Origin of the sequence: Blastomonas ursincola, assembly GCF_013607875.1 — a bacterium.
Classification (GTDB): domain Bacteria; phylum Pseudomonadota; class Alphaproteobacteria; order Sphingomonadales; family Sphingomonadaceae; genus Blastomonas; species Blastomonas ursincola.
Map to the genome: position 1 here is coordinate 153,804 of NZ_VDES01000003.1, position 55,559 is coordinate 209,362.

Here is a 55,559-nt window from a genome sequence, read left to right on the forward strand (position 1 = left end):
TACACCATTCGGCTSGGCGCAACTGTCTTCTGGAACCGGCTGGACAATGCCATTGCCAACGTGACACTGGCGCGCGGACCCGGCAATTTTCCCGGAGTAGGCTTCGTTTCGGCGGCGGGTGCGTTCAGCCAGCGGCAAAATCTCGACGCGGTCGAGGCGAAGGGTGTCGAGATCGAAGCGAGCGGCGATATCGGCGATGTCCGCCTTGCCGCCGCCTACAGCTATGTCGATGCCAAGGTGGAGGCTGCTCCAGCTCAGGCAACGATCGATGGACGCAGGCCCGCGCAGGTGCCGCGCCACTTTGCCACCGGCTCGGTCGGGTGGTTCCCGCGAGGCGGTGACAGCGGCGTGAATATCACGGCGCGCTATGTCGGATCGCAGTTCGAGGACGATCTTGGCCAGCTTGCGCTCGACGATGCGCTCACGCTCGATGCGCGTGCGGCGCTCCGGCTGAACCGCAATCTGCTTGTCGAACTGCGCGGCGAGAACCTGTTCGACACGACCGTGCAGGCGGGCATCAGCGGCCCCGGTATCATCGAACGTGCCCTGCCGCGCACGATTTGGCTTGGCGTGAAACTGGACATTGAATAGCCTGACCGACGCAACATGACCCGCAGCATAACTCGCCTTGCCGATTTCCTCCCCTATCGCCTCTCGATCGCGTCGAATGCGGTGAGCGATCTGATCGCGCGCGAATATCGCACCCGCTTCGGCCTGAAGATCCCCGAATGGCGGGTCATGGCGGTGCTGGGCGATGTCGGCGAGGCGACGCAGCGCGAGCTGGTGGCGGCGACGCGGATGGACAAGGTCGCCGTCAACCGCGCGACGAAGACCCTGGGCGAGCGCGCCTTGATCCAGCGTGCGCCGAACATGGCGGATGGGCGGTCGCACCATCTGGCGCTGACGGCGGCAGGGCAGGCGCTCTATGCCGAGATCATGCCGCTCGCACTCCAGATGGAGGCGCAGATCATGACCGTGCTCGACGATGACGAGCGCGCGCAGCTCTCCGCGCTGATGAACAAGCTGCTGGCGCGCGCGGATGCCCTGACCGATGACTGACCCGCGCCGCCCGGGTCTTGCATTCAAGTTTCATTTGATACTATGCTGCGTGCAGCATCTCCGCATTCCGGCAACAGCAAAAGGCAGCCGCATCCCATGAAGCTTGCATCTCTCAAGAGCGGCCGCGATGGCCATCTCGTCGTCGTTTCGAACGATCTCGCCTGGTATGCCGATGCCAGCCATCTGGTGCCCACGCTCCAGGCGGCACTCGACGATTGGGACCGCATGGCGCCGTATCTCGAGGTGCTGGCGCGCGATCTCGAACATGCCGCCATTCCGCGCGAGCGCTTTCACGAACATGATGCCGCTGCGCCGCTGCCGCGCGCTTATCAATGGGCGGACGGATCGGCCTATGTGAATCACGTCGAGCTGGTGCGCAAGGCGCGCGGGGCGGAGCTGCCCGAAAGCTTCTGGACCGATCCGCTGATGTATCAGGGCGGATCGGACGACCTGATGGGCGCGCGCGATCCCATATTGCTCAAGGATGAGGCCTGGGGCTGCGATCTGGAAGCCGAGATCGTGGTGGTGACCGGCGACGTGCCCCAGGGCGTGACGCCCGAAGAGGCGCGCGGCTATATCCGGCTGGTCGGCCTGGTGAACGACGTGTCGCTGCGCAACCTGATCCCCGACGAGCTCGCCAAGGGCTTCGGCTTCGTCCAGTCCAAGCCAGCCAGTGCGTTTTCACCGGTGTTCGTGACGCCCGGTGCACTTGGCGACTATTGGAAGGACGGCAAGCTGCACCGCAAGCTCTTGGTCGATCTGAACGGCGAACCGTTCGGCCGGGCGGTGGCATCGGACGACTGCACCTTCGATTTCGGCGTACTGATCGCGCATCTGGCCAAGACGCGGCGTGTGCGCGCGGGCTCGATCATCGGATCGGGAACCGTCTCCAACCGCGACAGCGATGGCGGCCCCGGTCGCCCGGTCAGCGAGGGCGGCCTGGGTTACAGCTGCATCGCCGAAGTGCGCATGGTCGAGAAGATCACCACCGGAGAAATGAAGACCCCGTTCCTCAAGCATGGCGATACGGTGCGCATCGACGTGCACGACGACAAGGAACACACAATTTTCGGCGCAATCGAGCAGGTGGTGAAGGTCGGCTGAGCAGGCTTGGGAGCGTCAGTCCTGATCGTCACCGGCAGCGGAAGGATTGAGGATCGCGCTGACGAGCATGCGGCGCTGCTTCCAGCCGGCGCGGGCGTGCGGCATGCTGTAGAGCGTTCGCAGCAGTGCGATGTCCCAGTCGGTCGGGTTCGTATAGACATTGCCGGCGTCGAACAGGCCCAGGATCGAATTCGGCATGGGCTGGCTGGTCGGAGTGGTTTCGGCAAAGGCGACCATGGCAGCATAAGCGGCCACGGCATCGAGCGAGCGCCCCTGCGCAAGCTTGACGTCGATGACAACCGTTGCCTTGAACAGCGCGCGAACAGCCAGCGTGCCGATGATGGTCGAGCGATAGGCCTGCACCGTCTCGTTGCCATGGCCGATCGCAGATTGGCCACCAATTCCCGTGCTGAAAGTATTTCCGTCGGTCGCCTGCGCGCCGGCCAATAGCGAATCCGAATTGGCCGTCTTCATGCCATCGGCACCTTGGCTGCGGCTGTTGTACCACCAGCGTATCGGAGCGTCGCCCGTCAGCAACTGGTCGCGCTGAACAGGTGTGAGTCCGGCGAGACGGCTCGGTGCCTTTTTCGCCAGCTGGCGCATCAACGCACGCGCGTCGTTGGTAAATGTCACCGCGATATTGCCCTGGCAGCCTAGAGGGGCGGTCTTGATTCCCGATACCTGCGCAATTTCGCGCATCCGCGCTTCGACAATCTGAGCATGGTCGGCATTGATGCCCACGACCTTCGGGCAAACTGGTTCAAGCCAGCGCGCAACCGGATCGGAGCTGTTGGCGATGCCCGTACGCCGGACATAATCATTCGCCTGCTTGCGCAGCTCGGTCGGGTTGGCGGCGGGGGCGATGACGTGGATTTCCGGTTTGGGCTCCGATTGCGCGATCGCCGGTGCGTGGCCTAATGCCAGCATGCAGACAGCTGTGGTCAGGAACACGGTCGTGCGTTTCATTGTCACGCTCCAACAGCTGCCATTTCTGGCGGAAAGGCTCTTGCAAACGGCCGGGACAGGCTGCCCCTGCTGGGCTCCGGGTGCTGACTCACGGCTTTTCCAAGATTCGCCCGGCCTGTTCGGCATCCTGAACCAGCCTGGCCACCAGCATGCGCCGCTGCTGCCAGCCGGCGCGGGCAGCGGGTATGTCGTAAAGGCCCTGCAGGAAGCTGATGTCGAAGCTGGTCAGCCTGGCCTGGGTTCCGCCGCTGGCGAACAGCCCGAGCAGCGAATTCGGCGGAGGAGTGCCGGGCTCCAGCTCTGCCAGAGCGACCATCGCGGCATAATCTGCAACGCTGTCGAGCGGCAGGCCATGGGCACGATTGATATCGACGATCACCGTCGCGCTCTGCAGCGATCGGATCACCTGTGTCTGCACCACGCCGGACCGGAATGTCCGGATGCCTGGGACACTCAGCAAAACCCCAGACGGCTCGGAGCCTGACCCGAGCGTTTCTGCCGCGGATATCTGCGGAGCGACGCTGACGCCGTCGCTGGTGCCGAGGGTCGTGGCATACCACCAGCGGACGGGCGCGTTGCCGTCCATCAGTTCGCTGCGGGCATGTTGAGGAACGTCGTTGAGCAAGGTTGGATTGCGCGACGCCACGCGCCGGGCGGTTGCCTTGCCATCGGTCACGAAGCTGATGAATATGTTGGCCCGGCAAGGTGCATCGGCCGCCTCGACACCAACCCGCTTCGCCAGCCCGCGCAGCCGGTCCTCCACTATCCGCCCATAGACGTCATGCAGGCCGATCACTCTGGGGCATATCGGCACGTTCCATCGCGCCACCGGATCGTCATTCCGGATGATGCCGGTCTTGCGGATATAGTCGTGCGCGTCCTTGCGCGCTTCGGCTTCGGTCAGGCGTTCGCCCAACACCTCGATCTGTGTGTCGGCGCCATGGCTGGCGATGGCGGGGCCCGGACTATTCTGGCCCTGTGCGGTGCCGGTAGCAGGAAAGGCAAGCAAGGCAGAGCATGCAAGAATAACGGAATGGCGCAGTTTCGGGCTCGGAAACATCTCGGCCTCCTGATGACGCATCCGTTACATCATGCAGGGATTCTTCGACTTATTCAACCAAACTAATACATTCATAATGGTTTGAATAATCCGGCTATCGAAAAGCATCGATATTCAGTTACGGATCGACCATGTATCGACGCGACGCGTGGGCGCGCCTCGCCCGGTTATTTGACCGTGTCTGCCAGCCCTTCGGTCAGATCCTCTTCATCGTCAATCTGACCGGCCGCTTCCGAATCCTTCAGGATCCTGCCCACGAGCATGCGCTTCTGTTTCCAGCCCGCTCGGGCCGCGGGGATGCTGTAGAGTGCCCTGAGGAAACTAATGTCCCAGTCGGTAGCGCTTGCGACCGGGGTATCGGGCGCAAACAGCCCCAGGATCGAATTGGGAGGAGGGGTCTGTGCTGGCTTCATCTCGGCAAAGGCGACCATCGCGGCATAAGCAGCGACAGCGTCGAGCGGGACACCCTGCGCAAGATTGACATCGATCACCACCGTCGCGCTGCGCAGCGCGCGGACGATCTGGGTGCGGACGATGCTCGAGCTATAGGCCTGCACCGTCGGCAGCCCATTGCCGATCGACGAGCCTCCGCCCTCTGCCGTGCCGCTGTTGGCAGCAAGGCTGTCAGATGTGACCGCACCCACCCCGTCAACGCTGGCTTCTTGCGTCGTATACCACCAGCGCACCGGCGCAGTGCCATTGAGTAGCGCGGACCGATCAGGAATCTGGACTTCACTCAGGCGGCGCGGCGATTTTTTCGCGATGCGCTGAACAACTGCTGGCGCGTTGGTTGTGAAGCTGACGACGATATTAGTCTTGCACGGAGCCTGTGCTGTGTCGATTTCTGCCACTTTCGCGAGTGCACGGATCTTGCGTTCGACAATCGCGGCATATTCGGGCTGAATGCCCAGCACCACCGGACAGATTGGAGTGACCCAGCGCGCCAGCGGATCATCACTGCTGGTCGACACCGTCCGCCTGACGAAGTCGTTGGCTTCCCTGCGCGCCTGCTCCTCGGTCTGGCGCCGGCCGATGACCTCGATTTCGCTTTCCGGGGACGCTTGCTGGGCCTGGGCAGAGACCGGCCCCACGCCAGCCGAGACAATGATGGCCAAAAACAGCGAGAGTCTGGCGGATCTGGCAGACATGCATTGCCCCCATGAAATCATGTGGCATGACATTGCAGCAGGACCGATCTGCATGCCATCGCAATTCGACCAAGGCACGCAGATATCCGGCCAGCGCCGTCACCGGATCGGCGAATCCGGGGCTAGGCGCATGTCGAGATAATTGTCGACCGAGTGCATCAGATCGTCGAGCTCGTGCTCGAAGAAATGGTTGGCGCGGCTGATCTCGTCGTGGTGGATGGTGATGTGCTTCTGCGTGCGCAGCTTGTCGACCAGCTTCTGCACCGCGCCGGGCGTCACCACCGTATCGGCGGCGCCCTGGACGATGATGCCCGATGCGGGGCAGGGCGCGAGGAAGCTGAAATCGTACATGTTCGCGGGCGGCGCGACCGAGATGAATCCGCGGATCTCCGGGCGGCGCATCAGCAGCTGCATCGCGATCAGCGCACCGAAGCTGAAGCCCGCGACCCAGGTGGTCTGCGCTTCGGGATGGAAGCTCTGCACCCAGTCGAGCGCAGCGGCAGCATCGGAAAGCTCTCCGATGCCGTTGTCGAAAGTGCCCTGGCTGCGGCCGACGCCGCGGAAATTGAAGCGCAGCGTCGCAAAGCCGCGGCGCACGAAGGTCTTGTAAAGCGCCTGGGTGATCCGGTCGTTCATCGTGCCGCCGCCCTGCGGATGCGGATGCAGGATCATGGCGACCGGTGCGCGCGGGCGAGGGGCGGGGCTGAAGCGTCCTTCAAGGCGGCCTTCGGGACCGGGAAAGATGACGGCGGGCATGTTTTGCGCTCTTTCGGCTGAAACGACACTAATGTCGGCATGTTGAATATCAGGGCGGCAGAAGCATCAGATAGGGTCGCAGCGGCTGCCGGGAAGGGGCGCTATACGCAATCCGCTCGGGCAAAAGCAACAAAATGCGTGGATTCGCGCCTGACTGCGGTTAGAGGAACGCGATGAGCCGTTGTTCTCTTCCTCACGATCCGCTGCCCCGATGAACCAGCCGCGCATCTATCTGGATCATGCCGCTACGACGCCGGTGCTCGCCGAGGCGCGCGCGGCGATGATCGCGGGGATCGAGCGCTGGGCCAACCCGTCGTCGCCGCACAGCGACGGGCGTGCGGCGCGCGCGGCGCTCGAAGAGGCGCGGCGGCAGATTGCAGGCGCGCTGAACTGGGACGGCGAGGTGATCCTGACCAGCGGTGCGAGCGAAGCCATCTCGCTCGCCATGCTGGCGGGCAAGGCCGATGGCTGGATCGTCAATCCGACCGAGCATGACGCGGTGCAGCGGCTGACGGCGCGCATCCCGGCAGGACGGTCGCTGATGCGGCTCGCGGTCGATCTCGACGGACAGCTGGTGATGGCGAGCCTCGCGCGTGCGCTCGAAACCTGCGGCGGACGCCCGATGGTGGTGGTGCAGTCGGTGAATAGCGAGACCGGGGTGATCCAGGATAATGCAGCGATCACCGCGATGGCGCGCGACGGCGGCGCGCTCAGCCTGTGCGACGCCTCGCAAAGCGCGGGCAAGCTGCCGCTGCCCGATGCCGACATGATCGTGGTCTCGGCGCACAAGCTGGGCGGTCCGCCGGGGATTGGCGCGTTGCTGGTGCGCGATCTCGGGCTGCTCGAACCGCCCGGCGGGCAGGAAAAGGGCTATCGCGGTGGGACGGAGAATGTGCCTGCCGCCATGGGCTTTGCCGCTGCGCTGACGCACGCGCGCTACTGGACCGACCGGGCGGCGGACCTGCGCCATCAGCTCGACAGCGCCATTCGCGGCGCGGGCGGGGAGGTGGTCGCGCAAAATGCGCCGCGCCTGCCGAGCATCGGTAGCTATCGCATGCCCGGCATGGCGGCGAATGCGCAGCTGATCCAGTTCGACCTCGCGGGTGTCTCGGTTTCGGCGGGCAGCGCCTGTTCGTCTGGCACGCTCAAGACCAGCGCGGTGCTGACCGCGATGGGCTGGGACGAGAAGGCGGCGGGCGAGGTGGTGCGGGTGAGCTTCGGCCCGTCGACCACGCGCGCGCACGTCTATCGCTTCATCGAATTGTGGCGCGACATGGCGGCACGGGCAAAACGCTGATGACAAGCGGACCGATCTATCTCGATTATCAGGCGACGACCCCGCTCGCGCCCGAGGCTTATGCCGCGATGCTGCCCTGGCTCGGCGGGCCGGAGAGCGCGGGCGGATGGGCCAATCCGCACAGTGCGCACCTGCTCGGACGCAAGGCCTCGGCCGCGGTCGAGGTCGCGCGCGGGCAGATCGATGCGCTGATGCCCAAAGGCGGGCGCGTGATCTTCACCAGCGGCGCGACCGAGGCGCTGAACCTGGCGATCCGGGGGGCGCTGCCCGCGCTCGCGCCGCGCCGACGGATCGTCACGATCGCGACCGAACATGCCGCCGTGCGCGATACGTGTCTGTGGCTGGAGGCGCAGGGCCATGATGTCGTGCTGCTGCCGGTGGACTGCGACGGGCTGGTCGACATGCCCGCGGCGCGCGCTGCCATCACGCCGGACACCGCGCTGGTCGCAGCGATGCTGGTCAATAACGAGATCGGCGTGATCCAGCCGATCGAGGTGCTCTCCGATCTGGCGCACGCGGCGGGCGCGCTGTTCGTGTGCGATGCGGTGCAGGGCTTCGGGCGCGTCGCACTGCCGCAAGCGGCGGACATGATCGCGGTCACCGCGCACAAGATCCATGGCCCCAAGGGAATCGGTGCGCTCTGGGTGCGCGAGGGCACGGCGCTCGAACCGCTGATCCATGGGGGCGGGCAGGAGCAGGGGCTGCGATCGGGCACGCTCTCGCCCGCTTTGTGCGCCGGTTTCGGCGCGGCGGCGAAGCTCGCGGCGCAGCGGGCGGAGGAGGATGCCGCGCATGTTGCATGGCTGCGCGATCGCGCGCTGGAGCTGTTCGCGGGCTGGCAGGTCAACGGATCGCTGAGCGAGCGCTATCCCGGCAATCTCAACCTGCGCCGTGACGGGCTGGATGTCGCGCGGCTGATGTCCGATGTGCGCGGCGTCGCCTTTTCCGCAGGCTCGGCCTGTGCCAGCGGTTCGGGTCGGCCCAGTCATGTGCTGACCGCGCTGGGCCTGTCGAGCCGGGAAGTCCGTTCGTCGATCCGGCTCGGCTTCGGGCGCTATACCGGCATTGACGAAATCGAACGCGCCGCGCATTTGATCGTTGATGCGGCCAATCGGCAGATGGGGTGATCGATGATCGAAGTGACGTTCATCAGCGCGGACGGCAAGACCCGTCAGACGGTGCAGGCGAGCGAAGGCGACCGGCTGCTCGATGTCGCGCAGGCCAATGGCCAGCCGCTCGAAGGCACGTGCGAGGGGCAGATGGCCTGCTCCACCTGCCACCTGATCATCGATCCGGCGGATTTCGCCAAGCTGCCCGATCCGGTGGAAATGGAAGAAGACATGCTCGACCTCGCCGTCGCGGTGACCCGCACCTCGCGCCTGTCGTGCCAGATCTTCCTGCGCGAGGAATGGGGCAGCCTGACCTGCCGTGTCCCGGCAGAAAGCTATGACATGCAGGGCGTCTGACCGCGTTTTCAGCCCGGCTTGCTTTTCCGTCATCAACTCGCCATATGGCGCTCGGGAGTCGGGCGGACGTAGCCGTCGCCAATCTGGTCAGGTCCGGAAGGAAGCAGCCACAACGATTTTCGCCGCGGGTCGTCCGGCTCCTACCATCCTATAGCGCCGCATCCTTCACAGGCCCTCTGTTTTGAACAAGCGGGCGGTTTCGGTTTGATCCACCGGCGGCAGCGGCTAATCAGCATCCATGGACGATTCCCGGCCCCAAGATATCGACAATGACGCAGGCGAAATGCCCGGGCTCGGGCTGGACCTGCCAGCTGTCGCCGTACCTTCTGCCGCCAGTGGCCAGGCCTATCGCGTGCTCGCGCGCAAATATCGCCCGCAGACCTTTGCCGAGCTGATCGGCCAGGATGCCATGGTGCAGACGCTGGGCAATGCGATCCGGCGCGAGCGGCTGGCTCATGCGTTCCTGATGACCGGGGTGCGCGGGGTGGGCAAGACCTCGACCGCGCGGCTGATCGCCAAGGCGCTGAACTGCATCGGCCCCGACGGGCAGGGTGGCCCGACCATCGCGCCCTGCGGTGTGTGCGAGCCGTGCGTCGCGATTGCCGAGGGGCGCCATATCGACGTCATCGAGATGGACGCCGCCAGCCATACCGGCATCGACGACGTTCGCGAGATTACCGAGGCGGTGCGCTATGCTGCCGTATCCGCGCGCTACAAGATGTACATCATCGACGAAGCGCACATGCTCTCGAAACAGGCGTGGAACGGTCTGCTCAAGACGCTGGAGGAGCCGCCGCCGCATGTAAAGTTCCTGTTCGCCACGACCGAGGTGAACAAGGTGCCGATCACGGTGCTGTCTCGCTGCCAGCGCTTCGACTTGAAGCGCATCCCGTCCGAACTGCTCGCGAGCCATTTTGCCGAAATCTGCGTCAAGGAGGCGATCACCGCCGAGCCCGACGCGCTCGCGATGATCGCCGATGCCGCCGAAGGCTCGGTGCGCGACGGCCTGTCGATCCTGGACCAGGCGATCGCGCATGCGGATCTGGGCGGCGATGCCAGCAAAGGCGCACCGCAGGTCCGCGCCGAACAGGTCCGCGCGATGCTCGGCCTGTCCGATCGTGGCGCGATGCGGCGGCTGTTCGCGCATCTGATTGCGGGCGATGCCGACGCGATGCTCGCCGATCTCGATGCGCAGCACAGCCTGGGCGTCGATCCGGTCGCCGTGATGCGCGGGCTGCTGGCAATGGTGCATGCGATTACGCTGCAGAAATCGGCGGGGCGAGTGCGCACCGTGCATGGCGAGGAAGACCGCGCCGCGCTCGCCGACTGGGCGGGCAAGCTCGGCCATGCCAGCCTGCACCGGCTGTGGCAGCTGCTGCTGAAGGGCCATGATGAGATCGAGAGCGCGCCGGTCCCGCGCGAGGCGTGCGAGATGGCGCTGCTGCGTGCGCTCTATGCTGCGACCATGCCCGATCCGGGCACGCTCGCCCGCAGGCTGGGCGATGCGCCGGCGGGAGGCACCGCACCCTCTCCCTCCGAGGCTGCAGCGCCGCCGCCGCCGCCGCCTGCCGAGGAAAGCCCGCCCTGGAATGCGGCTCCCGCCGAGCCGGTAGCGCCTCCGCCACCCGCCACGCCGCGGACCATGGCCGATCTGGTCGACATGCTCGACAATGCCAACAAATGGCTGATCGCCGCTCAGGTCAAATCGGACATGCGGCTGATCGAGCTGGGCGAGGACAGGCTGGTCTATCAGTCCGCCACCGGCCGCGACGATTATGTCCCGCTGCTGCGCGAGGCGCTCGCCTCGATCACCGGGCGGCGCTGGGAGGTCGAACGGGGCGAGGGCGAGGCGCAGCCTACGCTGGCCGAGCTCGAGCAGCAGGCCGAAGCGGCGATGCGCGACGAGATTCTGAACCATCCGCTGGTCAAGGCGACCCAGGCCGCCTTTCCCGATGCGGAAATAGACTGGACTGCGGCGGAAATCTCCCCACATGGGGACGAAACCCTGCCAACACGGAGTGCCAAGGCATGAAAAGCATGGAAGAGATGATGGCGGCTGCGCAGGAAGCGGCGCAGACCGTCCAGCGCCAGATGAACGAGGCGCAGGCCAAGCTGGAATCGATCGAGGTCGAAGGCGCAGCGGGCGGCGGCCTGGTCAAGGTGCGCGCCACCGCCAAGGGCCGCATCCTCGGCGTGTCGATCGACGACAGCCTGATGGTGCCTGCCGACAAGCAGATGCTGGAAGATCTCATTGCCGCCGCGTTCAACGATGCGCGCACCAAGGCGGATCGCGCGAGCGAGGAAGAGATGGGCAAGATGGCGCAGGGCCTGCCGCTGCCGGCGGGTTTCAAGCTGCCGTTCTGAATGCGTTAACCTGGGTGGGTGCAGGATCGCTTGTCGTGGATAGACCCGGCAACCATATAAGCCGGTGAGATGCCACCGGACGGCCGGTGACTAACCCCAGATGGATTGAACCGAATTGACCATGTCCCAGACCTATCCCCTGCTGCCCTTGCGCGACATCGTGGTGTTTCCGCAGATGATTGTGCCGCTGTTCGTCGGCCGCGACAAATCGGTCGCTGCGCTCGAGCGTGCGATGGAGCAGGACAAGGAAATCTTCCTCGTCGCGCAGCTCGACCCGGCGCGTGACGATCCTGATCGCGATGATCTCTACGATATCGGCGTAGTCGCGACCGTACTGCAGCTGCTCAAGCTGCCCGATGGCACCGTGCGCGTGCTCGTCGAGGGCGGCGAGCGGGCACGGCTCAACCGGCTCGAAACGAGCGGCGATCATGTGCTCGCCGAGGTCGAGACCATCCCGGCGCGCGCTGTCAGCGGTACCGATGTCAACGCGCTGATGCGCTCGGTGGTCGAACAATTCGAGAATTACGCCAAGCTCAACAAGAAGCTGCCGGCGGAAACCGCGGTGCAACTCGCCGAGATCGACGATGCCTCGAAGCTCGCCGATGCGGTCGCCGCGAACATTTCGGTCAAGGTCGCCGACAAGCAGAGCCTGCTGACCGAGGACGATCCGGTCAAGCGGCTGGAAATGGTGTTCGGCTTCATGGAAGGCGAGCTCGGCGTGCTGCAGGTCGAAAAGAAGATCCGCGGCCGCGTCAAGCGCCAGATGGAAAAGACCCAGCGCGAATATTATCTCAACGAACAGCTTAAGGCGATCCAGTCGGAGCTGGGCAACGGCGATGGCGATGACGGCAATGGCGTCAACGAGTTCGCCGAGAAGATCGAGAAACTGAAGCTCTCGCCCGAGGCCAAGGCCAAGGCGACCGCCGAGCTCAAGAAGCTGCGCGGCATGGCGCCGATGTCGGCCGAAGCCACGGTCGTGCGCAATTATCTCGACGTGCTGCTCGGTCTGCCCTGGGGCAAAAAATCGAAGCTCAAGAAGGATATTGCCGAGGCGCAGACGATCCTCGACGACGACCATTTCGGGCTCGAAAAGGTCAAGGACCGGATCATCGAATATCTCGCCGTTCAGGCGCGCACCAACAAGCTCAAGGGGCCGATCCTGTGCCTCGTCGGCCCTCCGGGCGTCGGCAAGACCTCGCTCGGCCGCTCGATCGCCAAGGCGACGGGGCGTGAATTCGTGCGCCAGTCGCTGGGCGGCGTGCGCGACGAGGCGGAAATCCGTGGCCATCGGCGCACCTATATCGGCTCGCTGCCGGGCAAGATCGTCAACAATCTCAAGAAGGCAGGCACCAGCAATCCGCTGTTCCTGCTCGACGAGATCGACAAGCTTGGCCAGGATTTCCGGGGCGACCCGGCCTCGGCGCTGCTCGAGGTGCTCGATCCCGAACAGAACACCAAGTTTCAGGACCATTATCTGGAGATCGACATCGATCTTTCGGACATCATGTTCGTGACCACCGCGAACAGCCTGAACTTGCCGCAGCCGCTGCTCGACCGCATGGAGATCATCCGGCTCGAAGGCTATACCGAGGACGAGAAGGTCGAGATCGCCAAGCGGCACCTGATTGCCAAGCAGATCGAATCGCACGGTCTGAAGGCGGGCGAGTTCGAGCTGACCGAAGAGGGGCTGCGCGACCTGATCCGCTATTACACCCGTGAGGCGGGCGTGCGCACGCTGGAGCGCGAGATTGCGCGGCTGGCGCGCAAGTCGCTGCGCCGCATCCTCGAGGGCAAGGACAAGGCCGTGGTCATCACGCCCGAGAACCTGTCCGAGTTCGCAGGCGTGCGCAAATATCGCCACGGCATCGGCGAGGCGGAGAACGAGATCGGCGCGGTGACGGGACTGGCCTGGACCGAGGTGGGCGGCGAGCTGCTGACCATCGAGGCGGTGACCGTACCCGGCAAGGGCGCGATCAAGACCACCGGCAAGCTCGGCGAAGTGATGCAGGAATCGGTGCAGGCGGCGTTCTCGTTCGTCAAGGCGCGGGCGCCGGCTTATGGCATCAAGCCCAGCATCTTCGCGCGCAAGGATATCCATATCCACCTTCCCGAAGGCGCAGTGCCCAAGGATGGTCCGTCGGCGGGCATCGGCATGGTAACTTCGATCATCTCGACGCTGACCGGCAACGCGGTGCGCCGCGATGTTGCGATGACCGGCGAGGTCACGCTACGTGGCCGCGTGCTGCCGATCGGGGGCCTGAAGGAAAAGCTGCTCGCGGCGCTGCGTGGCGGCATCACCACGGTGCTGATCCCGCAGGAAAACGAGAAGGACCTGGCCGAGATCCCCGAAAACGCCAAGCAGGGGCTCAAGATCATTCCGGTGTCCCATGTCGACGAGGTGCTTCGCGTCGCCCTGGTCGATCCGCTCGTGCCGATCGACTGGACCGAGGCAGACGAGCTTGCGGCGCAGCCGCCGGTGGCCGCCACGGACATTGCGGAAGCAGCAGTGAAACACTGACTTGCATGGTGCATTGCAGCATCTGAAAGAGAAGCGCGCATCCGGGATCGCATTACGGTAACATTGCGACAAAACGCCCGGAAATGCGCGCTTTTCCCTTTGACAGTCCGGTCAAATCGGTTCTTACTCAGCCCCCTCAAAGCCGCGATTCAGCAATATTCAACAAAAATCAGGGGGTTCCCACGGCATGAACAAGAACGATCTCATTTCGGCAGTTTCCGAACAGGCTGGTATCACCAAGGCCGACGCCAGCAAGGCGGTGGAAGCGGTGTTCGATTCGATCAGCGGCGCGCTGGCAAAGGGCAGCGAAGTCCGTCTCGTCGGTTTCGGCACCTTCTCGGTGAGCAAGCGCAAGGCATCGACCGGACGCAATCCGCGCACCGGCGAAAAGATGGAAATCAAGGCATCGACCCAGCCCAAGTTCAAGGCCGGCAAGGGCCTGAAAGACGCGGTCAACTGATCGTATCCGCCCTGCCTCTTGGGCGGGGCAGCGCAGACGCTTTGAGCGGGCAGGGGTCGCAGCTAACCCTCCCCGGTTGAAATGCTAGAAACAGGGGAAGGCGGCGCGCACAGTGCCGCCTTTTCTTTTGCCCGTTTTCAGTTGCCGGCCTTGCGGATGGCTGCGGTCACCCTGTCTGCCCGGCGGGTCGCCTCGCGCTCGATCGCGCGCCAGTCGGTAATGTAGGCGGCGGCGAAGCCATCCACGCCCATGCGCCGATATTGCTCGACATGCGCGAGTTCGTGCGCCCACATCCAGACATTCTCGGTCAACCGCGTGCTGGAGAAAACGACCTGACGGTCCAGCGCGATCGCGCCCTCGTCCATGAACTGTTCGGTGATAATCGCGCCCAGATCGACGCGACCCGTGCCAATCGTCCAGCGCGTCGCAGACAGCGTCTCGGGCTTGAAATGCGGCATGAGCAGCTTTCGCATGTCGGCGGGAATGGGCTTGGCGCCCGCACGGGCAGCCTGGCTTTCGCCATGCCGGATCGCGCGCGCGAGCACGGGGGCGGTCAGTCTCGCCGATCGCCGTGCAAGCTGCTCGGACCCGCGCCGCGCCTCTCCGGCAATGGCGCCTGCGGAGCGTCCCCCCAAGGCCTCCATGACGCGGTTCAGTTCTGCTGGCGGGCGAAGCAGTTTCTCGTCGGGACGCTCGATGCATCCCGGAAGAGTGCAGGCTGTCAGCGCCGCCAGCATTCCCATCACGTGTCGCGGTCCGATCATCCGCGAACCGCTACGCGACCGCTTACTGACCGGCAAGCCCGATCAGCGCTTCCGGCCCCTTGGACAGGCGGCTGTTGACGACCCATTTCAACGTCGCGTTCGCGCCCGCCATGGTGGGCCCGTCCTCGGTATTGTTGGTGAGGATGCGGCCGTCGGTCGTGATGGTGAACGTGCCTTCGGGCTTGGGCTGTCCAGGCTTGCCCTTGGCATCGGCTGCACCCGCCATCGCGCCCAGCGCCGCCATCTCGCCGCCGCCCGCTTCGCCCGAATAGGCAGGGGCAGAGACCTTCACGCTGCCGTCCTTGCGGCCGATGATGGTGACGAAAGGCATGATCGCGTTGCCGCCATCGACCAGCGGGAAGGCGAAACCATGCGCGCTGTTGCCGGTGATCGAATATTCGACATCGATGATGCGGTTGCCGCGATAGCTGACCTTATTCCAGCCGCGCTGCTTTTTCAGCTGCTCGACCAGATCGGCAATGCTCTCGTCACTGCCTAGGCCGCCCATCTCGCCGCCCATGGCATTGCCGACCATTCCGGTCTCCGCCTTGCTTTCGGCCTGCGCCGCGTCGAAATCCTTGCGCTGTTGCGCCAGTTCGGCCTCGGTGCATTCGCGCTCGTCGCCTGTGTCGTCGCTATAGCAGGGGCTCGCCGAGAACTCGGCGGGCGGCGGCGACATGTCGGTCACCACGATCTCGCCGACATAGGTGAAGGTGAAGCTGCCATCGCGCCGGAGATCCAGCGAGGAGGTGAACTTGCCCGGCGACAGCAGGCAGCCGGTGAGCAGCAGCGGCGCTGCCAGCGCGGCGAGGATACGCATGAATCTCATGTCTCGGTCCTTTGTCCAGGTGCGACCCGTTTGAACCAGAAAGCGCCCCGTCTCAGGCCGGGTTGAGCGATATCAGCGCCTCGGGCGCGCGATCGCGCCGGGCATTGACCTTCCATTCGAGCACGCGCATCGCACCCGACACGCTCGGGCCGTCTTCGGTGTTGTTGGTCAGGATCTCGCCATCGGTGCGGATGGTGAACATGCCGTCGGGCTTGGGCAGGTTGGCGAAGATCTTCGCCTCCTCGCTGTTGCTGGAGGACCCCACCGCCTGCAGGATCGACATCAGACCGCCCATATTGCCGCCCATGAAGCTGGTCTGGCCGCCAGCAGCAAAGGCGGGCGCGTCGATGCGCACGGAATTGTTGGTGCGCGCGGTGGCGACGATGAACGGCGTGATGCCCTGCACCTTCTCTATCGTCGGGAAGCTGTAATCCTGGTCGATCCGGCCCGAGATCGCATAATCGACGGTAAACAGGCCGTCGCCCTTGTGCGCGATCTCGCGCCAGCCCTTCTGCTTCTTGATCCGGGTAATGAACTCGTCGATCGCGTCGGGCGCGGTGGGGTCGATGCCACCGAGCATCGCCTTGAAGATCTCGATATTCTTGGCGTCCTCGGCCTTCTTGGCGGCGCGCTGCTCTTCCCAGGCTTCCTTCTGGCTGTCGATCTCGGCGGGGGTGCATTCGCGTTCGAGTGCTTCCTCGGCCCAGCCTTCGCCGTCCTGCTCGTCCTGGGCATAGGCGGTCTTGAGCACCGCCGCGTCGACCTCGGCGGGCTCGCCATAGCAGGGGCTGGGGGTGAACTCCGCCTTGTTGTCGTCGAGCGCTGCGCCCATCGCGATCAGTTGCGACAGGCCGAGTAGGTGGATGTCGCCCTTGTAGGTGAAGCTGAAACCCCCGCCGCGCAGCACGGTCATGTCGGCAGCGAACTTGCCGGGCGAAAGCAGGCACCCTGTCAGCATCCAGGCGGCGGCGGCAACCGCCAGTATCCGCAGTCCCATCCGCCCCCCGGTACGCATCAGCCTTCCCCCCGGTCCATGCGAATCGCGTAGAGCGAGATGGCCGCCGCATTCGAGACGTTGAGGCTTTCCATCGCACTGCTGATCGGCAGGCGCGCGAGTGTATCGCAATGGCCGGCGACATTGTGGCGCAGGCCTTCACCCTCGGCTCCCAGCACCAATGCGACCGGGCCGGTGCCCAGCACCTCGGCCAGGGTGTCCTCGGCCTCTCCGGCAAGGCCGATGCGCCAGTATCCGGCATCGGCCATTTCCTCGAGCGCGCGCGACAGGTTCACGACTCGCACCCAGGGCACGATCTCCAGCGCGCCCGAGGCGGCCTTGGCGATGGTGCCCGATTCGGGCGGCGCGTGCCGATCCTGGGTGATGATCGCGGCGGCATCGAAGGCGGCGGCGGAGCGGAAGATCGCGCCGACATTGTGCGGATCGGTGACCTGATCGAGCACCACCAGCGGGCGCAGCGGATCGCCCGAGAGCACATCGCCGAGCAGCATGTCGTCGAGCGGCTCGACCTCGATCACGATTCCCTGGTGCGGCGCATCGCGCGCGACAAGCCGGGCAAGATCGGCGACATCGGCATATTCGACCGACACGCCCGTGGGCAGATCGAATTGCGCCAGCGCCTCGCGCGTGCCGCGAATCCAGCGAATCTGCCGCTCGGGATTGTTGAAGGCCGCCTCGCAGGCATGCGTCCCCCAGAATCGCGGCAGCTTGCCGCCCTCGAGTCCCGCCTTGCGGTTGCGGTTGCGTGCGCCGCGTTTTGCCATGTTGGTGTGTATCTTTCTTGGGCGAACGGGTCGCCGGGGTGGTCAGATCAAGCTTTTCGTCCTGTCGGCATTGACAGGCAAGCGCGAATTGTTCAAGGGACCGCCTCTCGGCAGAGACGGCCCTCTTCGGAACGGCCAAACGCACTGGGAAACGTGTGGACAGGTGGCCGAGTGGTTAATGGCAGCAGACTGTAAATCTGCCCGCGAGAGCGTACGCTGGTTCGAATCCAGCCCTGTCCACCACCTCCCTTTTCATGATGCATCGGGTGCCACGTGCCCTTGGCAAGCGCAGTGCGATTGGGCACAACGCTTGGCATGATCGAAATTGCCCGCATCCCCGCCCTGTCCGACAATTACATCTGGCTGGTGCACGAGCCGGTGAGCGGTGAGACCGTCGTCATCGACCCTGCCGAGGCCGAGCCGGTGCTCGCCGCGGCCGAGGCGCGTGGATGGGCGATCACGCAGATCTGGAACACGCACTGGCACCCCGATCATGTCGGCGGCAATGCCGCCATCAAGGCGGCGACCGGCTGCGCGATCACCAGCCCGGAGGCCGAGCGCGATCGGATCGCAACCTTTGACGTGACGGTGAAGGGCGGCGACGTGGTGCATCTGGGTGCGCTGAAGGCGGATGTGATCGATGTGCCCGCGCATACCGCAGGCCATATCGCCTATCATCTGCCCGATGAGCAGGCGATCTTTGTCGGCGATACGCTGTTCGCGATGGGCTGCGGGCGGTTGTTCGAGGGCACGGCCGAGCAGATGTTCGCCAACATGACGCGGCTGGCGGCGCTGCCCGGCGAGACTGCGGTCTATTGCGCGCACGAGTATACCGAATCGAACGGGCGCTATGCGCTGGTCGCCGAGCCCGACAACCAGGCGCTGGCCGAGCGGATGGAGCAAGTGCTGGCGATGCGCGCGCGCGGCGAGCCGACCGTGCCGACCACGATCGCGCTCGAACGCGCCACCAATCCCTTCATGCGCGCCCGCTCCGCCGACGAGCTCGCCGAGCGCCGCGCCGCCAAGGACAATTTCCGGGGCTGAGACCACCGGATCGATACCTGAGAGGACCTGCCATGACCGAAGCCTTTATCTGCGACGCGGTGCGCACGCCGATCGGACGTTATGGCGGCGGGCTGGCGAGCGTCAGGCCCGACGATCTGGCGGCGGTGGTGCTGCGTGCGCTGGTCGGGCGCAATCCGGGGCTCGATGCAGCCGCGGTCGACGATGTGCTGATGGGCTGCGCCAATCAGGCCGGTGAGGACAATCGCAACGTCGCGCGGATGGCCGCATTGCTCGCGGGCCTGCCGGAGAGCGTGGGTGGGGCGACGATCAACCGGCTGTGCGGATCGGGGCTCGACGCGGTGGGCAGCGCCGCGCGCGCGATCCGTTCGGGAGAGGCCGATATGATGATCGCGGGCGGCGTGGAAAGCATGACCCGCGCGCCGTTCGTGATGCCCAAGGCAGGCACCGCCTTTGCCCGCGACAATGCTGTCTATGACACCACCATCGGCTGGCGCTTCGTCAATCCGCTGATGAAAGCGGTGCATGGCGTCGATTCGATGCCCGAGACCGCGGAGAATGTCGCCGAGGATTTCGGCATCGCCCGCGCCGACCAGGACGCGTTCGCGCTGCGCAGCCAGCAGCGCGCCGCCGGAGCGCAGGAATCGGGGCGGTTGGCGGCGGAGATCGTCCCGGTCAGCATCCCGCAGCGCAAGGGCGAACCGCTGATCGTCGATACCGACGAGCATCCGCGCATGACCTCGATCGAGGCGCTGAGTGCGCTCAAGCCCATCGTGCGCCCCGGCGGCACGGTGACGGCGGGCAATGCCAGCGGCGTCAACGATGGCGCGGCAGCGCTGATCGTCGCGTCCGAAGCCGCTGCGGTGCGCCATGGCCTGACCCCGCGCGCGCGGATCATCGGCACGGCGGTGGCGGGCGTGCCGCCACGCATCATGGGCTTTGGTCCCGCCCCCGCTGTGCAGAAGCTGCTTAGCCGGGCGCGGGTGACGCTAGGCGAGGTCGACGTGATCGAGCTCAACGAGGCCTTTGCCGCGCAGGGCCTCGCCGTGCTGCGCCAGCTCGGCCTGCCCGACGATGCGGCGCATGTGAACCCCAATGGCGGGGCGATCGCGCTGGGCCATCCGCTAGGCATGTCGGGCGCGCGGCTCGCGCTCACCGCCACCGAAGAGCTGCAGCGCACCGGCGGACGCTATGCGATCGCGACGATGTGCATCGGCGTGGGGCAGGGGATCGCCATGCTGATCGAGCGGGTGTAACCCGAGGCGTCAGACCCCACCGTCATTCCCGCGAACGCGGGAATCCCGCTTTCTTGCAGACGCTGAATCAGCAAAGCGGGACCCCCGCTTTCGCGGGGGTGACGGGCCAGTTTCGTGCTATCACTCCCCAGCCACCTTGGGCACCGGCTGGAAATCGCGCACGAAGCGCTCGAGCAGGCGCACGCCATAGCCGGTCGATCCCGCAGGTTTCAGATCGTTCGCGCCGCCCCAGGCCATCCCTGCGATGTCGATATGCGCCCAGGGCGTTTCGGGCTTCACGAACGCGCCGATGAAATGCGCGCCCGCGCCGGCTCCGGCGCCACCTGCACCCGAATTCTTGATATCGGCGATGGTCGATTTGGTGTCCTCGGCATAGCTCGGGTGCAGCGGCATGCGCCAAAGCGCGTCGCCGCTCGCGTCGCCTGCTTTCATCAGCTGATCGGCCAGCGGATCGTGGCGGCTGAACAGCCCGGCATAATCGTCGCCCAATGCGGTCATGATCGCGCCGGTCAACGTCGCCATGTCGACGATCGCTGCTGGGTTGAGCTTCGCATCGGCATAGGCAACCGCATCGGCGAGGACGAGGCGGCCTTCGGCATCGGTCGAGATGATCTCGATGGTCTTGCCGTTCATTGCCTGCAGCACGTCTGCGGGGCGCGCGGCATTGCCGTCGGGCATGTTTTCCGACAGCGCCGCGATCGCGACGACATCGACCGGCGCGCGCGATTTGGCCAGCGCCAGCGCTGCGCCGACCACGCTCGCCGCGCCCGACATGTCGAACTTCATGTCGCCCATGCCGGCCCCGGCCTTGAGCGAGATGCCGCCGCTGTCGAAGGTGATTCCCTTGCCCGCGAGCACGACCGGACCGGTCGAAGGTGCACCGCGTCCGGTATAGCGCACGATCAGCATGCGCGGCGGCCGCGCCGATCCGCGTCCCGAACCCAGGATCGAGCCCATTCCGAGCTTTTCCATCGCAGGCACGTCGAGCGCCTCGATCGTCACGCCGGGGACGCCCGCAAAGGCTGCGCGGGTGCGTTCGACAAAGCTTTCGGGATAGATGACGTTGGCCGGCTCGTTCGAAAGGTCGCGCGCGAAGGCCATCGCCTCGACCAGCGGCTTGCCGCGTCCTTCATAGGCGGCGCGGGCGGCCTCGCCGCTTTCGGTGACGATGGTCGTCGCGGCCATCGCAGCGGCCTCGCGCGCCTTGGCCTGATAGAGGTCCGAGCGATACTCGCCGATGCCCATGCCGGTGGCGAGCTCGGCCACCGCCTCGGCGGGCAGGCCATTTGCCAGCACGGTGATCGGGCCCTTGTCCTTCAAGATCGCGCGCCCGGCCGCGACGCCAAGCTTCTGCACGGCTGCCGCGCTGAGGTCCGACCCTGTGCCGACCACATGGATACGATCCCATCCGCCGATCCCGCGCAGGCTGAGCGTGCCAGACTTATAGTCGAACTCCGCTGCGGCGAGCGCACGCGCGATCGCGGTGCGTTCGGCTTCAGAGATGGCGCTGGCGCGGCTCGCGAGATCGGCTTCGCTGGCGAGCGGCAGCACGAGCGTTCCCGAAGCGGCGGGCAGGGTGCTGCTGAAGCTGACTGGGCGGAATTGCGCCTTTGCAGCCTTGAGCGTCAGCGAGGGCTTCACCGCCTCCTGTGCGTGTGCGGCCAGGGGCAATGCCATGGTCAGTACGGCGAAGCTGCTGGCGACCAGCAGGTGACGGATACGCATCAGGAAACCCCTTTTGTCTTCGTAACATTGGCAACCATATCAGCAGCTTGAGCCGCTGGCGGCAAGCAAAGATGCGCGCTGAGAGCCGATGGCATTGTCTTGTCTGCCCCTCAACCCCATGTGCTGACCCATGTTCAGCACCCCCGTCATCGCCGCAATCGCCTGGGCCGTCATTCTGGGCGGCGCCGGCGGGCTGCTGACCGAGATCGGAGCGTGGTACAGGAACCTTAGGAAACCGAGCTGGCAGCCGCCTGACTGGCTGTTCGGTCCGGCCTGGACGATCATCCTCGGCCTCGCCGCCTGGACCGCCGTGCTGGCGTGGAACGGCACGCAGACCGAGGGCGACCGGATGATCGTTATCGCGCTCTATGTCGCGAATTTCGTGTTTCACCTGCTCTGGTCGCCTCTATTCTTCAAGTTCAAGCGGCCCGACTGGGCGCTGGTCGAGGTCGTCTTCCTCTGGGCGTCGGTGTTCGCGATGTGCGTCTGGCTGCGGCCCTATTCGGTGCTCGCGAGCTGGCTGATCGTGCCCTATCTCGTCTGGGTGAGCTTTGCAGCGATGCTCAACGCCAAGATCGTGCAGCTCAATCGCCCGTTCCGCCGCGCCTGAACTTTATCGGATGGGGTGCGCCAAATCGCTTGGTGACCCGATAAACTGTGTTAACTTTGCTTGACACTATTCAGGGGACCGGTGTGAGCGACCAGAAGACGCAGATTGTCGTGGTGGGCGGAGGCGCTGGCGGGCTCGAGCTGGTACGACGGCTCGGCAGCAAATACGGCCGCGACAAGCACGACATCATCCTGGTCGACCGCAACCTCACGCATATCTGGAAACCGCTGCTGCACGAGGTCGCCGCAGGCTCGCTCGACGCCAATCTCGACGAGGTCGGCTATGGTGGCCATGCGGTGCGCTGGGGTTATCGTTTCTTCAACGGGGCGCTCGAAAGCATCGACCGCACGACGCGGCATATCACCACCGCGCCGCTGCTGGACGATGCTGGCAAGGAGGTGATCGGGCGGCACCGCATCCGCTATGATTATCTGGTGCTCGCCTTTGGCGGTGTCTCGAACGATTTCGGCGTGCCGGGCGTGCGCGAAAATGCCCAGTTTCTCGAGCATCGCGGCCAGGCGGACAGCTTCCGCCAGAAGCTGCTCAATGCGTGCCTGCGCGCCAATCACGAGCATAACACCGGCAATCCCGAAGCGCGGGTGCGCATCTGCATCATCGGTGGCGGGGCGACCGGGGTCGAGCTCTCGGCCGAGCTGTACAACGCCGCCAAGTCGCTGCGCTATTACGGCCTCGAGGTGTTCGACGAGAGCAAGCTCGAGGTCACGCTGCTCGAGGCGGGACCGCGCATCCTGCCGCAGATCGATGCCGAGCTGGCAGGCACGGCGCGGCACGAGCTCGAGCAGCTCGGCGTCAGCGTGCGCGAGAATACCCAGGTCGTGCAGGTCAACGAGCATTCGGTCGAGACCAAGGCCGGAGAGGCGATTCCCGCCGACCTGATCGTCTGGGCTGCCGGGGTGAAAGGTGCCGATGGCGTCACCGAGATGAGCGATCTCGAACTCAACCGGCTCAGCCAGTTCGTGGTTCGGCCGACACTGCAGACGACATTGGACGACCATATCTTCGCACTGGGCGATTGCGCCTCATGCCTGCTGCCCGGCCAGGAGCGACCGATCCCGCCGCGCGCGCAATCGGCGCACCAGATGGCAAGCCATGTCTTCGACAATCTGTGCCGGATGCAGGCGGGCAAGCCGCTCAAGGATTTCGTGTACAAGGACCATGGCTCGCTGGTGTCATTGAGCCGTTTCTCGACCGTGGGCAGCCTGATGGGCAATCTGGTCGGCGGGCGCATGGCGGTGGAAGGCCGACTGGCGCGCTGGGCGTACCAATCGCTCTACCGCATGCACCTGATCGCGATCCACGGCTGGTGGCGCGGCATATCGCTGATCGTCATCGGCCATGTGAACCAGATCGTGCGGCCCAAGCTGAAGCTGCACTGACCAGCGCGGCGACGCCTTCAGCCGCTGCGCTGATCCACCAGCCTGCCGCCCTTGAACAGCGCAAGGCAGCGGCCCTGCACCGGCAGCTTGTCGAACGGCGTGTTGCCGGCAGCCGCCGCCATCTTGCCCGAATCGACCTGCCAGGGCCGATCGGGATCGATCAGCACGATATCCGCCTCATGCCCGGTGCGCAGCGCGCCCGCTTGGACGCCGAGCAGCTTGGCCGGGTTGGCGGCGATCAGGTCGAACAGCCGTCCTGTCGAAATCAGGCCATCGCGCACCAGCCCCAGCGACAGCGGCAGCAGCGTTTCGGCCCCCGCCATGCCGGGCGCGGCATCGGCAAAGGGCAGGCGCTTGTCCTCGGGGCCGCGCGGATCGTGACCCGAAGCGATGACATCGATCGTGCCGTCCTTGACCGCTTCGAGCGCGGCCTGGCGATCATCCTCGCTGCGAAGCGGCGGCGACAGACGCGCGAAGGTGCGGAAACCGCCGAGCGCCACATCCGAGAGGAACAGGTGCGCTGGCGTGATCCCTGCGGTGACGCTCAGTCCTTCGGCCTTGGCCGCGCGGATCAGCGCGAGGCCCGCGCGCGTCGTCACCTGGCGGAAATGGACTTTGCAGCCCGTCATCCGCACCAGCGCAAGATCGCGCGCGATGGCGATGCTCTCGGCCTCGGCGGGGGCCTGGGGCAGGCCCAGCCGGGTCGCCATCTCGCCTGAAGTGGCCACCGCCGTGCCCGACAGGCCATGGTCCTGGCTATGCACGATCAGCGGCAGGTCCAGCATCGCGCAATATTGCATCAGCCGGTGCATCACGCCGGTATCGACGATCCAGCGTCGCCCGGTGGCGACGGCGCGCGCGCCCGCCTCCTGCATCAGCGCGATCTCGGCCATCTCGGCACCCGCCAGGTCGCGCGTCGCGGCGGCCAGAGGGTGCACCCAGAAATCCGGCTTGCCCGAATAGGCGGCAAAGCGCACGCGCGCCGGGTGATCGAGCGGCGGATTCTGATCGGGCATCAGCGCCGCACGGCTGATCCCACCGAAATGGAAGGCGGGAAGGTCGATCGCGAACACGCCGAGGTCCACCAGGCCGGGCGCGATCAGCGCGCCCTTCGCGTCGTGGACGCGGTCGTCCGCGCTCGGCGTGATCCTGCCGATCTCGGCGATGCGGTCGCCCAGCACGCGGATACCGCCCTCGACCGGCTCGCCCTCTCCCGGCAGGATCAGGCGGCCATTGACGATGCTCAGCGGAGCCAGCGGGGTCTTGCTCATGCCCAGCCCTCCACGCCGCGCCGTCTGCGCGTCAGCACGTCCAAACACGCCATGCGCATCGCCACGCCCATCTCGACCTGATCGGTGATCGCCGAGCGCTGGACATTGTCCGCGATATGGCTGTCGATCTCGATCCCCCGGTTCATCGGCCCGGGGTGCATCACCAGCGCATCGGGCTTGGCCAGCGCCAGCTTCGCATCGGTCAGCCCGTAGAGATGACGGAATTCGCGCGGCGAGGGGATGAACTGGCCCTGCATCCGCTCGTTCTGCAGCCGCAGCATCATCACGACATCGGCGCCCTCGAGCGCCTCGGCAAAATTGCGACAGGGTGTGCCGCCCATCGATTCGACCGCAGGCGGCATCAGCGCCGGGGGGCCGGCGACGCGCACGTCTGCGCCCAGGGTCGAAAGGCAGATCATGTTCGATCGCGCGACGCGGCTGTGGAGGATGTCGCCGCAGATTGCGACCCGCAGCCCGGCGATCTGCCCCTTGCGGCGGCGGATGGTCAGCGAATCGAGCAGCGCCTGGGTCGGGTGCTCGTGCGTGCCGTCGCCTGCGTTCAACACCGGACAGCCCACCTTGTCGGCGATCAGTTGCACCGCGCCCGAGCTGCCGTGGCGAATGACGATAGCATCTGCGCGCATGGAATTGAGCGTCACCGCCGTGTCGATCAGCGTCTCGCCCTTTTTCACGCTCGATTGCGCGGCGTGCATGTTGACCACATCCGCGCCCAGGCGCTTGCCCGCGATCTCGAACGACAGCAGCGTGCGCGTCGAATTTTCGAAAAACGCATTGATCAGCGTGAGGCCTGCGAGCCGGTCGTCATGCTTGGTCGCCTGGCGATTGAGATCGACCCATTGCTCGGCCTCGTCGAGCAGGAACTCGATCTCCCAGGGCTGGAGCCCCGCGATTCCCAGCAGATGCCGGTGCGGAAAGGCCATGCTGCCGGGCGGATAATCGCTGGCAGGGCGGCGGGCGGAGGGGGTGTTCGGCGATGTCATTAAAGGCGAGCGTCTAGGACCGAATCGGCTTTGGCTCAAGCGTGTGTTTTCAGCTGTGGACAGGGGAGCTGACTGCCGCAATGATGCGCTGACAAGAATGTAAGCGAGAGGGATTCTGGATGAAACTGGTAACCGAAGGGCTGCGCTTTCCTGAAGGGCCGGTGGCGATGCCAGATGGCAGCGTCGTATTGGTCGAGATCGAGCGCGGCTGCGTCACGCGCGTCGCGCCTGATGGCACGCAGCATGTCGTGGCGCAGCTGGGCGGGGGCCCGAATGGCGCGGCGATCGGTCCCGATGGCAAGCTCTATGTGTGCAACAATGGCGGCTTCCATTATGTCGAGCGCGCCGGACTGCTGATCCCGCATGGTCAGCCCGACGATTATTCCGGCGGAAGGATCGAGCGCGTGGACCTCGAGACCGGCGCGGTCGAGACGCTCTACAAGTCGGGCGATTTCGGCTGCACGTTGCGCGGGCCCAATGACATCGTGTTCGATGATGCCGGCGGCTTCTGGTTCACCGATCACGGCAAGACCCGGCGGCGCGAGCGTGACGTGACCGGCGTCTTCTATGCGCGCGCCGATGGCTCGCTGCTCAAGGAAGTCATCTTTCCGATGGAAAACCCCAACGGCATCGGCCTCTCGCCCGACGGCAAGCGGCTCTACGTCGCGGAGACCTATACCTGCAAGCTCTGGGCCTATGACATTGCCGCGCCCGGCGAGATCGCGTTCAGCCAGGGGCTGCTCGGGCCGGGCGGCACCTTTCTCTACAGCCCGTCGGGATACACGTTCTTCGATTCGCTCGCGGTCGACGGCGCGGGCAATATCTGCGTCGCGACCATCGGGCAGAGCGGCATTTCGGTGGTCTCACCGGAAGGCGAACTGGTCGAGTTCGTCGCCACCGACGATCCGTTCACGACCAATATCTGCTTCGGCGGGCCGAACCTGAAGACCGCGTACATCACGCTTTCAGGCACTGGCAGGCTGGTCAAGATGGACTGGCCGCGCGGTGGGGCGAAGTTGCATTATCTGAACGCTTGATCGTCATCCCCGCGAAGGCGGGGGTCCCGCTTTGCGGTCGTGCACAATGGGACAAGCGGGACCCCCGCCTTCGCGGGGATGACGAAGACTGGAATTCTTGGATTGAGGGAAAACGCCATGACCGACCAACGCTGGGCGATCGATATCGACCGTGACACCATCGCTGACGCTCGCATTGTCGAGGAGCCGCAGGCCGACCTGCCCGAAGGCGCGATCGAGGTGAAGCTTGACCTCTACGCGATGACCGCGAACAACGTGACCTATGCCGTGTTCGGCAAGCCGCTCGGGCTGTTCGGCAACGATCAGGGCTATTGGGATTTCTTCGCCGAGCGCGAAGCGCCGGGGCGGCTGCCGGTCTGGGGCTTTGCCACGGTGAGCCGCAGCAACCATCCCGACGTGCCGGTGGGGACGCAATATTACGGCTATTATCCGATGGCGAGCCATGCGCTGCTGCATCCGGGCCGGGTGAGCGCCAACGGCTTTACCGACACGACCCCGCGCCGCGCGACGCTGCCGATCATCTACAACCAGTACCAGCGGCTCGACGCGCTGGGCGATTATCGCGCCGAGCACCATGATTATTGGCCGGTCTTCCGTCCGCTGTTCCTCACCGGCTGGTTGATCGCCGATCAGCTCGAGGACGAGGGCGATTATGCTGCGCAGCAAATTCTGGTCGCCAGTGCGTCGAGCAAGACCGCGATCGGCCTTGCGCATGCGCTTAAGCAGCGCGGCAGCGGTCCGCAGGTTGTGGGCCTGACGAGCGGGGGCAACGCCGCCTATGTCGAATCGCTCGGCCTGTACGACCGCGTCGTCGCCTATGACGATATCGGCGCGATGGACGCCTCCGTTCCGAGCGCGATGGTCGATATGGCGGGCAACCCGAAGGTCGCAGCCGCAGTCCACAACCATTTCGCCGATGCGCTGAAGGCCTCGATCGTGGTTGGTAAGTCGCATTGGGATGCGAATGATGACCCCGGCGCGATCGCTGGCCCGCCGCGCCAGATGTTATTCGCACCGGGCCGCAGCGAAAAGCGCATCGCCGAATGGGGCCCGGACGGCTTCCGCCAGAAGCTCGAAGCCGCCTGGCTCGGCTTTGCCGATCTGGCCCCGAAACTGCTGTCGATCGACAAGCGCCAGGGCGCCGAGGCCGCGCTCGCCGCCTATGCCGAAACGGTCGCGGGCAAGGCCGATGCGAGGACGGGGCTGGTCATTATTCCATGAGCTTCCAGGCGGTCATTTTCGATTTCGGCGGGGTGATCACCTCGTCGCCATTCGAGGCGTTCAATCGGCTCGAGGCGGAGCGGGGGCTGCCGCGCGATTGCGTGCGGCGGATCAACGCGACCAATCCCGACTACAATGCTTGGGCGAAGTTCGAGCGCGCGGAGATCGATGCCGCCGCTTTCGATACTGCCTTTGCCGAAGAAGCGGCGGCGCTGGGTCTGGCGATCCGGGGCAGCGATGTCATCTCCTGCCTGGCAGGCGATGTGCGCCCTCGCATGGTCGCGGCGCTCGATGCGCTCAAGGAAGAAGGGCTGACCATCGGCTGCATCACCAACAATGTCCGCGCGGGCAAGGGATCGGCGATGGTGTTCGACGATGCGCGCGCGGCCGAGATCGCGGCGATCATGGCGCGGTTCGACCATGTCATCGAAAGCAGCAAGGCTGGGGTGCGCAAGCCCGATCCGCGCATCTATGCGATGATGTGCGAGGCGATCGGGATAGCACCGGATGCGTGCATCTATCTCGACGACCTGGGCGTGAATTGCAAACCCGCGGCGGCTTTGGGCATGGCCGCGATCAAGGTGAGCGGCGAGGATCAGGCGCTGGCCGATCTGCGCGCACTGCTGGGCCGTCCGGAAGGCTGGCCCGGCTGATGCGGTTTTGGGGGGCAATCCTGTTGGCGATGGTGGCGGTCCCGGCTCAGGCCGAGCGGGGAACCGTTGTCGTGGTCGGCGGGGCATTGGCGGACGACAATGCCGATGTGTATCGCGCGATGATCAAAGCCATGCCAGCCGACGCGCCCGATGTGGTCATCATCCCCGCTGCTTCGGGCATTATCGGTCGATCGGTTCCGCGCGCTGCCAAGGCCTTTGCCGCACATGGCGTTGATCCCGCCCGCATCGTCACGGCGCACATAGCCTTGGTCGATGATCCCGATACGCCGGACGTCGACGAGTCGCGCTGGAATGCGGGCGGCAGCGATCCAGCAGAGATTGCCAAGATCGAGAAAGCAGGCCTGATCTGGATGCTGGGCGGCGACCAGCTGCGGATCATGGCAGCGCTGATCAAGCCCGATGGCAGCGATACACCTATGCTGGCCGCCATCCGCAAACGGCTGGATAAGGGAGCGGTGATCGGGGGCACCAGCGCGGGTGCGGCTGTGATGGGCGAGCACATGATCGGATGCGGCAGCCCCGAGGTGGCGCTGACGGCTCCGGTCTCGCGCGATTTCAAGGATTGCGACGGCAAGGCCGAGGATGCCCGCGACGTGCCACTGGTGTTGGGGCGTGGCCTCGGCTTTCTTCCCGGGATCGTGTTCGACCAGCATTTCAGCCAGCGCGCACGGCTGACGCGGCTCGTTCGGGCGGTGGCCTGTATCGAAGCGGACGCGGTGACCGGGATCGGGATCGACGAGGACACAGCCTTTGTCTTCGACATCGGGCACGAGACCGGCATTCCGGTGGGGCGTGGCACCATCACTGTCGTTGATCCGTCAGAGGGGCATCGGTCCTGCGACAATGCGGTGATGGAAAATGTCCGCTTCGCGCGCTTCCCGGCGATGAAGGAATAACCGCATGGACAATTTCACCCACAGCCTCGCCGGATGGGCGCTGGGCCAGGCGGGACTCAAGCGCCTGACCGGGCTCGGGGTGCCGACGCTGATCATCGGGGCAAACCTGCCCGATATCGATGCGGTGCTGAGCGTGCTCGGCACCCAGTCGCTCGCGCTGCGGCGCGGGGTTACGCACGGGCCGATCGCGCTGCTGGTGCTGCCGATCCTGCTCACGGTGGCGATGGTCTGGTTCGACCGCTGGCAGGTACGGCGGCGCAAGCGTCCGCGCGACCGCCTGCCGGTGCGACCAGGGGCGCTGCTGCTGCTCGCCTATATCGGCACGCTATCGCATCCGGCGCTCGATTATCTCAACAATTACGGCATCCGCCTGCTCGAACCCTTCGCGCCGCGCTGGTTCTATGGCGATACCCTGTTCATCGTCGATGCGGCGCTGTGGACGATCCTGCCGCTCGGCATCTGGCTGTCGCGCAAATGGGAGGCGGCAGGCCGTCCGGGCTGGGAACGGCCCGCGCAAGCGGTGCTGGTTCTGGCCTTGCTCTACATCTCGGGCAACTATGCGCTCTCGAGCCATGCCGAAGCGCAGGTGGCGCAGAGGCTGGAGGCCGAACGCGGCATCACTCCCGATCTGGTGATCGCCAATGCGGTACCGGTGCTGTTCTGGCAGCGCGCGATGCTGTGGCGCGGCGATGCGATGATCGGGCGCGGGGCCTATGACGCGCTGGGCACCCCGGCGCTGACGCTGCAGCCGGGCAGCACTGCGACCAACATGGCCAGCCCGTGGGTCGCGCGCGCCGCCGCACAAAATGCTGATGCGCGGGCCTTTTTGTTCTGGGCGCGGATGCCATATGCACGGCTGACCGACATATCGGGGGGCAAGAGGGTGGTGCTGCGCGATGCGCGCTTCGACAGTTCGCCGATTGCTGACCGGTTCACGGTCACAGTCGATGTGAAGGATGTTCGATGACCCGCCCCGTGATCGTCTGGCTGCGCCGCGACCTGCGCCTTGCCGACCAGCCTGCTTTCGCCGCCGCCGCCAAGGCCGGACCCGTGATCCCGGTCTATGTGCTCGACGACGAGACGCCCAAGCATCGCAAGATGGGCGGGGCGTCGCGCTGGTGGCTGCATCATAGCCTGGCGTCGCTGGCGACCGATCTGGAAAAGATCGGCTCGCGTCTGATCCTGAAGCGCGGCGTCGCGGCAGAGGTACTGGCGAAGCTGGCGAAGCAGACCAACGCGGCCGCGATCCACTGCCTGCGCCATTACGAGCCATGGTGGCGCAATGCCGAACGCGCGCTCAAGGGGCAGTTGTCCGAGGGCTGCGCGCTCGAATGCCATCACGGCAATTACCTGATGCCGCCCGGATCGGTCACCACCGGCAGCGGCCAGCCTTACAAGATCTACACGCCCTTTTGGCGCGCGCTGGCGCAGCACATGCCGCCACCCGAGCCGGTGCCTGCGCCGAAGAGGCTCGACGCGCCCCAAAGCTGGCCCGAGAGCGACACGCTCAGCGACTGGGACCTGCTGCCGACCAAGCCTGATTGGGCCAAGGGCTTTGCCGAGGAATGGACACCGGGCGAGGCAGGCGCGGCAGAGCGGCTCAAGGCCTTCCATGCGCGCGCGCTGCATTACGAGGCATGCCGCAACCTGCCTTCGGTCGAGGGCACCTCGCGCCTGTCGCCGCATCTGCATTTCGGCGAGATCTCTCCCGCCACCGTCTGGCACGCGACGATGGAGGCGGGCGGTTCGGTCGAGACCTTCCTCAAGGAACTGGTCTGGCGCGATTATGCGCAGAACGTGATCCTGCAATATCCCGATTATGCCAAGGCCAATGCCCGCGACGGCTTCGACAAATTCCCCTGGCGCGATCCGTCCGACCCGGACGTGGCGGCGGATATCAGGGCGTGGCAGCAGGGGCGCACCGGCTATCCACTGGTCGATGCCGGGATGCGCCAGCTCTGGGCGACCGGATGGATGCACAACCGCGTGCGCATGGTCACCGCCTCATTCCTGATCAAGCATCTGCTGGTCGACTGGCGCGAGGGCGAAAAGTGGTTCTGGGACACTTTGGTCGATGCCGATTACGGCTCCAACGCGACCAACTGGCAATGGACATCGGGCACTGGCGTCGATTCGAACATGTTCGTGCGGATCATGGCGCCGCTGACCCAGTCGGAGAAGTTCGATGCGGCGGGCTATATCCGGCAATGGGTGCCCGAGCTCGCCGGTCTGTCCGACAAGGCGATCCACGATCCCGAGGCTGCGGGCAAATATGTGAAGGGCTATCCCAAGAAACTGATCGGGCATAAGGAAGCCAGAGAACGAGCGCTCGCAGCGCACGGAAAGATAAAGGCATGAGAGGAGAGAAGGTTATGCGGGTCTGGAAAACTCTGGCGGCGGCTTGTGCGCTGGCGATCGGCGCGGGCGGTGTGGCGCTGGCGAAGGATGAGGCGGCCCCGGCGGTCAAGCCGATCACGCAGATGAGCGCGGCGGAGCTGGAGAAGGTGCGCACCGCCGGCGCGCAGATACTGTTCTGGTCCGATGCGCAGCGCGCTGCCAATTTCCGCGCCATGGAGGCGCAGTTCCCCGGCACGACCGCGAAGCATGGCACCCCGCGCGCGCTGCCCAAGGGCGAACCTCTGGCGATCAGCGATGCCGATGTTGATGCGTTTATGGCCGCGCAGAATGTCGCAGGGTTGATGGTGATCCAGGACGGCAAGGTCCGGCTGGAAAAATACGGGCTGGGGATGAAGCCTGAAGATCGCTGGACCAGCTTCTCGGTCGCCAAGTCCTTCACCTCGACGCTCGTCGGCGCGGCGGTGAAGGACGGGTTTATCGCTTCGATCGACGATCCGGTGACCAAATACGTCCCCGAACTCAAGGGCAGCGGCTATGACGGCGTGACCGTCAAGCAGATCCTGACCATGACCTCGGGGGTCAAGTGGAACGAGGATTATACCGACCCGAACAGCGATGTCGTGAAGATGCTCTCGGTACCCGTTGGGCCGGGCGAGGACCCCAATACCGCTTACCTCAAGACGCTGCCGCGCGAGGCCGAGCCGGGTACCAAATGGGTGTACAAGACGGGCGAAACCAACCTGATCGGCGTGATTGTCCAGCGTGCGACGGGCAAGACGTTGACCGAATATGCGCAGGAGAAGATCGTCAAGCCGGCGGGCTTCGAGGGCGACCTGTTCTGGATGGTCGATTCCGCTGGACAGAATGTCGGCGGCTGCTGCCTGTCGATCCGGCTGGCCGATTATGCCCGCATGGGGCTGTTCGCGCTCGAAGGCGGCAAGGGCCAGGTTCCCGATGGCTGGTTCGCCGAAGCGGGCAAGGAACAGGCGCCGATCGGTTTGCCGGGCTTCGGCTATGGCTATCAGTGGTGGACCTATCCGGGCGGCGCCTGGGGCGGGCAGGGCATTTTCGGCCAGGCGATCCTGATCGTGCCGCAGAAGAACCTTGTCGTTGCGGTGGTGAGCAACTGGCCCAAGGCAAGCGGTGGCGATCTGCGCGTGCCGCAGTTGCAGTTCTTCCAGAAGCTCGCCATGGCGGCGAATTGAGGATCGCAGAATGACCGATGACAGCCGCCTCCATGCCGAACTCCAGTCTGCGGGCATCGCCTTCGACCAGGTCGAGCATGAGGCGGTGTTCACCGTGCTCGAAAGCAGCGCGATCGAGCGCGCCATACCCGGTGCGCACACCAAGAACTTGTTCCTCAAGGACACCAGCGGCCAGTTCTACCTGGTCACCGTGCTCGCCGAAAAGCAGGTCGATCTGGGTGCGCTCCGGCATCTGGTCGGGGCAGGGCGGTTCAGCTTCGGCTCGGGGGACGAGATGGTCGAACTGCTCGGCATCACACCCGGTTCGGTGACGCCGCTTGCGGCGTTCAACGACAAGGCGGGCAAGGTGCAGCTGGTGCTCGACGAGGTGCTGGCGGCGCAACCGCGCGTCAACGTCCACCCGCTGCGCAACACGGCGACTCTGGGGCTTTCGGGGCTCGATCTGGTGCGGCTGCTGGTGCGCTGGCGGCATGCGCCGCTGATCGTCCCGGTGCCGAACAAGGCGCCCGCAGCCGAGCCGTCACAAAATTGATGGTGGGCGCGGACGCAAGCATGCGATAACGATGCCAACATGAACGAGGTCGCCGCCCGCCCGTTGATCGACGGCTTTGCCCGCCGCATCAGCTATGTCCGCCTGTCGGTCACCGACCGGTGCGACCTGCGCTGCGCCTATTGCATGCCCGAGCGGATGCAGTTCCTGCCCAAGGCCGAGGTGCTGAGCCTCGAGGAATTGCACCGGCTGTCGCTGGCGTTCATCGAGCGCGGCGTCCGCAAGATCCGGCTGACCGGGGGCGAACCGCTGGTGCGGCGCGACGTGATGACGCTGGTGCAGCGGCTGGGACGCGAGATCGGCCACGGTCTCGACGAGCTGACGCTGACCACCAATGGCACCCAGCTCGCCGAACATGCCGCCGCCTTGGCCGATGCCGGCGTGCGGCGGATCAACGTCTCGCTCGACACGCTCGACCGCGACCTGTTCGCACGGCTCACCCGGCGCGATGCGCTGGACAAGGTGCTTGCCGGTATCGATGCGGCCGATCGCGCGGGGCTGAAGGTCAAGATCAACGCGGTGGCGCTCAAGGGGCTCAACGAGCACGAGCTTCCTGCGCTGATCGCCTGGGCGCATGGCAAAGGTCATGACGTGACGCTGATCGAGGTGATGCCGCTGGGCGAGGTCGAGGAAGACCGGTTCGACCATTATCGGCCACTGCCGCAGGTGCGCGACACGCTCGAGCAGCGCTGGACGCTGACGCCGAGCGATCACAAGACCGGCGGGCCGGCGCGCTATTTCGACATTGCCGAGACCGGCGGGCGGCTAGGCCTGATCACCCCGCTCACCAACAATTTCTGCGCCGGATGCAACCGGGTGCGAGTCACCGCGACCGGTCAGATCTACATGTGCCTCGGCCAGAACGACCGGGTCGATCTGCGCGCGGCGATGCGCGGGCCGGACAGCGATGCGGCGCTCGACGCGGCGCTGACGCGCGCGATCCGTGCCAAGCCCGAGCGGCATGATTTCCATATCGATGCCCCGGGCGCCGCACCCGCGCTTGCCCGGCACATGTCGATGACCGGCGGCTGAGCGCACCATGGCGAAACTGCTGTTTTTCGGGCGGCTGGGTGATCTGGCGGGAGGGATCGAGCGGTCCGTCGGCCTGTCCGAGCCGCACAGCGTGGCCGCGCTGATCGGCGTGCTGGAGGCGGGCGACAGGCTGCTCGGTAGCGCGCTGCTGGAAGGCCGGGTGCGCTATGCGCTGAACGGCACGATCGTCGATCGCGATGCGATGGTCGCGGATGGCGACGAGCTCGCCTTTCTGCCGCCGGTCAGCGGAGGGTGAAATGCTGAGGCGCGTCACGATCGCCTCTGGCCCGTTCGACCCGGAAGCCGAGATTGCCGCGTTTCGCAAGGCGCTGCACGATTCCGGGGCGATCGTCACCTTTACCGGGCAGGTGCGCCCCTCGAACGGCGATGGCAGCGTGACCACGCTGAGCCTGCAGCATTATCCAGGCATGACCGAGCGCGGCATCGAAGCGATGCTTGATCAGGTTGCCGAGCGGTGGCCGCTCGAGGCGGTGCTGGTCATCCACCGCGTCGGCGACATGCGTCCGCACGATCCGATCGTGCTGGTCGCGACGGCAAGCGCGCATCGCCGGGCCGCGTTCGAGGCGGCGGATTATCTGATGGATTATCTGAAGAGCCGCGCGCTGTTCTGGAAGAGCGAGACGAGTGCGAGTGGCAGGGCCTGGATCGAGCCGCGCGACGAGGACTATGCTAATGCCGCGCGCTGGGATGCCTATCCGGGCGGGGGCTGACAGCTCAGCCAGCCCGCCCGGATAGGATTGGCAGATCAGTTGACCGCAGCAGGAACCTGAAGGTTCGGCACCTTGCCGTCGGCAGCCTGCTGCGCGAACAGGTCGCGCATGTTCTGCAGCGAGAACAGGTGCGCATAGATCAGCGGCAGCGCGCCGTTCTGGTTCATCTTGCGCAGTTCGTCTCCGCGCAGCTCGCGCAGCTTTTCCTCGTTCACCATCTGGAAGCCCTGATAGACGAAAGGCTGTGCCAGCGTCGGGTGCTCGATCTTCAGCTCGCCGTCCATCAGCAGGTCGTGCTTCTTGAGCTCTTCCATGAAGAAGGCGGTTCCCTGAACGGCGCGCTCGAAATCCTCGCAGAACTGCAGGATGTTCTTGGTGGTCTGGCTCGGCTGATCACCGTCGAACAGTGCTTCGCCTTCCTCGAACTCGCCCAGCGCTTCGCAGGTCGGATCGAAGCACAGCGACAGCTCTTGCGAATCCGGACGCAGGCGCGCGAGCATGAACGGATAGCGGCGCACATAAGCAGGCACATAGGCCGGCTTGCGATACTTGCCATCGTCGTCGAGGAACACGTTGACGCCTTCGTTCATGCCCATCAGCGCCAGCGGAACCGGGTCCGGACCAGCCGAGAAGATGATCGGATAGTGGCGCTGCGCCTGGCTGAATTCCTCGGCCGTCAGCGGGATCGCGTGCTGGTTCTTCAGGAAATGCGCGCCTTCCAGCGTCCGCGAGCGGAACTTTGCATGGTCCTGGGAATTGAGCGGCACCAGGTCGTTGAAAAGGACCGGCAGGTTGGTGGCTTGCGGCGCACTGGCCATGAAATATTCTCCGCTGACATTGTGATTTTCTCGGTAAAACCGGATTACGCGCCTTAAGTGGCTGGCAGGCGACGCGCAAGAGGAACTCGCCGCCAGCGCGGCGTCAAAGCGGAACGAGCTTGCCCGGATTCATGATCCCCTTGGGGTCGAAGGCCTGCTTGATGGCCTTGAGTGCCATCAGGCGCGCAGGATCGCTCAGCCGCCCCAGCTCGTCGCGCTTCATCTGGCCGATGCCATGTTCGGCGCTGATCGATCCACCCGCCGCCACGACCAGATCATGGACGAAACCACTGATTTCCTTGCCAGGGTGCTCAGGCCAGGTGGCACGGTCCGATCCCCTGGGGGCAGCGACGTGGAAATGGACATTGCCGTCGCCCATATGCCCGAAGGCAGCCACTTCGGTGCCGGGGAAGCGGTTCTCCACCTCGGCGCCCGCCTCGATGATGAAACGCGCCATGTCGGCCACCGGCACGCTGATGTCGTGCTGCATCGCAGGACCTTCGGCACGTTCGGCCTCGGAGATCGAATCGCGCAGCTTCCAGAAGGCCTCGGCTTGCGATTCGCTCGACGAGATCGCCGCGTCCTGCACCAGGTCGCGCTCGAAGGCTTCGGCCATCAGCGCTTCGGCCAGCTCCTGCGGCGGGGGTGCGGCGGCATTGTCGCGCGCGAACTCGATCAGCACATGCCAGGGATGCGCGCTGGCCAGCGGCGCCCGGGTGCCGGGAATGTGGTGCAGCACATTGGCGAGGCAGCGCTGGGGGACGATCTCGAAACCTTCCATTTCGCGGCCCGCGCGCGCCTCGAGCATCAGCAGAAGTTCGCGCGCTGCGAGCGGCGAGCGCACCCCGGCCCAGACGACCGCACGGTCGATCAGCGCCGGAACGAGCTTGAGCGTCGCGGCGGTGACGATGCCGAGCGTGCCTTCGGCACCGACGAGCAGATGCCGGATGTCGTAACCGCGATTGTCCTTCTTGAGCGTGGCGAGGCCGTTATAGATCGAGCCATCGGGCAGCACCGCCTCCAGCCCCTCGACCAGCGCCCGCATCGTGCCGTGGCGCAGGACCTGCGTGCCCCCCGCATTGGTCGAAACGAGTCCACCCACGGTCGCCGAGCCCTTGCCACCCAGCGTGAGCGGGAATCGCAGCCCCTGCGCGGCGACCGCCTCGTGCAGCGTCTGCAGCACCACGCCTGCTTCTGCCACGACAGTGCGCGCGGCAGGGTCGATAGCGCGGATCGCGTTCATCCGCCGCGTGCTGAGCAGCAGGGCGCTGCCACCGGAATCGGGCGTTGCGCCGCCGACCATACCGCTATTGCCGCCCTGGGGCACGATCGGCGTCCCGGTCTCGCTCGCCAGGCAGACAATCTCGGCGAGTTCCTGAGTATTGGCGGGAGCGACCATCGCCATCGCCGCGCCGTGATAGCGCCCGCGCCAGTCGGTCAGCCAGGGGGCCAGGTCGTGCGCATCGGTGGTGAGTCCTTTCGGGCCAAGCAGCGCGGCAAGCCGATCGGTCAGTTCGGGGCGTTCAAGGGCGTCGTTCATGGCCCGCCTGATACACCTGCTGCTTCATGCCGACAATCGGCTGGGATACCATGGCGTCGGTGGTAAAAATGACACAGTACCCGACAAAACGAGGGTTGATCAGGGCTAGACGGCATCGTTAATCCACCGTTCAATCGCTCGGACTAACCCGGGCGCCAGGGGCTAAACGGGTCTGGAGGTTCGCCGCGCGCGGCCATGGCATATGTCGAATCCTTGCTGGGGTTGCTGTTGCTGAGTTCGCTGCCATTGGCAGACGAGCGGCGCAGTCCCGTGGGCGACACGGAGCCCTTCGTTCCGGCGCAGCTGGGGGAGATGCTCGATCCGCGGCCCGAGGTGCTCGCGCAGGTCCGCATCGAGCAGCGGATCATCATCCGCGTTCCGCGCCAGTCGCTCTCGCGCTCTTCGCTGATGGCCGACATTGCGCCGCCCCGGCGCGCGCCGAGGCCCGAGCCGCCGAAGTTCGAACGGCGCAAGGTCGGCAAATGCCTGGCGATGCGCGATGTCTCGGGCGTGCGCGTGATCAACGACGACATGCTGGTGCTGTTCATGCGCGACCAGCGGATGATCGAGGCCGAGCTGGAGAAATCGTGCAGCGCGCGCGAATTCTATCAGGGCTTTTACATGGAACGCAGCGGCGATGGCCGGCTGTGCGTCGATCGCGATCTGCTGCAGGCCAGGTCGGGCAGCAAGTGCGAGGTCAACAAGCTGCGGCAGCTGGTCCCTGAGGATTGATTTCGCCCCGTAATTCCGGCGCAGCAAGGTTGACTTTCGGGCATTGTTTGCGCATGGCGCGTGCGTGGCTGATGGCCCGGCATGAATGGCGTGACGAGAACTGACGCGCCGCTGCCCTTATTTCGGATATTCTATGATATTTGCCGATCTCGGCCTTTCCGACAAGTTGATCCAGGCCGTAACCGATTCCGGCTATACCACCCCCACGCCCATTCAGGCGCAGGCCATTCCCCCGGTGCTGATGATGCGCGACCTGATCGGCATCGCGCAAACGGGGACGGGCAAGACGGCGAGCTTCGTGCTGCCGATGATCGACATTCTGGCCGAGGGCCGCAGCCGCGCCCGTATGCCGCGCTCGCTCATCCTCGAGCCGACGCGCGAGCTCGCCGCGCAGGTCGCCGAGAATTTCGAGAAATACGGCAAGTATCACAAGCTCTCGATGGCGCTGCTGATCGGCGGCGTGTCGATGGGGGATCAGGTCAAGGCGCTGGAAAAGGGCGTCGATGTGCTGATCGCGACCCCGGGCCGCCTGATGGACCTGTACGATCGCGGCAACATCCTGCTCACCGGCTGCAACCTGCTGGTGATCGACGAGGCCGACCGGATGCTCGACATGGGATTCATCCCCGATATCGAGACGATCTGCACGCGGCTGCCCGCACAGCGCCAGACTTTGCTGTTTTCCGCGACCATGCCGCCGCCGATCAAGAAGCTGGCGGACAAGTTCCTGAACAACCCCAAGTCGATCGAGGTTGCGCGCACCGGCAGCGCCAATGCGTCGATCGAGCAGGGCAAGGTGCGCGTCGCATCGCGGCGAAAGCGCGACACGCTGTTCACTATGCTTGATGCTGGCGTGCAGACCGCGATCATCTTCTGCAACCGCAAGACGACGGTACGCGATCTGAACAAGGCGCTGCGCCAGGGCGGGTTTGACAGCGGCGAGATCCATGGCGACATGGAACAGAGCGCGCGGCTGGCCGAGCTGGAAAAGTTCAAGAACGGCACGATCAACATCCTGGTCGCCTCGGACGTTGCTGCGCGCGGTCTGGACATCAAGGGCGTGAGCCATGTGTTCAACTATGACGCGCCCTGGCATCCGGACGATTATGTCCACCGCATCGGCCGTACGGGTCGTGCAGGTGCGACTGGCAAGGCATTCACCTTCATCACCGAAGACGATGCCGAAGCGCTGGCCAATATCGAAAAGCTGATCGGCACGACCATTCCCGAAGTCGTGATCGAGGGCGTCGAAGCGCCGGTGCAGGATGATAAGCCGCGCGAAAAGCCGGCCAAGGGACGCGCGCCCCGCAAGAGCGAGGAGCGCAAGCCCGCAGAACGCAAGGCGCGCGAGGAAAAGCCGCGTGACGAGAAGCCGCGTGCGGAAAAGACGCGCGACGATCGCCGCAAGCCCGCACGGGCGCGCCGCGAGGAGCGCGACGACGGTCCCGACGATGGGTGGAACGGCCCGATGCCCGACTTTCTCTCGGTTGGCTTCGGCACGACCTGAGCGCAACCGCTCTCGATCTTATTCTCCCGCGTCACCTTTGCGTGCCTTGTCGAGTAGCCCCGCGAGCGAGGCGGTCGCGCTGCCGCGCCGTGCGGGTTTGGGCTGATCGGGCGAGGGGGCCCAGCCGCTGAGATACAGCATCTCGAACCGCTCGGGCGTCTTGCCGTCGCTGTCGGCATCCTCGGCAAAGCGCTGCATCGCCGCGACTAACCCAAGTTTTCCGATCGCCGGGCCTGAAATGGCGAGCGTGTTGGTCCAGCCATGCGCACGAAGATCGGCGATCAGCGCGGGCAGCGAGGAATAGCGCACGGTCAGCGTGTCGCTGTCCGCCACCGGCATGGCAAAGCGCGCGCGCTGCAGCAGATCGCCCGCCGCACGCACGTCGATCTGCGGATGGATGCGCGCGGCGACACCGCGTCCGCCAGCCTCATCCGCCGCCAGCATTGCGGCCTTGAGACGCGGCAACGAGCCTGCACCGATCATCGCCGCCATCATCAGCCCGTCGGGGCGCAGCGCGCGGTTGATCTGGATGAGCGCGCCGGGAAGATCGTTGACGCTGTCGAGCGTTCCCAGTGCGATCACCAGATCGAAGCTCGCCGGTTCAAAGGGCAGCAGGTCCTCGTCGCACTGCACGTTGGTCCCGATTGGCCCTGCCCGCGTCACGCGAATGCCCCGTGCGTCCATGGCTGCCATCAGGCTGGGCGGGGCCATGCCCAGCACCAGCGCCTCGCCAAAATCGCGCGTCACCCACGAGAGTCGCTCGACGATCTCGTCCGCCATATGCTCAGCAAGGAATGCGCCGGTCTGCCGCGCCAGCCGTTCGCCGCGCGCCATCGCGAGGCGGCGGCGCTGCGGCGAGAAGAGCTGGCGGGGGGCGCTATCCTGGTTCATCGCGGCCTTGTGCCGATGCGCGCGCCGCGCGACAAGGGGGCATGTCGCTTGCCACCGCCCTGCGCCCGCTGGTCGATCTGGTGCTGCCCCCGCGCTGCCCCGGCTGCGGCGTGCTGGTCGAGGACGACCTGCAATTCTGCCCTGAGTGCTGGAATGCCCTGCGCTTCATCAGCGATCCCAGTTGCACATCGTGCGGCAAGCCCTTCTCCGAAGGGCGCGATGCCGACCTCGCTTGCGCCGAATGCCTCGCCGATCCGCCGCTGCACGATGGCATCAAGGCGGCGGTGCTCTATGACGACCTGTCGCGCTCGATCGTGCTCAAGCTCAAGCATGGCGGCAAGATCGGCCTGGCGCGGCTGGTCGCGCGGCATCTGCAGCGGCATATCCCCGAAGACACGACCGATCTGGTGCTGATCCCGGTGCCATTGCACCGCTGGCGGCTGTGGCGGCGGGGGTTCAACCAGTCGATCCTGATCGCGCGCGAACTGGCGAGGCCGCATGGCCTGATGGTCGAGACCGATGTGCTGCGCCGCATCCGCGCCACGCCGCCGCTCAAGGGCATGACGCGCAAGCAGCGCGGACTGGCGGTGCGCGGGGTGTTCGATATCCCCAAGGACAGGCGCGAGCGCATCCGGGGCAGGCACGTGCTGCTCATTGACGATGTCTATACCACCGGCGCGACCTCGCGCGCATGCGTGCGGTTGCTCAAGCAGGCGGGCGCGGCCAGCGTGACCATCTTCTGCTGGGCGCGGGTGCTGCGCGAGGGCGACGAGGCTGCGGATATGTGACAGGTCCGTTGCGGGGCTGTTGCATTTCCGCGCAAAACGCCCAAATATCGGGGGCGGAGGACGCATTCATGGCCAAGGTCGAAATCTATACCAAATTTACCTGTCCCTATTGCTTCAGGGCGAAGTCGCTGCTGAGCAAGAAGGGGGTGGACTTCGACGAGACCGAAGTGTCGATGGGCGGCGAGCCCAAGGCCGAGATGATCCGCCGCGCCGGTGGGCGCACCACCGTGCCGCAAATCTTCATCGACGGGCAGCATATCGGTGGATCGGACGACCTGGCGGCGCTCGACCGCGAGGGCAAGCTCGACCCGCTGCTGGGGCTGTGACCACGGACCGATTGCGATGAAGATTGCTGTCCTGCAGATGACAGCAGGGATAGACCCTGCGGACAATGCGCGCACGCTGGTGCAGGCGGTGCGCGATGCGAAGGCGGGCGGCGCCGAGATGCTGTTCACGCCCGAAATGTCGAACCTGATCGACCGCAATCGTGCGCGCGCAGCCGATACGATCCGCAGCGAGGGCGAGGATCCTGTTCTCGCCGAGGTCCGCACCGCTGCTGCCGAACATGGTCTGTGGGTGCATCTGGGCTCGCTCGCGGTACGGGGCGATGCGCCCGACGCAAAATGGCGCAACCGCGCGTTCGTGATTGCGCCCGATGGCAGCATCGCCGCGCGTTATGACAAGATCCACCTGTTCGATGTTGACCTCGCCTCGGGCGAAAGCTGGCGCGAATCCGCCGTCTATGAAGGCGGCGAGCAGGCAGTCGCGGTGCGGCTGCCGGAGGCGGTGCTGGGCCTTTCGATCTGCTACGACATCCGCTTTTCCGCGGTGTTCTCGGCCCTGAGCCGCGCCGGAGCCGACATTATCGCGGTCCCGGCGGCGTTCACCGTGCCCACCGGACAGGCGCACTGGCATGTGCTGCTGCGCGCCCGGGCGATCGAGAATGCGTGCTTCGTCGTCGCCGCCGCGCAGACCGGCGATCATGCGGACGGCCGCAGCACCTATGGTCACAGCTTGGTGATCGACCCCTGGGGCGAAATCCTGCTCGACATGGGCGAGGCACCCGGCTTGGCCTTTGCCGAGCTCGACCTGGCACGCATCGCCGATGTGCGTTCGCGCGTCCCCGTCATCGCCAACCGCAGGCCTGTCGCGGAGGCGGTGTTGCCGTGATCGTTTACGACCTCAAATGCGCGAACGACCATGTGTTCGAGGTCTGGTTCGCCTCCAGCCAGGCCTATGAGGACCAGCGCGCGCGCGGCCTGATCGCCTGTGCGTTTTGCGGATCGACCGAGGTCGGCAAGGCGGTGATGGCACCACGGCTGAATGCCAAGGGCAATCAGCGCGATGTCAGCCTGCCTGCGGTGATCGATGCTCCAAGCACGCCATCGCCCGTCAGCATCAGCAATGCGCCCGCTTCCGCGCCAGCCCCCGCTGAGGTCGCCAAGCTGCAGGCGGTGCTGCACGCGCTGGCCCAGGCGCAGGCGAAGGCGCTCGAACAATCGACCTGGGTGGGCCGGGATTTTGCCGACCGCGCGCGCGCGATGCATTATGGCGAGGAAGACCATGCGCCGATCCACGGCCAGGCCGATCCTGACGAGGCCGCTGCGCTGGTCGAGGAGGGCGTCGCCGTCGCGCCGCTGCCGTTCCCGGTCATCCCGCCCGACGCCAAGAACTGACGCGAATATCGTTCGAAACCGGCGCTGCCGAAACGATTGCCTTGCCGCCCCCGCTTGGCTAAACCGCACCGCAGTGCGCCCGTAGCTCAGCAGGATAGAGCATCAGATTCCTAATCTGGGGGCCACAGGTTCGAATCCTGTCGGGCGCACCATCCTCTCATGTGCCGCATCAGTCCACCCGCCGCGCCAGCTCCTTGGCGGCATGGGCGACCGGGTCTTCGACATCCGCCGGTATCAGGACATCGGGCGCGATGCCGTGCGGGTCGACCGGATCGCCCGGCAGCCGCAGCGAGCGCGTGGTGGCCCAGTGGAGCTCGAACCGGCCCGAGGGGGCGGGCATGCCCATCATCTCGCCATAATCGATCACGCCGGCGGAATTCTCCTGCCCCATCAGCACGACCTTGCGGCTCTGCCGCGCGTCCATGATGAAATTCTCGGCCGAGCTTCCGGCGCGGTCGATGAGCACCGCGATGCGTGCCGGATTGGGCAGCACCCGGTCCAACCGGAGGATCTCCACCGCCGGTTCGCGCGGCAGGAACGCCTGGCTGGCCGATTGCATCCGCTGGCTCTCGCTCGCCAGCAGCCGCGCTGCCTCGGGCGAGGCGCTTTCCAGCGTCCGCGCCGTTTCGCCGCGCAGCCGGGCATTGTCGGCGCTGACGCGCAGTTCGACCCCGATCCGCCAGATCGGGCGGGTGTAGAGATAGGGCAGCACCGGATCATAGGTGAAGTCAGATCCGCCGCCATTGCCGCGAATGTCTATGATCAGCTGCGGTGTCCGCTCCAGTTCGGCGGCATTGTCTGCGATCAGCTTGCGGATCGCATCGAGATGGCTGGCATGAAATGAGGGGAGGCGCAGATACAGGGTGGCGTCGTCTATCCGCTCGAGCAGAAATGCGTCGCCGGGCCATCGGCGTTCTGCCGCCTTCTGCGCTTCTGGGGTCGCCTGCACGCGCCGCCACTGGCCTAGCTCGTCGACGTCCAGCACATCGCCGTTGCTGCGAAGGCGCGCCTGCAGCGCAACCTCGGTTCGGTCGCCGGCACCATAGAGCAGGGCATAGCTGCCATCGGCAGCGCGCGTCAGCACCGCCTTGACCTCGCCGGGGGTCCAGGTCTCGGCCGCAGTGGACAGGATGACGGCATCGAACACCTTTGCCGATCGGTCGCGCCGCAGCACGGCCAGACGATAGCGATCGTCGATCAACCACAGCCCCTCGACCGGATCGGCCGCTGGGCCCAAGGCGTTCAGCCTGGCCAGCGCGCTCTGCTCGTCGAGCGCGCGCCGCCGGGTTTTCCATGGCGACGACTCCGGCGCTGCGGCCCATTGCAACTGAAGATGACCATCATCGAACCAGGCGAGCCAATGTTTCAGGCTCTGTCGAAAGACGGCCTCATCGCCTGATGCGACCTGCGCCCGGAGACGAGCCGTCAATGCATCGAGTTCGGCCTTGCGTTCGCCCCCGGTCTTGGTGGGCCAGCCTGAATAGTTGCGCTCGATCGCTGCGGTCATCCAGTCGAAATCGGCGAGATTGGCCGAAGGTGTCGCGGCCTCGAGCGGGCCGCCAGCAAGCGCCATCAACCCCAGGAGGAGCGACAGGCGGGCCAGGAAAGGATGCAGGCGGCGGTGGAGAAGAGGGGGTGGGGTGAGCATCGTCGTCCATCATCCGGATAGCGGTTTTGTATCGCCGCAGCGCCGATCGCGTGTCAACCTGGGCGCGCGAGCCGGGTTCAGCCCGGAGGCCAGCCTTTTTCGCAGACCGGCAACCGCCCGGCGGGATCACGCTTCGTGCGCCGCCGCCTCTCGCCGTGCCGACACCTCGCGCGAGCGACAGCCAGGGCGCCTCGAAACGGCGCTGGCGGCACGGTCCGGCGATCCTGTCCGTTAACCCATATTCCTCCCCTGCGGGCGTACCGTAGTTATACCGTATTTAGGGTTTTGTTTACGACACAAGCACTTATTCGACCCCATAGTTTAATGGGGATTGGGCCATGGACACGGCATCGGCAAATCAGGACAGGCTTTCTTTCTTCGGTATCGATAGTAAAGACTATAAGAGCTTTCCACGCATACTGAAACTGCTGCAGAAGCACGCGCCGGAGGCTCTGGCCGATTTTTACGAAAAGATCGCCGCAACGCCCGAGGTCGCCAAGTTCTTCAAGTCGAAGCAGAACATGGACCATGCTCGCGACAAGCAGCTTAACCATTGGGTTCAACTTTTCTCGAACCAGATCGGCGAGAATTATTTCGGAAAGGCCGAGCAGATCGGCAGCGTGCACGCCAGGATCGGACTTGCGCCGACCTGGTATATCGGCGGCTATGCCATGGTGCTCGAACAGCTGATCCATGAGGCTGTCGCCAGTTCGCCGCTGGCGCGGCTTGCAGGCAACAATCTGGGCAAGGTGATCGGCACGCTGGTCAAATGTGCCCTGCTCGACATGGATATTGCCCTTTCCAGCTACTTCCGTGCGGAGGAAGCCCAGCGCCTGGCCGTCATCTCCCAAGTCGGCCAGGCGCTGGAATCGCTTGCAAAAGGCGATTTCACCGTCCGTCTCGAGGGCCTGCCGCCCGCCTTTGCCAAGGTGGAGCAGGACTTCGACTTCATGCGCACCCGGATCAGCGAAACGCTGACCCAGGTCTCGCAGACCGCAGAAAGCATCAACACCGGCTCGATCGAGATCAGCCAGGCGTCGGACGACCTGTCTTCACGCACCGAGCAGCAGGCGGCCTCGCTGGAGCAGACCGCCGCGGCAATGGACCAGCTGACAGGGGGCGTGCGCGAAACCGCCGATGGCGCAGCGCATGTCAACCGCTCGGTGGCCGAAGCGCATTCGGACGCGACGCGCGGCGGTGCGGTCGTCAAGGAAGCGGTCGCGGCCATGGACGATATCGAGCGGTCCGCGCAGGAAATCGCCAAGATCATCAACGTGATCGACGGCATTGCCTTCCAGACCAACCTGCTGGCGCTGAACGCCGGGGTGGAAGCGGCGCGAGCCGGTGATGCGGGCAAGGGCTTTGCGGTCGTCGCCAACGAGGTGCGCGCGCTGGCGCAGCGCTCGGCCGATGCCGCCAAGCATATCAAGGAACTGATCAGCGAGAGCTCGCGACAGGTCAATCGCGGGGTGGAACTGGTCGGTCAGTCGGGCGAGGCGCTCGACAGCATCGTCGGCAAGGTGGCCGAGATTGCTAGCCTCGCCGCGAACATTTCCGAGCTCGCCGCCGCACAGTCGAACAGTCTGCAACAGGTGAACACTGCGGTCAGCGAGATGGACAAGATGACGCAGCAGAATGCCGCGATGGTCGAGGAATCGACCGCCGCTGCGCGCAGCCTGGCGACTGAGGCCGATCAGTTGACGGGGCTTGTCTCGCGCTTCTCGCTGGAGGGCGGCCCCGTCGCGCGGGGATCGACGGTGCGTGAAATGCCCCGGCATGCCATATCGCGCCGTCCCGCCAGACCCGCTGCTCGGACAATGACGCAGGGCAATCTTGCCATGGCCATCACCACCGATCCCTCCGAGGATTGGTCGGAATTCTAAGGGGCCGATGGCAGGGGCAGATGCACCATGCGTCATCCCATGTCGCCAACGGCGCCCGGTCGATGTGCCGATAGCGCTATCGGCACTAGCCCTTGCAGATCGCGGAGCCTTGAAAGCGGCGTGCCCGAGACAGGCTTTCGCTGGAACGGTGCCATGGTCGCCATCGCAGCCTCCACCGGCGGGGTGGAGGCGATCCAGCGGATCGTGACAGGCTTCCCCGCCGATTGTCCCCCGACACTGATCGTCCAGCACATGCCCTGCGGCATAACCCCTCTGTTCGCCGATCGGCTGGACCGGCACAGCCTGCCGCACGTCGTCGAGGCGCAGGACGGCATGCCGATCAGGCAGGGCATGGTCTGCATTGCACCGGGCGGTGCGCAGCATCTCGTCGTGGAGCACGCCTCTCCGTTGCGCTGCCGACTGCTCGATGCGCCCCCGGTCAACGGGCATCGACCCTCGGCGGATTGCATGTTCGAATCGTTGACCCACCGGCCTGCAGGCCAGGTGGTCGCGGTCGTGCTGACGGGGATGGGCGATGATGGCGCGCAGGGGCTTTTAAAACTTCGTAACCTCGGCATGCGCACAATCGCTCAGGACGAGTCCAGCGCGCTGATCTTCGGGATGCCCAAGGTTGCAGCCGAATGCGGAGCGGCCGAACAGATCCTGCCGTTGGACAGGATTGCGGAGAGGATATTGGAGCTATGCCAATGCTGAAGACGGCTGGGAATGCCCCGATGACGATCCGCCGCAATGTGCTCCAGGGCGAGTTCGAAGTGTCGCGCGACCCCGATGTGGTGCTGACCACCGTGCTCGGGAGCTGCATCGCCTGCTGCCTGCACGATCCGGTGGCCAGGATCGGCGGCATGAACCATTTCCTGCTCGCCTCGCCGCCGAGCTCACGATCAGGCCTGGGCGACGATGCACGGCGTTATGGCCTGTATGCGATGGAACTGCTGGTCAACGAGATGATCAAGCTCGGGGCTGTCAGGGCGACCATGCGCGCGCACCTTTATGGGGGTGCCAATATGCACAGCGGGATGCGCGCGATAGGCACCGAGAACACCCGCTTTGCCGAGGAATTTCTGCGGGCGGATGGCATCGAGCTGGTGCGCTCGGACACCGGCGGGGTGCGGGCTCGGCGGCTCGATCTGCAGCCTGCAACCGGCCGGGTGCGCTGCCGGTCGGTACAGGGCGATGTCCCGCAGGCGCCCGTGGCGCGGGTGCCGGTTACCACCGGCGATGTCGAACTGTTCTGATGGGGGAGGGGGTAGGATGACCAAGGCGATACTCACCGTGGATGACAGCCCGAGCCTGAGGATGGTGTTGCGCGAGGCGCTGACCGGAGCGGGCCACAAGGTCGTGGAAGCCGAGGACGGGCTCGCTGCGCTCGAATGGCTGGAGACCCATCAGCCGCAGTTGGTCATTACCGATATCACCATGCCCCGGCTCGATGGCCTGGCGCTGATCGAGCGGCTCAGAAGCCGCGAGACCATGCGCGATCTCCCCATCCTGGTCCTCACCACCGAAAGCGCGCCCGCCAGCAAGGCGCGGGCGCGGGCAGCAGGAGCCACGGGGTGGATCGCCAAGCCGTTCGATCCGGAAAAGCTCAACTCGGCCATCCGCCGTGTGATCCATTGAGGCAGAAAACCGATGCAGATTCAGCTCATCACGTTCGAGATCGATGCCAAGATGCTCGCCGTCGACATCATGGCTGTTCGCGAAATCCGCGCCTGGACGCCGACCACACCGATCCCCAATGCCCCACCGTTCGTCCGCGGCGTGGTGAACCTGCGCGGGTTGGTCCTTCCGGTGATCGACCTGTCCGAACGGCTCGGCTGGGGCAGGGTCGAGCCCAACGAGCGTAACGTGATCATTGTCGTCGAGATTGCAGGACAGATGACGGGGCTCATTGTCGGGAGCGTCAACGATATCGTGACGGTCGACGATTCGGCGATCCAGCCGCCGCCGAACATGGGCGGGCCGGATACCGAAAACATGCTGGAGGGGCTCGCGAGCGTGGAAGACCGCATGGCCATGATCCTGAAGCTCGGATATATGGGCGCGGGGGCCGATATGGCCGCAGTTCTGGAGGCTGCCTGAGGCTGGATCGAGAGGGATGGCTGGACGATGATCACGCCCAATCACAAGCGAGCCGGGGCTCGCCGCTGCTGGGCTCACCTGGTGCACCAGGGCCTGACGACTAGGGCTGCAGCATGAGCAGGGCGGCACTCTCGCACAAGCTGCGGTTGCAGATCGCGGACGAGCTCGATTGCGCCCGGCAAGAGATCGAACGACTGGGCGCGTTGCTGTGCAGCGACCCTACGCTGGTCGCCGCACACATGAACAGCCTGCAGGCGCTCGACATGATCGGCCAGCAACAGCTTGCGCTCGCGGCCGTGCTGCGTGCCGAGGATCCGCAGTCGGCAATCGCCCATACCCCGCTGGAACAGCTGCGCGAACGCCTGGAACAGGCGCTCGATTAACCTTTGGTCAACCATCTTTGGTAAGGGTAAACAGCGTGCACACGCCGAATATCCTTATCGTCGAAGACGATGACGCCTTGCGGGGCGAACTGGTCGAGCTGCTCAGGGCGCTCGGGGCGATGGCCATCGGCGTGCCCGACGGCACACAGGCGATGCATGCCTGGAAGCTGCAGCCGTTCGATCTGGTGCTGTGCGACTACAAGCTGCGCGCCGAAAGCGGGCTCGACGTGCTCAGGGCGCTGGGCGATCTGGCCGCTGCCCCTGCGGCCGGCCGTTGCTATCTGATGACCGCGCATGTCGATCTGACGGCGGCGGCGCAGCGCGATATCGCATCAATCACCACAGGCCTTCTGCACAAGCCGATCGATGCAAAGACCCTGCGCCGGATCGTTGCCGATGCAGCGGAGGCAGTGCGATGCTGAGCGTCAACTATCCCCAGGGCTTTCGTGTTGTGCTGCCCTATCTGTGGCCGATGGCGCTGCTGGCGCTTGCCGCCGCTACTGGTCTTTCGGCGATCAGACTGATCGCCGCGCCGGGGTTCGAATTCTATTTCGGCCCGCTTTTCTACCTGCTCGCCTATCGCTGGTTTGGATTGAGGGCAGGCCTGGTCACGGCAGTCGCCACCATGCTGCCTTCGCTATGGTGGTGGGGGCATCCGATGGCGGTGCTGCTGGCCATCGGGCATATCCTGGCGATAGACCGTTTTTCCGGCGAGGACCGCAGTCTTTCGACGGTCACGTTTTTCTATCAGCTCCTGGTTGGGGCGACCGCCAGCCTGATCTGGCTAAACCTGCCCGAGCCGCTGGCCCCCGAGATCGTGCTCGATATCGCGGTGCGCCGAATCCTGTGCGAGACGCTGCTCGCGGCCTGCGCTGACCTGGTTCTGCTCGCGGTGCTGGTCGATACGACCCGTGGCCGTGTTCGGCGGGTCCGCAAACTGGGTCTTCAGCAGTCGATCGAGGCGCTCGTTTCGATAGCGGTGGCCGGCGCAGCGATGCTGTTTCTGCTGGGCGAACTAAATCATGTGAATGAGCGACTGGAACTGCATCACGAGGATGTCGTTTCCGCGGTCCACGCCTTGCCCGATCGCAACGCGTTGCAATCCGGCAGGACCTATTGGTTGAACATGCACGGCGTCGATACACCCATGCCCTTCATGAAGGTTGCGTCGAGTGCGATGGGGCAGGCTGGCCCGAGCCTCGGATGCCATGTATTCGATGATGGCCGCGGCGATGGCACCGGGCGTCAGTCGCTGCGCTATTGGCTCGACATGTGCTATGCGGTCCCGCTTGGCGCAGGCAAGATTGTGCTCGTTTCGCCGCATGGGCATGTCATCGATCTGTATCGCAGTGTCTTGCACGGCATCGCGCCGCTCATGGCGTATCTGGGCCTTGCCCAGATCGGGCTGATGATGTTCGGCGCGTCGGTGCGTCGCTCCTCGCGCGTGCTCAGCCAGGCGCTGCTGGGCTTTGGCCGAGGCTACGTTACCACGCGCCCAACCGCGCCGTTCCGCGAAGCCGATCGGTTGGTTGGCGCGTTCATCGCTGCCAATAACGAGTTCGTGGCGTTCGAACGTCAGCGCGTGCACCTGATGCGGACAGTCGAAGAGCTCAGATCGGCGATCGATCTCAGGCTACTCAGCGATATCCGGTTCGACGCCCAGCGCGGCGAACTGCGTTATGCGAAGATCGATCCCACGTCGGGACGGCGCGGCGCAAGCCTGGCGGTGCACTCCGGCGATAGTGCGCATTTCCAGTCGCTCGCGGGGCAGAGCGAGATCATGGTGGAGTTCCGCCGCGGGCGCGACCAGGATGATCAATGGTATCTGCTGATCGCGCGCGATTACGATCAGGAGAGCGACAGCTGGCGTTACGGCTGCCTCATCCGCTTGCGCACCGCCAAGGCTTTTCAGACGCAGATGCGGCACAGCGCACGCCTGATGGAATTGGGCGGCATGGCCTCAGCGCTGAGCCATGAACTGCGCCAGCCGCTGTTCACCATCTCGCTGGCGGCGGAAAACGCCCAGTTGCTGATGCACAGCGGGCAGATGGATCCTGAACGCATGGCGGCCAAGCTTGGGCGGATCGTCGAGCAGGTCGAACGGGCCAACGCCATCATCCAGCGCACCTCGTCCTATGCCAGAACCGAGCGGGACGAGCGGGTCGACATGGATATCTGCCAGGCGGTCCGGAATGCCGTTCGGTTCATGCGACCGGTGATGACCGAGCGCGATATCGACCTGCAGATCGTGATTCCGGATGCGCTTCCCGTGATGTCGCTGCCGCGGATCGGGATCGAGCAGATTATCGTCAACGCCCTGCAGAACGCTGCAGACTCGATCGACACGCGGCGCGAGAATGAGGAGGATTCGTCGATCATGGGCGCGGTAAGGGTGCAGGTGGAGCAACTTGACCAGACCATCGTGCTCAACGTGCAGGACAACGGTGCCGGGCTTGATCCGAGCATCCGCAGCAATGCCTTCAATGCGTTCTGCACCACCAAGCCCGAAGGCAAGGGAACGGGATTGGGATTGTTCGTCTGTCGGCAGATCATGGACGAGGTTGGCGGATCGATCGCAATTGCCGATAATGCGCAAGCGCCGGGGGCCACGCTGACCCTGCGCTTTCCCTTGGCCGAAGGAGGTTGAACGATGGACATGCGCGAAGCACGCCACGTTTACATCGTCGATGACGATGCCGAGGTGCGCGCAGAACTGAGCGAAGCACTGGAATTGCGGGGGTTCGTCGTCCAGGCTTTCGACAGTGGTGATGGTTTTGTTGCGCAGCAGGCCGAGCTGACACCGGGCTGCGTGGTGCTCGACCTCAACATGCCGGGCCTGGGTGGCATGGACGTGCAGCAGGCTCTGGTCGATCGCGGCAGTCCGCACAAGATCGTCATGCTGACCGGGGCCGGATCGGTCTCCACGGCGGTGCGTGCGATCCACGCCGGGGCAATAGACTTTCTCGAAAAGCCTTTCCATGTCGACGATCTCGTCCGGTCCATCGGCAGCGCGGTCAACCGTCAGTTGCAGGAGGTCCAGCAGGACAGCCGCCGCCGCCAGGCCGAGGAGCTGATCGGGCGCCTTTCCGATCGCGAGCGCGATGTGTTGTGCGGGATGGTGCTGGGACTGGCCAACAAGATCATTGCTTATCGGCTCAGCCTGTCACCGCGCACGGTGGAGGCGTATCGCGCGCAGCTGATGAGCAAGCTGGGCGTACGCAGCCTGGCCGAAGCGGTGCAGATCGCGATGGAGGCCGGGCTGGAGCCGCGCGGCGCGATCCTCCGCACGCATCCGGAAGCCTGAGCCGCCTCCGCCACCGGCAAATCAGCAGGCGATATCGCGCCGGACAAAATCGGTCGCCAGCGCCTCGGTCAGCGCCGGGGCGATCAGAAAGCCCTGGATGCAGTCGCATTCGAGCCGTCTGAGCAGCCGGGCCTGCGCAGCCTGCTCGACCCCTTCCGCGACCACTTTCAGCCCCAGCCGGTGCGCCAGATCGATGACGCTTTCCACGATCACGCGGTCCTTGCCTTCGACGCAGATCGCTTCGATGAAGCTGCGGTCGATCTTGACATGGTTGATCGGAAGCTGGCGCAAATGGGTGAGCGAGGCGAACCCGGTGCCGAAATCATCAAAGGCAATCTCGACCCCCAGCGCATTGAGCCGGTCGACCGCCTCGCGCACCGCCCTGGCGCCGCGATCGAGCAGCATGCCTTCGGTAATCTCGATGCACAGCTGCTCGCCGCTGATCCGGCCGCTTTCGACCGCATCGGCGATCCTGTCGACAAAGGCGCGCGCGCGAAAATCGCCAAGCGTCGCGTTGATCGCGATCCACTGGAATGGAACGCCCTCCGCCTTCCAGCGATCGATCTGACCGAGCACCTCGGTGAGCACGAAATTGCCGATCTCCGCAGCGATCTGCTCGTCTTCGAAAACCTCTCCGAAGGTGGCGGGCGTCTGAATGCTGCCATCGGCGCGTCGCCAGCGCAGCAGCGCCTCGAACGCCATTGGCTGACCGCCGACGAGGTTGACGATCGGCTGATAGAGGATGAACAGCTCGTTGCGTTCCATGGCATGCGTGATCGCAGTGCGCAGGCCAGCGCGCTGGTCGGCCGCCTCGCGATAGGATGGCTTGAAGCGGCGCGCGCAACCGCGTCCCGATTGCTTGGCCGCATAGAGCGCAAGGTCGGCGCTCTTCAGCAGGCTTGCAGCGTCCTTCCCGTCGCGCGGGAACAGCGCAGCGCCGATGCTGGCATGGATGGTGCAGTCGTCCATCTCTGCGACCGGCTTGCGCCGCAGCGCGGCGAGAATGCCGTCGAGCCGTTGCTGGAGGTGCGTGCCATCCTCATCGTGCAGGATGACCGCGAATTCGTCGCCGCCAAGCCGCCCGATGGCATCGCATTCGCCCAGTTCTGCTCGCAGCGCCTGACCAACCGCGATCAGCAGCTGGTCACCGGCATGGTGCCCGGCGCTGTCGTTGATGTCCTTGAAATGATCGATATCCAGGATCGCGGTGGCGAACGGCGTACCCTTGCATGTCGCCGTGACCATGAGTTCGAGGAAGCGGCGGCGGTTGGCCAGCCGGGTCAGCGGATCGATATTGGCCAGCCGCCAGAGCCTCTGCTCTGCCTCTTTCTGGGGCGTGACGTCGAAGCGGATCGCGGTATAGCCCGACCGGTCGCGATGCGGGACGATGGTGGTATCGACCCAGTAGAGCCGCCCGCACTTGGCGCGGTTGCAGATCACGTCATGCCAGACATTGCCGCGCGAGATGGTGCGGTAAAGGTTCTGGAAAAAGGCACGGTCATGCGCTCCGGAGGCAAGGATGCGATGGTTCGCACCGATCAGCTCGGCCTCGGAATAGCCGCTCAGTTCGCAGAACTTGGCATTGACCGAGGTGATCCTGCCCGCCCGGTCGGTGACGGCGACGATCGCGGCGGCGTCGAGCGCCTCGCGCTGGAAATTGGCGAGATCGGCAAGCTCCTGCAACTGCCCGCTCTGCAACAGGCTGCGGCTCTGCAGGATAGCCAGTTCACGGTCGAGCCGCTGGCCTTCCGCCTCGCCAACGGGGCTGCTCCCGTTCCGAAATTCGCTCGCATCCCTTTGAACCGACATAGAATTTTCCTGCATCTTGCTCTGTCGAGTCAGCGCCTGGCCGCTTAACAAAGGGTGAAATACAGGGTTTCTACGGTACGTGTGCAACCGGGGGGCAGCGCCTCAGAGACGCGCAGCCCCGGCCCGATTCAGGGCGCCTGCGTCATTCGGCCGCGACGCGCTGCTCGACATTTTGCGGGCCGCGGATCAGCGTGCCGGGCCGCGCTGCCGTCACTTCGCCGTCACGGAAGGTAATCTCGCCAGACTTGATCGTGGCGACATAGCCATCCGCCTTTTGCAGCAACCGCTTGCCGCCGGCGGGCAGATCGAACGCGAGCCAGGGGCGCGACAGGCGCAGCCGCTTGAAGTCGATCACGTTGAGGTCGGCCAGATAGCCGGGCTTGAGAACGCCGCGATCGTTGAGGCCATAGAGCCGCGCAGTATCGTGGCACTGGCGCTTGACCGCGAGCTCGACCGGGATCGTGCCCGCCTTGCGGTCGCGTGCCCAATAGCTGAGCAGGAACGTCGGTGCTGCGGCATCGCAGATGGTGCCGCAATGCGCGCCGCCATCCGAGAGCGAGACCACGGTATCCTCGCGCTCGAGCAGCCCCTTGATGAATTCCAGGTTCCCGTCCTGGTAATTGAGGATGGGCAGATAGATGAACCCGGCGCCTTCGTTCTCCATCAGCACGTCATAGGCATATTCCGCCGGATCGCGCCCAGCCGCATCGGCAACGAGCGCAATGCTCTCCTCGCGGGTCGGTTCGTAGCTGAAGCCGTCGACGAGCGGGAATTGCAGCGCCCATCCGGCGGTGACCAGCATGAACAGCGCAGCGGTATCCATCGAGGGCGGCGGCAGATTGTCCTCGGCGAGCAGCTTCGCCTTGAACGCGGGGTCCTTGAGATGCGCCAGCTGCTCTTCCCATGGAAGGCCTGCGATCGCC

At 65.3% G+C, this 55,559-nt stretch carries 57 protein-coding genes, 2 tRNA genes and 1 other RNA gene (1 of these 60 only partly in view); 43 read left to right on the top strand and 17 right to left on the bottom strand.

The features are described 5' to 3' along the window. The 3 genes from FG486_RS18215 to FG486_RS14570 all read left to right on the top strand — a co-directional run. Window positions 1–591: TonB-dependent receptor (locus tag FG486_RS18215; protein ID WP_241695836.1), on the top strand; the 591-nt coding region annotated here is incomplete at its 5' end. Window positions 592–606: 15 nt separating this feature from the next. After that, a complete protein-coding gene (locus FG486_RS14565) occupies window positions 607–1,059 on the top strand; it encodes a MarR family winged helix-turn-helix transcriptional regulator (protein ID WP_181268078.1) in 453 nt (150 codons plus the stop codon). A gap of 96 nt (window positions 1,060–1,155) precedes the next feature. After that, complete coding sequence (locus FG486_RS14570) at window positions 1,156–2,163, top strand: fumarylacetoacetate hydrolase family protein (RefSeq protein ID WP_181268079.1); 1,008 nt, start codon at window positions 1,156–1,158, stop codon at window positions 2,161–2,163. Between the two features lie 15 nt (window positions 2,164–2,178). On the opposite strand, the gene FG486_RS14575 is transcribed toward FG486_RS14570, so the two are convergent. The 4 genes from FG486_RS14575 to FG486_RS14590 form a co-directional block, all read right to left on the bottom strand. After that, window positions 2,179–3,255 carry a hypothetical protein gene (locus FG486_RS14575; protein WP_181268080.1) on the bottom strand — a complete coding sequence of 359 codons (1,077 nt, stop codon included), beginning with the start codon at window positions 3,253–3,255 and terminating at the stop codon, window positions 2,179–2,181. After that, complete coding sequence (locus FG486_RS14580; protein WP_181268081.1) at window positions 3,218–4,138, bottom strand: hypothetical protein; 921 nt, start codon at window positions 4,136–4,138, stop codon at window positions 3,218–3,220. Before FG486_RS14580 ends, FG486_RS14575 begins: the two co-directional genes overlap by 38 nt. Window positions 4,139–4,356: 218 nt before the next feature. Continuing rightward, window positions 4,357–5,391 (bottom strand): hypothetical protein, encoded by a 1,035-nt coding sequence (locus tag FG486_RS14585; RefSeq protein WP_181268082.1) that lies wholly within the window; start codon window positions 5,389–5,391, stop codon window positions 4,357–4,359. A gap of 45 nt (window positions 5,392–5,436) precedes the next feature. Continuing rightward, window positions 5,437–6,093 carry an alpha/beta hydrolase gene (locus FG486_RS14590; RefSeq protein ID WP_023837854.1) on the bottom strand — a complete coding sequence of 219 codons (657 nt, stop codon included), beginning with the start codon at window positions 6,091–6,093 and terminating at the stop codon, window positions 5,437–5,439. Between the two features lie 211 nt (window positions 6,094–6,304). On the opposite strand from FG486_RS14590, the gene FG486_RS14595 reads away from it, so the two are divergent. From FG486_RS14595 to FG486_RS14630, 8 genes are all read left to right on the top strand, one after another. Then, complete coding sequence (locus FG486_RS14595; RefSeq protein WP_181268083.1) at window positions 6,305–7,390, top strand: cysteine desulfurase family protein; 1,086 nt, start codon at window positions 6,305–6,307, stop codon at window positions 7,388–7,390. After that, window positions 7,390–8,517, top strand: a complete 1,128-nt coding sequence (locus tag FG486_RS14600; RefSeq protein ID WP_181268084.1) for a cysteine desulfurase family protein — start codon at window positions 7,390–7,392, stop codon at window positions 8,515–8,517. Before FG486_RS14595 ends, FG486_RS14600 begins: the two co-directional genes overlap by 1 nt. A 3-nt stretch (window positions 8,518–8,520) precedes the next feature. Beyond that, entirely contained in the window at window positions 8,521–8,856 is a 336-nt protein-coding gene (locus tag FG486_RS14605; protein WP_066274801.1) for a 2Fe-2S iron-sulfur cluster-binding protein, read from the top strand. Window positions 8,857–8,907: 51 nt separating this feature from the next. Continuing rightward, window positions 8,908–9,003: signal recognition particle sRNA small type (ffs, locus tag FG486_RS14610), an RNA gene on the top strand. Between the two features lie 136 nt (window positions 9,004–9,139). Beyond that, complete coding sequence (locus tag FG486_RS14615) at window positions 9,140–10,888, top strand: DNA polymerase III subunit gamma/tau (RefSeq protein WP_422125061.1); 1,749 nt, start codon at window positions 9,140–9,142, stop codon at window positions 10,886–10,888. Continuing rightward, entirely contained in the window at window positions 10,885–11,220 is a 336-nt protein-coding gene (locus FG486_RS14620) for a YbaB/EbfC family nucleoid-associated protein (RefSeq protein ID WP_060977851.1), read from the top strand. Before FG486_RS14615 ends, FG486_RS14620 begins: the two co-directional genes overlap by 4 nt. A gap of 121 nt (window positions 11,221–11,341) precedes the next feature. Then, window positions 11,342–13,738: an endopeptidase La gene (gene lon, locus FG486_RS14625; RefSeq protein ID WP_066274793.1), complete on the top strand. Its 2,397-nt coding sequence runs from the start codon at window positions 11,342–11,344 to the stop codon at window positions 13,736–13,738. A 187-nt stretch (window positions 13,739–13,925) separates the two neighbouring features. Then, a complete protein-coding gene (locus FG486_RS14630; protein WP_017671429.1) occupies window positions 13,926–14,198 on the top strand; it encodes an HU family DNA-binding protein in 273 nt (90 codons plus the stop codon). Between the two features lie 137 nt (window positions 14,199–14,335). On the opposite strand, the gene FG486_RS14635 is transcribed toward FG486_RS14630, so the two are convergent. Genes FG486_RS14635 through rlmB form a run of 4 tightly spaced genes read right to left on the bottom strand, consistent with a single transcriptional unit; the run spans window position 14,336 to window position 17,570 of the window. Beyond that, on the bottom strand, window positions 14,336–14,962 hold the full coding sequence (locus tag FG486_RS14635; protein WP_181268086.1) for an eCIS core domain-containing protein: 627 nt from the start codon (window positions 14,960–14,962) through the stop codon (window positions 14,336–14,338). A 22-nt stretch (window positions 14,963–14,984) separates the two neighbouring features. Then, window positions 14,985–15,791, bottom strand: coding sequence for a hypothetical protein (locus tag FG486_RS14640; RefSeq protein WP_181268087.1), 807 nt, complete (start codon window positions 15,789–15,791; stop codon window positions 14,985–14,987). Between the two features lie 52 nt (window positions 15,792–15,843). Next, window positions 15,844–16,788 (bottom strand): hypothetical protein, encoded by a 945-nt coding sequence (locus FG486_RS14645; RefSeq protein WP_181268088.1) that lies wholly within the window; start codon window positions 16,786–16,788, stop codon window positions 15,844–15,846. Window positions 16,789–16,805: 17 nt separating this feature from the next. Continuing rightward, window positions 16,806–17,570 carry a 23S rRNA (guanosine(2251)-2'-O)-methyltransferase RlmB gene (gene rlmB / locus FG486_RS14650; RefSeq protein ID WP_066274785.1) on the bottom strand — a complete coding sequence of 255 codons (765 nt, stop codon included), beginning with the start codon at window positions 17,568–17,570 and terminating at the stop codon, window positions 16,806–16,808. 157 nt (window positions 17,571–17,727) lie between these two features. On the opposite strand from rlmB, the gene FG486_RS14655 reads away from it, so the two are divergent. From FG486_RS14655 to pcaF, 3 genes are all read left to right on the top strand, one after another. Then, window positions 17,728–17,813 (top strand) — tRNA-Tyr (locus FG486_RS14655). Between the two features lie 72 nt (window positions 17,814–17,885). Next, window positions 17,886–18,614 (top strand): hydroxyacylglutathione hydrolase, encoded by a 729-nt coding sequence (gloB, locus tag FG486_RS14660; RefSeq protein WP_181268089.1) that lies wholly within the window; start codon window positions 17,886–17,888, stop codon window positions 18,612–18,614. A gap of 32 nt (window positions 18,615–18,646) precedes the next feature. After that, a complete protein-coding gene (gene pcaF / locus FG486_RS14665; RefSeq protein WP_181268090.1) occupies window positions 18,647–19,849 on the top strand; it encodes a 3-oxoadipyl-CoA thiolase in 1,203 nt (400 codons plus the stop codon). Between the two features lie 120 nt (window positions 19,850–19,969). Here pcaF and FG486_RS14670 read toward each other — a convergent pair whose 3' ends face one another. Next, window positions 19,970–21,574 (bottom strand): leucyl aminopeptidase, encoded by a 1,605-nt coding sequence (locus FG486_RS14670; RefSeq protein ID WP_181268091.1) that lies wholly within the window; start codon window positions 21,572–21,574, stop codon window positions 19,970–19,972. A 130-nt stretch (window positions 21,575–21,704) separates the two neighbouring features. Between FG486_RS14670 and FG486_RS14675 the strand changes: the two genes are divergently transcribed. Together FG486_RS14675 and FG486_RS14680 are read left to right on the top strand one after the other, a co-directional pair. Then, window positions 21,705–22,184: a TspO/MBR family protein gene (locus FG486_RS14675; RefSeq protein ID WP_181268092.1), complete on the top strand. Its 480-nt coding sequence runs from the start codon at window positions 21,705–21,707 to the stop codon at window positions 22,182–22,184. 83 nt (window positions 22,185–22,267) lie between these two features. Continuing rightward, a complete protein-coding gene (locus tag FG486_RS14680; RefSeq protein WP_181268093.1) occupies window positions 22,268–23,581 on the top strand; it encodes an FAD-dependent oxidoreductase in 1,314 nt (437 codons plus the stop codon). A gap of 17 nt (window positions 23,582–23,598) precedes the next feature. Here FG486_RS14680 and FG486_RS14685 read toward each other — a convergent pair whose 3' ends face one another. Both FG486_RS14685 and FG486_RS14690 read right to left on the bottom strand, forming a co-directional pair. Continuing rightward, a complete protein-coding gene (locus tag FG486_RS14685) occupies window positions 23,599–24,852 on the bottom strand; it encodes a dihydroorotase (protein ID WP_181268094.1) in 1,254 nt (417 codons plus the stop codon). After that, window positions 24,849–25,853 (bottom strand): aspartate carbamoyltransferase catalytic subunit, encoded by a 1,005-nt coding sequence (locus FG486_RS14690; protein ID WP_422125058.1) that lies wholly within the window; start codon window positions 25,851–25,853, stop codon window positions 24,849–24,851. Before FG486_RS14690 ends, FG486_RS14685 begins: the two co-directional genes overlap by 4 nt. A gap of 119 nt (window positions 25,854–25,972) precedes the next feature. Here FG486_RS14690 and FG486_RS14695 point away from each other — a divergent pair, with 119 nt between their 5' ends. The 11 genes from FG486_RS14695 to FG486_RS14745 all read left to right on the top strand — a co-directional run bounded on the left by FG486_RS14695 (window position 25,973) and on the right by FG486_RS14745 (window position 35,557). Continuing rightward, window positions 25,973–26,890, top strand: coding sequence for an SMP-30/gluconolactonase/LRE family protein (locus tag FG486_RS14695; protein ID WP_181268095.1), 918 nt, complete (start codon window positions 25,973–25,975; stop codon window positions 26,888–26,890). 117 nt (window positions 26,891–27,007) lie between these two features. Further along, entirely contained in the window at window positions 27,008–28,111 is a 1,104-nt protein-coding gene (locus FG486_RS14700) for a DUF2855 family protein (RefSeq protein WP_181268096.1), read from the top strand. Then, window positions 28,108–28,764, top strand: a complete 657-nt coding sequence (locus FG486_RS14705) for an HAD-IA family hydrolase (RefSeq protein ID WP_181268097.1) — start codon at window positions 28,108–28,110, stop codon at window positions 28,762–28,764. Before FG486_RS14700 ends, FG486_RS14705 begins: the two co-directional genes overlap by 4 nt. Before the next feature lie 29 nt (window positions 28,765–28,793). Then, the gene (locus FG486_RS14710; RefSeq protein WP_241695868.1) at window positions 28,794–29,681 is read left to right on the top strand and encodes a cyanophycinase; all 888 of its coding nucleotides are present in this window, start codon (window positions 28,794–28,796) and stop codon (window positions 29,679–29,681) included. Window positions 29,682–29,685: 4 nt separating this feature from the next. Continuing rightward, the gene (locus FG486_RS14715) at window positions 29,686–30,648 is read left to right on the top strand and encodes a metal-dependent hydrolase (protein WP_181268099.1); all 963 of its coding nucleotides are present in this window, start codon (window positions 29,686–29,688) and stop codon (window positions 30,646–30,648) included. After that, window positions 30,645–32,039, top strand: coding sequence for a cryptochrome/photolyase family protein (locus FG486_RS14720; protein WP_181268100.1), 1,395 nt, complete (start codon window positions 30,645–30,647; stop codon window positions 32,037–32,039). Before FG486_RS14715 ends, FG486_RS14720 begins: the two co-directional genes overlap by 4 nt. Before the next feature lie 14 nt (window positions 32,040–32,053). Further along, window positions 32,054–33,244, top strand: a complete 1,191-nt coding sequence (locus tag FG486_RS14725) for a serine hydrolase domain-containing protein (protein ID WP_194249926.1) — start codon at window positions 32,054–32,056, stop codon at window positions 33,242–33,244. 10 nt (window positions 33,245–33,254) lie between these two features. Then, window positions 33,255–33,776, top strand: a complete 522-nt coding sequence (locus FG486_RS14730) for a prolyl-tRNA synthetase associated domain-containing protein (protein WP_060977833.1) — start codon at window positions 33,255–33,257, stop codon at window positions 33,774–33,776. A gap of 39 nt (window positions 33,777–33,815) precedes the next feature. After that, a complete protein-coding gene (gene moaA, locus FG486_RS14735) occupies window positions 33,816–34,826 on the top strand; it encodes a GTP 3',8-cyclase MoaA (RefSeq protein ID WP_181268101.1) in 1,011 nt (336 codons plus the stop codon). 7 nt (window positions 34,827–34,833) lie between these two features. Beyond that, window positions 34,834–35,082 (top strand): MoaD/ThiS family protein, encoded by a 249-nt coding sequence (locus tag FG486_RS14740; protein ID WP_181268102.1) that lies wholly within the window; start codon window positions 34,834–34,836, stop codon window positions 35,080–35,082. A 1-nt stretch (window position 35,083) separates the two neighbouring features. Beyond that, window positions 35,084–35,557, top strand: a complete 474-nt coding sequence (locus FG486_RS14745) for a molybdenum cofactor biosynthesis protein MoaE (RefSeq protein ID WP_181268103.1) — start codon at window positions 35,084–35,086, stop codon at window positions 35,555–35,557. Window positions 35,558–35,592: 35 nt separating this feature from the next. On the opposite strand, the gene FG486_RS14750 is transcribed toward FG486_RS14745, so the two are convergent. Then, window positions 35,593–36,375, bottom strand: a complete 783-nt coding sequence (locus tag FG486_RS14750) for a SapC family protein (RefSeq protein ID WP_181268104.1) — start codon at window positions 36,373–36,375, stop codon at window positions 35,593–35,595. A gap of 103 nt (window positions 36,376–36,478) precedes the next feature. Next, window positions 36,479–37,915, bottom strand: coding sequence for an FAD-binding oxidoreductase (locus FG486_RS14755; protein ID WP_181268105.1), 1,437 nt, complete (start codon window positions 37,913–37,915; stop codon window positions 36,479–36,481). Window positions 37,916–38,143: 228 nt separating this feature from the next. Between FG486_RS14755 and FG486_RS14760 the strand changes: the two genes are divergently transcribed. Continuing rightward, on the top strand, window positions 38,144–38,647 hold the full coding sequence (locus tag FG486_RS14760; protein ID WP_181268106.1) for a hypothetical protein: 504 nt from the start codon (window positions 38,144–38,146) through the stop codon (window positions 38,645–38,647). A 133-nt stretch (window positions 38,648–38,780) separates the two neighbouring features. Then, window positions 38,781–40,154: a DEAD/DEAH box helicase gene (locus FG486_RS14765; protein ID WP_181268107.1), complete on the top strand. Its 1,374-nt coding sequence runs from the start codon at window positions 38,781–38,783 to the stop codon at window positions 40,152–40,154. 18 nt (window positions 40,155–40,172) lie between these two features. Here FG486_RS14765 and FG486_RS14770 read toward each other — a convergent pair whose 3' ends face one another. Next, window positions 40,173–41,045, bottom strand: coding sequence for a class I SAM-dependent methyltransferase (locus FG486_RS14770; RefSeq protein ID WP_181268108.1), 873 nt, complete (start codon window positions 41,043–41,045; stop codon window positions 40,173–40,175). 41 nt (window positions 41,046–41,086) lie between these two features. On the opposite strand from FG486_RS14770, the gene FG486_RS14775 reads away from it, so the two are divergent. The 5 genes from FG486_RS14775 to FG486_RS14795 all read left to right on the top strand — a co-directional run bounded on the left by FG486_RS14775 (window position 41,087) and on the right by FG486_RS14795 (window position 43,661). Continuing rightward, complete coding sequence (locus FG486_RS14775; RefSeq protein ID WP_181268109.1) at window positions 41,087–41,833, top strand: ComF family protein; 747 nt, start codon at window positions 41,087–41,089, stop codon at window positions 41,831–41,833. Between the two features lie 68 nt (window positions 41,834–41,901). After that, a complete protein-coding gene (grxC, locus tag FG486_RS14780; protein ID WP_066274251.1) occupies window positions 41,902–42,159 on the top strand; it encodes a glutaredoxin 3 in 258 nt (85 codons plus the stop codon). Window positions 42,160–42,175: 16 nt separating this feature from the next. Then, the gene (locus FG486_RS14785; RefSeq protein WP_181268110.1) at window positions 42,176–43,003 is read left to right on the top strand and encodes a carbon-nitrogen hydrolase family protein; all 828 of its coding nucleotides are present in this window, start codon (window positions 42,176–42,178) and stop codon (window positions 43,001–43,003) included. Beyond that, window positions 43,000–43,509 (top strand): DUF1178 family protein, encoded by a 510-nt coding sequence (locus FG486_RS14790; RefSeq protein ID WP_181268111.1) that lies wholly within the window; start codon window positions 43,000–43,002, stop codon window positions 43,507–43,509. The genes FG486_RS14785 and FG486_RS14790 overlap by 4 nt, the downstream gene beginning before the upstream one ends. Before the next feature lie 75 nt (window positions 43,510–43,584). Beyond that, window positions 43,585–43,661 (top strand) — tRNA-Arg (locus FG486_RS14795). Window positions 43,662–43,678: 17 nt separating this feature from the next. On the opposite strand, the gene FG486_RS14800 is transcribed toward FG486_RS14795, so the two are convergent. After that, a complete protein-coding gene (locus tag FG486_RS14800; RefSeq protein WP_181268112.1) occupies window positions 43,679–45,082 on the bottom strand; it encodes a S41 family peptidase in 1,404 nt (467 codons plus the stop codon). 413 nt (window positions 45,083–45,495) lie between these two features. Here FG486_RS14800 and FG486_RS14805 point away from each other — a divergent pair, with 413 nt between their 5' ends. From FG486_RS14805 to FG486_RS14845, 9 genes are all read left to right on the top strand, one after another. After that, a complete protein-coding gene (locus FG486_RS14805; protein ID WP_181268113.1) occupies window positions 45,496–47,040 on the top strand; it encodes a globin-coupled sensor protein in 1,545 nt (514 codons plus the stop codon). Between the two features lie 153 nt (window positions 47,041–47,193). Continuing rightward, entirely contained in the window at window positions 47,194–47,754 is a 561-nt protein-coding gene (locus FG486_RS14810; protein ID WP_181268114.1) for a CheB methylesterase domain-containing protein, read from the top strand. Beyond that, window positions 47,748–48,296, top strand: coding sequence for a chemotaxis protein CheD (locus FG486_RS14815; protein ID WP_137775355.1), 549 nt, complete (start codon window positions 47,748–47,750; stop codon window positions 48,294–48,296). Before FG486_RS14810 ends, FG486_RS14815 begins: the two co-directional genes overlap by 7 nt. A 16-nt stretch (window positions 48,297–48,312) precedes the next feature. Continuing rightward, window positions 48,313–48,678, top strand: coding sequence for a response regulator (locus tag FG486_RS14820; RefSeq protein WP_181268115.1), 366 nt, complete (start codon window positions 48,313–48,315; stop codon window positions 48,676–48,678). A 12-nt stretch (window positions 48,679–48,690) separates the two neighbouring features. After that, window positions 48,691–49,140, top strand: coding sequence for a chemotaxis protein CheW (locus tag FG486_RS14825; RefSeq protein ID WP_066278163.1), 450 nt, complete (start codon window positions 48,691–48,693; stop codon window positions 49,138–49,140). A gap of 113 nt (window positions 49,141–49,253) precedes the next feature. After that, window positions 49,254–49,523 carry a hypothetical protein gene (locus FG486_RS14830; protein WP_181268116.1) on the top strand — a complete coding sequence of 90 codons (270 nt, stop codon included), beginning with the start codon at window positions 49,254–49,256 and terminating at the stop codon, window positions 49,521–49,523. A gap of 35 nt (window positions 49,524–49,558) precedes the next feature. Next, entirely contained in the window at window positions 49,559–49,945 is a 387-nt protein-coding gene (locus FG486_RS14835; protein ID WP_181268117.1) for a response regulator, read from the top strand. Next, on the top strand, window positions 49,939–52,170 hold the full coding sequence (locus FG486_RS14840) for a sensor histidine kinase (protein WP_181268118.1): 2,232 nt from the start codon (window positions 49,939–49,941) through the stop codon (window positions 52,168–52,170). The genes FG486_RS14835 and FG486_RS14840 overlap by 7 nt, the downstream gene beginning before the upstream one ends. A 3-nt stretch (window positions 52,171–52,173) precedes the next feature. Next, window positions 52,174–52,827 (top strand): response regulator transcription factor, encoded by a 654-nt coding sequence (locus FG486_RS14845; RefSeq protein WP_181268119.1) that lies wholly within the window; start codon window positions 52,174–52,176, stop codon window positions 52,825–52,827. A 21-nt stretch (window positions 52,828–52,848) separates the two neighbouring features. Here the strand turns inward: FG486_RS14845 and FG486_RS14850 are convergent, their stop codons facing one another. Then, window positions 52,849–54,636 (bottom strand): putative bifunctional diguanylate cyclase/phosphodiesterase, encoded by a 1,788-nt coding sequence (locus FG486_RS14850; protein WP_181268120.1) that lies wholly within the window; start codon window positions 54,634–54,636, stop codon window positions 52,849–52,851. Between the two features lie 142 nt (window positions 54,637–54,778). Beyond that, window positions 54,779–55,559, bottom strand: the final stretch of a protein-coding gene (locus FG486_RS14855) for an N-acyl-D-amino-acid deacylase family protein (RefSeq protein WP_181268121.1). It continues 962 nt past the right edge of the window; only the last 781 of its 1,743 coding nucleotides appear in the window; its start codon lies beyond the right edge, outside the window — the gene reads right to left on this strand; the stop codon is at window positions 54,779–54,781.

Excerpts from the sequence above, each read along its gene's own strand:
- FG486_RS14565 (WP_181268078.1), top strand. The coding sequence starts at position 607 with ATGACCCGCAGCATAACTCGCCTTGCCGATTTCCTCCCCTATCGCCTC.
- FG486_RS14570 (WP_181268079.1), top strand. The coding sequence starts at position 1,156 with ATGAAGCTTGCATCTCTCAAGAGCGGCCGCGATGGCCATCTCGTCGTC.
- FG486_RS14575 (WP_181268080.1), bottom strand. The coding sequence starts at position 3,255 with ATGCCGAACAGGCCGGGCGAATCTTGGAAAAGCCGTGAGTCAGCACCC.
- FG486_RS14585 (WP_181268082.1), bottom strand. The coding sequence starts at position 5,391 with ATGCAGATCGGTCCTGCTGCAATGTCATGCCACATGATTTCATGGGGG.
- FG486_RS14590 (WP_023837854.1), bottom strand. The coding sequence starts at position 6,093 with ATGCCCGCCGTCATCTTTCCCGGTCCCGAAGGCCGCCTTGAAGGACGC.
- FG486_RS14595 (WP_181268083.1), top strand. The coding sequence starts at position 6,305 with ATGAACCAGCCGCGCATCTATCTGGATCATGCCGCTACGACGCCGGTG.
- FG486_RS14600 (WP_181268084.1), top strand. The coding sequence starts at position 7,390 with ATGACAAGCGGACCGATCTATCTCGATTATCAGGCGACGACCCCGCTC.
- FG486_RS14605 (WP_066274801.1), top strand. The coding sequence starts at position 8,521 with ATGATCGAAGTGACGTTCATCAGCGCGGACGGCAAGACCCGTCAGACG.
- FG486_RS14615 (WP_422125061.1), top strand. The coding sequence starts at position 9,140 with ATGCCCGGGCTCGGGCTGGACCTGCCAGCTGTCGCCGTACCTTCTGCC.
- FG486_RS14620 (WP_060977851.1), top strand. The coding sequence starts at position 10,885 with ATGAAAAGCATGGAAGAGATGATGGCGGCTGCGCAGGAAGCGGCGCAG.
- lon (WP_066274793.1), top strand. The coding sequence starts at position 11,342 with ATGTCCCAGACCTATCCCCTGCTGCCCTTGCGCGACATCGTGGTGTTT.
- FG486_RS14630 (WP_017671429.1), top strand. The coding sequence starts at position 13,926 with ATGAACAAGAACGATCTCATTTCGGCAGTTTCCGAACAGGCTGGTATC.
- FG486_RS14635 (WP_181268086.1), bottom strand. The coding sequence starts at position 14,962 with ATGATCGGACCGCGACACGTGATGGGAATGCTGGCGGCGCTGACAGCC.
- FG486_RS14640 (WP_181268087.1), bottom strand. The coding sequence starts at position 15,791 with ATGAGATTCATGCGTATCCTCGCCGCGCTGGCAGCGCCGCTGCTGCTC.
- FG486_RS14645 (WP_181268088.1), bottom strand. The coding sequence starts at position 16,788 with ATGGGACTGCGGATACTGGCGGTTGCCGCCGCCGCCTGGATGCTGACA.
- rlmB (WP_066274785.1), bottom strand. The coding sequence starts at position 17,570 with ATGGCAAAACGCGGCGCACGCAACCGCAACCGCAAGGCGGGACTCGAG.
- gloB (WP_181268089.1), top strand. The coding sequence starts at position 17,886 with ATGATCGAAATTGCCCGCATCCCCGCCCTGTCCGACAATTACATCTGG.
- pcaF (WP_181268090.1), top strand. The coding sequence starts at position 18,647 with ATGACCGAAGCCTTTATCTGCGACGCGGTGCGCACGCCGATCGGACGT.
- FG486_RS14670 (WP_181268091.1), bottom strand. The coding sequence starts at position 21,574 with ATGCGTATCCGTCACCTGCTGGTCGCCAGCAGCTTCGCCGTACTGACC.
- FG486_RS14675 (WP_181268092.1), top strand. The coding sequence starts at position 21,705 with ATGTTCAGCACCCCCGTCATCGCCGCAATCGCCTGGGCCGTCATTCTG.
- FG486_RS14685 (WP_181268094.1), bottom strand. The coding sequence starts at position 24,852 with ATGAGCAAGACCCCGCTGGCTCCGCTGAGCATCGTCAATGGCCGCCTG.
- FG486_RS14690 (WP_422125058.1), bottom strand. The coding sequence starts at position 25,853 with ATGACATCGCCGAACACCCCCTCCGCCCGCCGCCCTGCCAGCGATTAT.
- FG486_RS14695 (WP_181268095.1), top strand. The coding sequence starts at position 25,973 with ATGAAACTGGTAACCGAAGGGCTGCGCTTTCCTGAAGGGCCGGTGGCG.
- FG486_RS14700 (WP_181268096.1), top strand. The coding sequence starts at position 27,008 with ATGACCGACCAACGCTGGGCGATCGATATCGACCGTGACACCATCGCT.
- FG486_RS14705 (WP_181268097.1), top strand. The coding sequence starts at position 28,108 with ATGAGCTTCCAGGCGGTCATTTTCGATTTCGGCGGGGTGATCACCTCG.
- FG486_RS14710 (WP_241695868.1), top strand. The coding sequence starts at position 28,794 with ATGGTGGCGGTCCCGGCTCAGGCCGAGCGGGGAACCGTTGTCGTGGTC.
- FG486_RS14715 (WP_181268099.1), top strand. The coding sequence starts at position 29,686 with ATGGACAATTTCACCCACAGCCTCGCCGGATGGGCGCTGGGCCAGGCG.
- FG486_RS14720 (WP_181268100.1), top strand. The coding sequence starts at position 30,645 with ATGACCCGCCCCGTGATCGTCTGGCTGCGCCGCGACCTGCGCCTTGCC.
- FG486_RS14725 (WP_194249926.1), top strand. The coding sequence starts at position 32,054 with ATGCGGGTCTGGAAAACTCTGGCGGCGGCTTGTGCGCTGGCGATCGGC.
- FG486_RS14730 (WP_060977833.1), top strand. The coding sequence starts at position 33,255 with ATGACCGATGACAGCCGCCTCCATGCCGAACTCCAGTCTGCGGGCATC.
- moaA (WP_181268101.1), top strand. The coding sequence starts at position 33,816 with ATGAACGAGGTCGCCGCCCGCCCGTTGATCGACGGCTTTGCCCGCCGC.
- FG486_RS14740 (WP_181268102.1), top strand. The coding sequence starts at position 34,834 with ATGGCGAAACTGCTGTTTTTCGGGCGGCTGGGTGATCTGGCGGGAGGG.
- FG486_RS14745 (WP_181268103.1), top strand. The coding sequence starts at position 35,084 with ATGCTGAGGCGCGTCACGATCGCCTCTGGCCCGTTCGACCCGGAAGCC.
- FG486_RS14750 (WP_181268104.1), bottom strand. The coding sequence starts at position 36,375 with ATGGCCAGTGCGCCGCAAGCCACCAACCTGCCGGTCCTTTTCAACGAC.
- FG486_RS14755 (WP_181268105.1), bottom strand. The coding sequence starts at position 37,915 with ATGAACGACGCCCTTGAACGCCCCGAACTGACCGATCGGCTTGCCGCG.
- FG486_RS14765 (WP_181268107.1), top strand. The coding sequence starts at position 38,781 with ATGATATTTGCCGATCTCGGCCTTTCCGACAAGTTGATCCAGGCCGTA.
- FG486_RS14770 (WP_181268108.1), bottom strand. The coding sequence starts at position 41,045 with ATGAACCAGGATAGCGCCCCCCGCCAGCTCTTCTCGCCGCAGCGCCGC.
- FG486_RS14775 (WP_181268109.1), top strand. The coding sequence starts at position 41,087 with ATGTCGCTTGCCACCGCCCTGCGCCCGCTGGTCGATCTGGTGCTGCCC.
- grxC (WP_066274251.1), top strand. The coding sequence starts at position 41,902 with ATGGCCAAGGTCGAAATCTATACCAAATTTACCTGTCCCTATTGCTTC.
- FG486_RS14785 (WP_181268110.1), top strand. The coding sequence starts at position 42,176 with ATGAAGATTGCTGTCCTGCAGATGACAGCAGGGATAGACCCTGCGGAC.
- FG486_RS14800 (WP_181268112.1), bottom strand. The coding sequence starts at position 45,082 with ATGGCGCTTGCTGGCGGCCCGCTCGAGGCCGCGACACCTTCGGCCAAT.
- FG486_RS14805 (WP_181268113.1), top strand. The coding sequence starts at position 45,496 with ATGGACACGGCATCGGCAAATCAGGACAGGCTTTCTTTCTTCGGTATC.
- FG486_RS14810 (WP_181268114.1), top strand. The coding sequence starts at position 47,194 with ATGGTCGCCATCGCAGCCTCCACCGGCGGGGTGGAGGCGATCCAGCGG.
- FG486_RS14815 (WP_137775355.1), top strand. The coding sequence starts at position 47,748 with ATGCTGAAGACGGCTGGGAATGCCCCGATGACGATCCGCCGCAATGTG.
- FG486_RS14820 (WP_181268115.1), top strand. The coding sequence starts at position 48,313 with ATGACCAAGGCGATACTCACCGTGGATGACAGCCCGAGCCTGAGGATG.
- FG486_RS14825 (WP_066278163.1), top strand. The coding sequence starts at position 48,691 with ATGCAGATTCAGCTCATCACGTTCGAGATCGATGCCAAGATGCTCGCC.
- FG486_RS14830 (WP_181268116.1), top strand. The coding sequence starts at position 49,254 with ATGAGCAGGGCGGCACTCTCGCACAAGCTGCGGTTGCAGATCGCGGAC.
- FG486_RS14840 (WP_181268118.1), top strand. The coding sequence starts at position 49,939 with ATGCTGAGCGTCAACTATCCCCAGGGCTTTCGTGTTGTGCTGCCCTAT.
- FG486_RS14845 (WP_181268119.1), top strand. The coding sequence starts at position 52,174 with ATGGACATGCGCGAAGCACGCCACGTTTACATCGTCGATGACGATGCC.
- FG486_RS14850 (WP_181268120.1), bottom strand. The coding sequence starts at position 54,636 with ATGTCGGTTCAAAGGGATGCGAGCGAATTTCGGAACGGGAGCAGCCCC.